General features: G+C 43.3%; 49 protein-coding genes and 1 pseudogene (1 of these 50 running past the window's edge). 17 read left to right on the top strand and 33 right to left on the bottom strand.

Annotation, left to right across the window (positions count from 1 at the left end):
- Positions 1-493 precede the first annotated feature (493 nt).
- The 4 genes from ACYVGR_RS14805 to ACYVGR_RS14820 all read right to left on the bottom strand — a co-directional run bounded on the left by ACYVGR_RS14805 (position 494) and on the right by ACYVGR_RS14820 (position 4,426).
- Positions 494-1,180, bottom strand: coding sequence for a glycosyltransferase family 2 protein (locus ACYVGR_RS14805; protein ID WP_460957930.1), 687 nt, complete (start codon positions 1,178-1,180; stop codon positions 494-496).
- Between the two features lie 7 nt (positions 1,181-1,187).
- The gene (locus ACYVGR_RS14810) at positions 1,188-2,519 is read right to left on the bottom strand and encodes an oligosaccharide repeat unit polymerase (protein WP_460957932.1); all 1,332 of its coding nucleotides are present in this window, start codon (positions 2,517-2,519) and stop codon (positions 1,188-1,190) included.
- Positions 2,520-2,589: 70 nt separating this feature from the next.
- Positions 2,590-3,399, bottom strand: a complete 810-nt coding sequence (locus ACYVGR_RS14815; protein WP_460957934.1) for a glycosyltransferase — start codon at positions 3,397-3,399, stop codon at positions 2,590-2,592.
- A 292-nt stretch (positions 3,400-3,691) separates the two neighbouring features.
- Positions 3,692-4,426, bottom strand: a complete 735-nt coding sequence (locus tag ACYVGR_RS14820; RefSeq protein WP_460957936.1) for a glycosyltransferase family 2 protein — start codon at positions 4,424-4,426, stop codon at positions 3,692-3,694.
- Positions 4,427-4,754: 328 nt separating this feature from the next.
- On the opposite strand from ACYVGR_RS14820, the gene ACYVGR_RS14825 reads away from it, so the two are divergent.
- Positions 4,755-5,549 carry a glycosyltransferase family 2 protein gene (locus tag ACYVGR_RS14825; protein WP_460957938.1) on the top strand — a complete coding sequence of 265 codons (795 nt, stop codon included), beginning with the start codon at positions 4,755-4,757 and terminating at the stop codon, positions 5,547-5,549.
- Positions 5,550-5,920: 371 nt separating this feature from the next.
- The gene (locus tag ACYVGR_RS14830; RefSeq protein ID WP_460957940.1) at positions 5,921-6,895 is read left to right on the top strand and encodes a glycosyltransferase; all 975 of its coding nucleotides are present in this window, start codon (positions 5,921-5,923) and stop codon (positions 6,893-6,895) included.
- A gap of 365 nt (positions 6,896-7,260) precedes the next feature.
- On the opposite strand, the pseudogene ACYVGR_RS14835 reads toward ACYVGR_RS14830, so the two are convergent.
- The 9 genes and pseudogenes from ACYVGR_RS14835 to ACYVGR_RS14875 all read right to left on the bottom strand — a co-directional run.
- Positions 7,261-7,674: pseudogene (locus tag ACYVGR_RS14835) on the bottom strand (integrase core domain-containing protein); the annotation flags it as partial.
- 94 nt (positions 7,675-7,768) lie between these two features.
- Positions 7,769-8,014, bottom strand: a complete 246-nt coding sequence (locus ACYVGR_RS14840) for a hypothetical protein (protein ID WP_460957942.1) — start codon at positions 8,012-8,014, stop codon at positions 7,769-7,771.
- A 77-nt stretch (positions 8,015-8,091) separates the two neighbouring features.
- Positions 8,092-8,319, bottom strand: a complete 228-nt coding sequence (locus ACYVGR_RS14845; protein ID WP_460957944.1) for a transposase — start codon at positions 8,317-8,319, stop codon at positions 8,092-8,094.
- A gap of 142 nt (positions 8,320-8,461) precedes the next feature.
- Complete coding sequence (locus tag ACYVGR_RS14850; protein ID WP_460957946.1) at positions 8,462-9,238, bottom strand: FkbM family methyltransferase; 777 nt, start codon at positions 9,236-9,238, stop codon at positions 8,462-8,464.
- 291 nt (positions 9,239-9,529) lie between these two features.
- Positions 9,530-10,837, bottom strand: a complete 1,308-nt coding sequence (locus ACYVGR_RS14855) for a lipopolysaccharide biosynthesis protein (RefSeq protein WP_460957948.1) — start codon at positions 10,835-10,837, stop codon at positions 9,530-9,532.
- A gap of 676 nt (positions 10,838-11,513) precedes the next feature.
- Positions 11,514-12,608, bottom strand: coding sequence for a glycosyltransferase family 4 protein (locus ACYVGR_RS14860; RefSeq protein ID WP_460957950.1), 1,095 nt, complete (start codon positions 12,606-12,608; stop codon positions 11,514-11,516).
- Between the two features lie 147 nt (positions 12,609-12,755).
- Positions 12,756-13,730: a GDP-mannose 4,6-dehydratase gene (locus tag ACYVGR_RS14865; RefSeq protein ID WP_460957951.1), complete on the bottom strand. Its 975-nt coding sequence runs from the start codon at positions 13,728-13,730 to the stop codon at positions 12,756-12,758.
- Entirely contained in the window at positions 13,727-14,833 is a 1,107-nt protein-coding gene (locus tag ACYVGR_RS14870) for a GNVR domain-containing protein (RefSeq protein ID WP_460957953.1), read from the bottom strand. The genes ACYVGR_RS14865 and ACYVGR_RS14870 overlap by 4 nt, the downstream gene beginning before the upstream one ends.
- 21 nt (positions 14,834-14,854) lie before the next feature.
- Complete coding sequence (locus tag ACYVGR_RS14875; RefSeq protein ID WP_460957955.1) at positions 14,855-17,251, bottom strand: SLBB domain-containing protein; 2,397 nt, start codon at positions 17,249-17,251, stop codon at positions 14,855-14,857.
- 209 nt (positions 17,252-17,460) lie between these two features.
- Between ACYVGR_RS14875 and secA the strand changes: the two genes are divergently transcribed.
- From secA to ACYVGR_RS14895, 4 genes are all read left to right on the top strand, one after another.
- Entirely contained in the window at positions 17,461-20,850 is a 3,390-nt protein-coding gene (secA, locus tag ACYVGR_RS14880) for a preprotein translocase subunit SecA (protein ID WP_460957957.1), read from the top strand.
- A gap of 109 nt (positions 20,851-20,959) precedes the next feature.
- A complete protein-coding gene (locus ACYVGR_RS14885) occupies positions 20,960-22,042 on the top strand; it encodes a hypothetical protein (RefSeq protein ID WP_460957959.1) in 1,083 nt (360 codons plus the stop codon).
- A gap of 13 nt (positions 22,043-22,055) precedes the next feature.
- Positions 22,056-23,174 (top strand): glycosyltransferase, encoded by a 1,119-nt coding sequence (locus ACYVGR_RS14890; protein ID WP_460957961.1) that lies wholly within the window; start codon positions 22,056-22,058, stop codon positions 23,172-23,174.
- 151 nt (positions 23,175-23,325) lie between these two features.
- Complete coding sequence (locus tag ACYVGR_RS14895; protein ID WP_460957963.1) at positions 23,326-24,264, top strand: 3-oxoacyl-ACP synthase III family protein; 939 nt, start codon at positions 23,326-23,328, stop codon at positions 24,262-24,264.
- A gap of 92 nt (positions 24,265-24,356) precedes the next feature.
- On the opposite strand, the gene ACYVGR_RS14900 is transcribed toward ACYVGR_RS14895, so the two are convergent.
- From ACYVGR_RS14900 to ACYVGR_RS14940, 9 genes are all read right to left on the bottom strand, one after another.
- Entirely contained in the window at positions 24,357-26,333 is a 1,977-nt protein-coding gene (locus ACYVGR_RS14900; protein WP_460957965.1) for a M1 family metallopeptidase, read from the bottom strand.
- 72 nt (positions 26,334-26,405) lie between these two features.
- On the bottom strand, positions 26,406-27,014 hold the full coding sequence (locus ACYVGR_RS14905) for a cytochrome c oxidase subunit 3 (protein WP_460957967.1): 609 nt from the start codon (positions 27,012-27,014) through the stop codon (positions 26,406-26,408).
- Between the two features lie 75 nt (positions 27,015-27,089).
- Positions 27,090-27,896 carry a 4-(cytidine 5'-diphospho)-2-C-methyl-D-erythritol kinase gene (gene ispE, locus ACYVGR_RS14910; RefSeq protein ID WP_460957969.1) on the bottom strand — a complete coding sequence of 269 codons (807 nt, stop codon included), beginning with the start codon at positions 27,894-27,896 and terminating at the stop codon, positions 27,090-27,092.
- Positions 27,897-28,011: 115 nt separating this feature from the next.
- Positions 28,012-30,459, bottom strand: coding sequence for an OmpA family protein (locus ACYVGR_RS14915; RefSeq protein ID WP_460957971.1), 2,448 nt, complete (start codon positions 30,457-30,459; stop codon positions 28,012-28,014).
- Between the two features lie 82 nt (positions 30,460-30,541).
- Complete coding sequence (locus ACYVGR_RS14920) at positions 30,542-32,728, bottom strand: T9SS type B sorting domain-containing protein (RefSeq protein WP_460957973.1); 2,187 nt, start codon at positions 32,726-32,728, stop codon at positions 30,542-30,544.
- A gap of 219 nt (positions 32,729-32,947) precedes the next feature.
- Positions 32,948-34,375 carry an ATP-binding cassette domain-containing protein gene (locus tag ACYVGR_RS14925; RefSeq protein WP_460957975.1) on the bottom strand — a complete coding sequence of 476 codons (1,428 nt, stop codon included), beginning with the start codon at positions 34,373-34,375 and terminating at the stop codon, positions 32,948-32,950.
- A gap of 72 nt (positions 34,376-34,447) precedes the next feature.
- Positions 34,448-34,975 carry a hypothetical protein gene (locus tag ACYVGR_RS14930; RefSeq protein ID WP_460957977.1) on the bottom strand — a complete coding sequence of 176 codons (528 nt, stop codon included), beginning with the start codon at positions 34,973-34,975 and terminating at the stop codon, positions 34,448-34,450.
- 563 nt (positions 34,976-35,538) lie between these two features.
- On the bottom strand, positions 35,539-35,829 hold the full coding sequence (locus ACYVGR_RS14935) for a TlpA family protein disulfide reductase (RefSeq protein WP_460957979.1): 291 nt from the start codon (positions 35,827-35,829) through the stop codon (positions 35,539-35,541).
- A 26-nt stretch (positions 35,830-35,855) separates the two neighbouring features.
- The gene (locus ACYVGR_RS14940; RefSeq protein WP_460957981.1) at positions 35,856-36,491 is read right to left on the bottom strand and encodes a hypothetical protein; all 636 of its coding nucleotides are present in this window, start codon (positions 36,489-36,491) and stop codon (positions 35,856-35,858) included.
- 411 nt (positions 36,492-36,902) lie between these two features.
- On the opposite strand from ACYVGR_RS14940, the gene ACYVGR_RS14945 reads away from it, so the two are divergent.
- Positions 36,903-37,880 (top strand): hypothetical protein, encoded by a 978-nt coding sequence (locus tag ACYVGR_RS14945; RefSeq protein ID WP_460957983.1) that lies wholly within the window; start codon positions 36,903-36,905, stop codon positions 37,878-37,880.
- A 245-nt stretch (positions 37,881-38,125) separates the two neighbouring features.
- Here the strand turns inward: ACYVGR_RS14945 and ACYVGR_RS14950 are convergent, their stop codons facing one another.
- The 6 genes from ACYVGR_RS14950 to ACYVGR_RS14975 all read right to left on the bottom strand — a co-directional run bounded on the left by ACYVGR_RS14950 (position 38,126) and on the right by ACYVGR_RS14975 (position 43,477).
- Complete coding sequence (locus tag ACYVGR_RS14950) at positions 38,126-39,844, bottom strand: GMC oxidoreductase (protein WP_460957985.1); 1,719 nt, start codon at positions 39,842-39,844, stop codon at positions 38,126-38,128.
- An 84-nt stretch (positions 39,845-39,928) separates the two neighbouring features.
- The gene (locus ACYVGR_RS14955; protein WP_460957987.1) at positions 39,929-40,567 is read right to left on the bottom strand and encodes a gluconate 2-dehydrogenase subunit 3 family protein; all 639 of its coding nucleotides are present in this window, start codon (positions 40,565-40,567) and stop codon (positions 39,929-39,931) included.
- Positions 40,568-40,773: 206 nt separating this feature from the next.
- Positions 40,774-41,163: a helix-turn-helix domain-containing protein gene (locus ACYVGR_RS14960; RefSeq protein WP_460957989.1), complete on the bottom strand. Its 390-nt coding sequence runs from the start codon at positions 41,161-41,163 to the stop codon at positions 40,774-40,776.
- A gap of 8 nt (positions 41,164-41,171) precedes the next feature.
- Complete coding sequence (locus ACYVGR_RS14965) at positions 41,172-41,465, bottom strand: type II toxin-antitoxin system HigB family toxin (RefSeq protein WP_460957990.1); 294 nt, start codon at positions 41,463-41,465, stop codon at positions 41,172-41,174.
- A 65-nt stretch (positions 41,466-41,530) separates the two neighbouring features.
- Positions 41,531-42,727 (bottom strand): M20 metallopeptidase family protein, encoded by a 1,197-nt coding sequence (locus tag ACYVGR_RS14970; RefSeq protein ID WP_460957992.1) that lies wholly within the window; start codon positions 42,725-42,727, stop codon positions 41,531-41,533.
- A 54-nt stretch (positions 42,728-42,781) separates the two neighbouring features.
- Entirely contained in the window at positions 42,782-43,477 is a 696-nt protein-coding gene (locus ACYVGR_RS14975) for an RDD family protein (RefSeq protein WP_460957994.1), read from the bottom strand.
- A gap of 144 nt (positions 43,478-43,621) precedes the next feature.
- Here ACYVGR_RS14975 and ACYVGR_RS14980 point away from each other — a divergent pair, with 144 nt between their 5' ends.
- The 8 genes from ACYVGR_RS14980 (at position 43,622) to ACYVGR_RS15015 (ending at position 51,904) form a co-directional block, all read left to right on the top strand.
- Complete coding sequence (locus ACYVGR_RS14980) at positions 43,622-44,566, top strand: stage II sporulation protein M (RefSeq protein ID WP_460957996.1); 945 nt, start codon at positions 43,622-43,624, stop codon at positions 44,564-44,566.
- Entirely contained in the window at positions 44,563-45,489 is a 927-nt protein-coding gene (locus ACYVGR_RS14985; RefSeq protein ID WP_460957998.1) for a hypothetical protein, read from the top strand. The genes ACYVGR_RS14980 and ACYVGR_RS14985 overlap by 4 nt, the downstream gene beginning before the upstream one ends.
- Positions 45,473-46,252 (top strand): DUF4129 domain-containing protein, encoded by a 780-nt coding sequence (locus ACYVGR_RS14990; protein WP_460958000.1) that lies wholly within the window; start codon positions 45,473-45,475, stop codon positions 46,250-46,252. The genes ACYVGR_RS14985 and ACYVGR_RS14990 overlap by 17 nt, the downstream gene beginning before the upstream one ends.
- A 13-nt stretch (positions 46,253-46,265) precedes the next feature.
- Positions 46,266-47,450 carry a DUF4350 domain-containing protein gene (locus tag ACYVGR_RS14995; protein WP_460958053.1) on the top strand — a complete coding sequence of 395 codons (1,185 nt, stop codon included), beginning with the start codon at positions 46,266-46,268 and terminating at the stop codon, positions 47,448-47,450.
- 136 nt (positions 47,451-47,586) lie between these two features.
- Positions 47,587-48,561 (top strand): AAA family ATPase, encoded by a 975-nt coding sequence (locus tag ACYVGR_RS15000; RefSeq protein WP_460958002.1) that lies wholly within the window; start codon positions 47,587-47,589, stop codon positions 48,559-48,561.
- Between the two features lie 24 nt (positions 48,562-48,585).
- Positions 48,586-49,731, top strand: coding sequence for a hypothetical protein (locus ACYVGR_RS15005; RefSeq protein ID WP_460958004.1), 1,146 nt, complete (start codon positions 48,586-48,588; stop codon positions 49,729-49,731).
- A complete protein-coding gene (locus ACYVGR_RS15010) occupies positions 49,728-50,546 on the top strand; it encodes a tetratricopeptide repeat protein (RefSeq protein ID WP_460958006.1) in 819 nt (272 codons plus the stop codon). The genes ACYVGR_RS15005 and ACYVGR_RS15010 overlap by 4 nt, the downstream gene beginning before the upstream one ends.
- On the top strand, positions 50,543-51,904 hold the full coding sequence (locus ACYVGR_RS15015) for a DUF58 domain-containing protein (protein ID WP_460958008.1): 1,362 nt from the start codon (positions 50,543-50,545) through the stop codon (positions 51,902-51,904). Before ACYVGR_RS15010 ends, ACYVGR_RS15015 begins: the two co-directional genes overlap by 4 nt.
- Before the next feature lie 80 nt (positions 51,905-51,984).
- Here ACYVGR_RS15015 and ACYVGR_RS15020 read toward each other — a convergent pair whose 3' ends face one another.
- From ACYVGR_RS15020 to ACYVGR_RS15035, 4 genes are all read right to left on the bottom strand, one after another.
- Complete coding sequence (locus ACYVGR_RS15020; protein WP_460958010.1) at positions 51,985-52,206, bottom strand: hypothetical protein; 222 nt, start codon at positions 52,204-52,206, stop codon at positions 51,985-51,987.
- A 6-nt stretch (positions 52,207-52,212) separates the two neighbouring features.
- Positions 52,213-52,839, bottom strand: coding sequence for a Uma2 family endonuclease (locus tag ACYVGR_RS15025; protein WP_460958012.1), 627 nt, complete (start codon positions 52,837-52,839; stop codon positions 52,213-52,215).
- 97 nt (positions 52,840-52,936) lie between these two features.
- On the bottom strand, positions 52,937-53,797 hold the full coding sequence (gene tatC / locus ACYVGR_RS15030; protein WP_460958013.1) for a twin-arginine translocase subunit TatC: 861 nt from the start codon (positions 53,795-53,797) through the stop codon (positions 52,937-52,939).
- A gap of 99 nt (positions 53,798-53,896) precedes the next feature.
- On the bottom strand, positions 53,897-55,189 hold the full coding sequence (locus tag ACYVGR_RS15035; RefSeq protein ID WP_460958015.1) for a serine hydroxymethyltransferase: 1,293 nt from the start codon (positions 55,187-55,189) through the stop codon (positions 53,897-53,899).
- 314 nt (positions 55,190-55,503) lie between these two features.
- On the opposite strand from ACYVGR_RS15035, the gene ACYVGR_RS15040 reads away from it, so the two are divergent.
- A complete protein-coding gene (locus ACYVGR_RS15040; RefSeq protein ID WP_460958017.1) occupies positions 55,504-55,806 on the top strand; it encodes a hypothetical protein in 303 nt (100 codons plus the stop codon).
- Positions 55,807-55,890: 84 nt separating this feature from the next.
- On the opposite strand, the gene ACYVGR_RS15045 is transcribed toward ACYVGR_RS15040, so the two are convergent.
- A complete protein-coding gene (locus ACYVGR_RS15045) occupies positions 55,891-56,760 on the bottom strand; it encodes an AraC family transcriptional regulator (RefSeq protein WP_460958019.1) in 870 nt (289 codons plus the stop codon).
- A gap of 232 nt (positions 56,761-56,992) precedes the next feature.
- On the opposite strand from ACYVGR_RS15045, the gene ACYVGR_RS15050 reads away from it, so the two are divergent.
- Positions 56,993-57,671, top strand: partial view of a phytanoyl-CoA dioxygenase family protein gene (locus ACYVGR_RS15050; protein WP_460958021.1) — the 5' portion only. Its footprint extends 155 nt past the window's final position; 679 of the gene's 834 nt are visible here — the first part of the coding sequence; its start codon is at positions 56,993-56,995; its stop codon lies beyond the right edge, outside the window.

Consider the following 57,671-nt stretch of genomic DNA (forward strand, 5'->3'; position numbering starts at 1 on the left):
GAATACCGGCAGGCGGCTTAAATTCCAGTCAAAACTGGCTCACCAAATGGGGTAAGGACACAAGGAGACGTAATATCACATTACTCACTCCCAAAACGTAAAACGTTAGCTGATTTAGTGAAATGGAAAGAACTAGGAGATGCAGAATATATTAAACAAGTCAATGGATTTATAAATAACGCAAAGGGGCAACGGTTTATTCTCATATCCTGCATTGTGCTCTTCAGCTTTTATCCTCGATTATCAAAATATGCAATTGCTAGAAAAAAAAACATATACAAGAAATAAATTGTCCAATAATTCGGCGACCCCAAAGTTTTGTATTTAAGATAAGGATTTTTACGATACAGTTTATCATTTAGGCAAATGATGGCATAGATAAACGAACTAAAATAATGATTAAATTATTAGATGGTTATTTGTAACATCCATCAAGTGTAGATCAGAAAAGCAGAAATTATTGCGGCAAACAACAAAATAGTATAAAACAATTTTAATGTAGCAGTAAATGTTTAATGAGATTTACTAATAAAAATAAACGGTTGGAGAATTGTCTATAAAAACCATAGCCAACTTCTCCTGTGGGTGAAGCATTACCTCCATGACGAACATATTTAATCAATGGTTTTTCATAGAATATAACGCGGCCTTTAGCTTCTACAAGTAACCCAATCCACCAATCATGCATATGAATCTTGGACGGAAAAGGGAGAACATATTCTAGTATTTCGCGCCGAAAAGCCATGCAACATCCCATATAGGAGTTTCGGTATAAGTTATTCCAAAAACCAGGAGAACTGCCCCTATGCTTAAAGAATGATGATTGTAATAAACTACCATTCTGGTCTACAACTTCACAATCAGTTAGTACCAAATCATGATTTTTAAGTAAAGAATTGATTGTTAAAATTTTGTCGGGCAACCAAATATCATCTTGATCTGCTAAATATATATATTGACCACCTGAATTTAGTAATGCATTTTCAAAATTACCTATTGGGCCACGATGCTTTTTATTTACAAATACTTTTATTCTTCGATCTGCGAACCCATTTATTAGCTGTAAAGTTTTGTCCGTTGATCCATCATCAGATATAACTATTTCGTCATTTTCACCTAATTGTTGAAGAATTGATTTTAACTGCCGTTCAATATATAATTCTCCATTATATGTAGCCATACAGACACTAATGAATATCATTTGAAAGGAGCTTAGTAATTTTGAATAACTTACTTAAATTAATCTTTAAGCGGTTAGTTAACAGAAAGCTAACCACTATATAGGGGGGAATGACAAAAAAAGCTAAACTAAATAATTGAGTTACTGCCAAATTGACATCACTAATAAGCGTAGCTGAAAATAGGAGAACACTTCCCATAAAAACAAAATAGAAAGCGCTAGTGTGTTTTAGTGAAAAGTAATGATTTCTAATAACAACATATAGGTATCCTAAGAGCATACTAAAAGGGAAGGCAGCCCAATAATAAAAATAAATACGACCTTCAATATAAAATGGTGCATTTGGCCCCACAGTAACAGTAGCAATTGAATCAGGCAACCGCAAGTTGTCAATCATTATATTACCTGGGGTTTCATGATATTCTTGTAAACGAAGAAAGCCAAAAATAGGGTTAATTATATTATTAGGAATATAATCCCACCAGGTATATTTTTCAAAATAAGCTATGTTAACAGGTTGGTAATAATATAAAAGAGAATCCGCGCTATACAATAAGCGCTTTATAAAAGCTAAAAAAGCTGCACTAAAATCACCATTCTCTTTTATAAGGACTGTAAAGACAACTCCCATACCTATAACAAAAATCAATGGTAAATAGCGCTGAAATTTCTTCAAAATTAATTGCTTATCTGCAAATGAGGGGTGGTACAATATGACACCAGCGGAAGCGGCAATTTTTACAAATGCTCCCTTCGAACCATCCAATGACGAAAAAAATACCACGATTAATAAAAACAACAAGTCCTTTCTCCTTTTTTCTAGTAGATACATATATACAAGAGAAGTGCTAACAAAAGTACCTGCGCTCCAGTTGATTTTTCTAAATAAACCAAATCCTCCCTGAAAATCGGCTATTTTCGATTCTGTTGGATTTGCAGAAAACAAGGCGAATCCTTTACTATAACCTATAATTATATTCGACAATATAAAAACAGCTAAGAGTAAGTATGTTGTATAACGCAATAGAAATTGGTCAGAAAAAGTATAAGTTTGGTCAGTGCCTTCGATAATACCCGCCACGTTAGGATTACTATCTGGCCGGTATGCGATTAAAAAGCCAATCCATAAAGCAAGTTGACAACCAAAAAAGTGAATAATATCTTTTGTATCAGGAATGACTTGGGTAGCAAAGTAGCTAGCGAATGCAGTAGAAAAAACCCATCCAAACAATGGATCTACAACAGAATAGATGTACTTATAATATAAGATAAAATACACAACCAGTAAGAGCGATACCCACCCAAAAAGTACAGGCAAGAAATCAAATTCAATTCCCATATTAATGCATTAAATATTCGCTCTTTCTACTCAATTTATCACCTTACTTATAAAAGACATAAATCTGGTATTATCCAAATATTTTTTTAAAACTTGATCTAACTATAGGAAAATTGTATTTCCTGAGTATGGCACCAATACCGCGTCGAAACCAAAAATAACCCATAACCCAGTAACGCCCAGGCACACTAAAAAGGTGTCTATGTACTTGTTGCATCTCTTTATAACCACGTTTCATCTGATTTTCGCTGATTCCATCACCCCCGAAATTACATACAATAATACGCATAGATTGGTGAGGAACACCCATCAAGGCCAGCTTCAGATTAAGCTCATAATCTGAAGCTATTCTCATAGTTTCGTCATATAATAAATTATCAAAAACCTCTCTTTTATAAAACATGCCTTGATGATGGACTTGATGGCGCATTAAATAAGGTGACCCAAAAAGAGGAGTAAGTATGTTCTCCTGCTTTACACAGTTAACATCACCAACGATTACTTTAGTATCTTTCTTTATTGATTTAATCTCTTCAGCTACTTTATGCAAAGTATATATTTCATGTAGTTCATCATCTGCACCCATAAAATAAAGCCATTTTCCGGAAGACAAATTAATCCCAGTATTTAATCCTTGGTATAATCCAGCTCCAGCTAATACATGTAGTTTTTTGTTAGGCATATAACATGCTTCAATAATACTTAAAGTATTATCTTTACTACCTCCATCTACAATAATTAATTCAAAATCTGCAAACAGTTGATTTTGAATACTTAATAAACAACGTTCTAAGGTTTCCCCACCATTTAATATTGTAATGATAATCGATATTAGAGGCTCTTGATGTAAATGTCTCGTAACTGAATTATTCTGATGCATAAATACAGGGTTACAATTTCAAAATTCTCGTAAAATCCGCAAGGAAATAATAGAAAATTTCATGATTTACGGTTTTTAAATCTTATTTTCAAGCATTTCCAAATAATGCACCATACAACTTAATAACCTAGAGTAATCAAATAGTGCTCTTTAAAATTGGATCAAACAAATTTAGTCCGGTGGTCTAGAAAATATTATTTAAGAGCATTTCAAACAATGCTTACTATAAAATATCAATAAATTAATACATTCATAGTTAAGTTATAAAATAGCAAATCAGCGTATTCCAAATTTACACTCGGTGTCCATAAAGAAAATATCTGATTGCTTTTTGCATATAATACAAATTTAAAAACATGGAAAGAAAATTATTTTTAAGCTTATTTTTCACATAACGTGTTCTTACTTGATTTGTTTCTTTTAAAGAACGAGATAATTCACTGCTAGCTCCACCAGTTGCACAGTCGGCTATAATTAAAGGCATATAATAAGTAAGCTTATTTTTAGTATAGACACGTAAATGCAGATCATATTCTGACACTATTTTAATTGTATCATCATAGCGATAATGCTTAAATAGTGAAGAATTATAAAATGCACTTTGATGATGTACTGTATTTTGCAGAATAGTTCTTGGACCCAGAAAGGAACGATAAAGGTGGCCATTATCAAACATTATCTCCCCAAATACTATTGAATAATCGGTCTTTAAGTAAGGTTCTATTGTTCTTATTATATTTGGCCTTAAGGTATCATCACCCCCAATAAAATAAAGCCAATCGCCAGTTGCCCAGTTTATACCCTTATTCATAGCATCATAAATACCTTTATCGGGCTCGCTGCACCAACCAGCAAGTTGGTCTTCGTATTTGCGTATTAAGTCTATAGACCCATCCGTGCTTCCCCCATCAATTATCCAATATTCAATTAACTCTTTATCTTGCTCTATAACACTTTGAATAGTAGCTTCCAAAGTGGGCAAAGCATTAAACACAACTGTAATGATAGACACTAAGGGACGTCCCATAACTTAAAATTACTAATACATACTTCCTTTCAGGCTAAAAGTGCCTTCTATTTAGAGCAAATCTTCTGTAAAGATAAACAGGTATTATTTTATGCACTACTTTTGATGAAAATGAAGTCAATTAGGCGCTTATAAGCTATCACATACTAGATGCATTAATTTTCTATTTAGTGAATTTATCTGTTGCCTTTGCAATGTTATTCACTTGGATGCAAGCTATGGCCACCATTTCGATTTAAGTAGTGCTAATATAACCTTAGATCAATTATTACTCTAAGAGTCTGTTAATAAGCTCTTTATTTTATAATTGACCTTAATCTCAGGTACTATGCGTAAGAATGAAGATCAACTAAAGGAATTTTCAGAACTACCTTCTTCTCCTAAAGTCACAATAATTACAGCAGTATATAATGCCGAAAAATACTTAGATTCCTGTATATCCAGCATTTTAAATCAAACCTATAAAAATTTTGAATATATAATTATTGATGGTGGCTCCACTGATAGTACTCTCTCAATCATTAAAAAGTATCAGAATCAGCTTACTCATTGGGTGAGTGAACCTGACAAAGGAATATACGATGCTTGGAATAAGGGATTGGCCAAGGCAAGTGGCGACTGGATTGCTTTTGTTGGAGCAGACGATCAATTATATCCTGACGCTTTGTACTCATATGTACAGCACATTGTCCATCACCCTAATCAACACATGTTAGATTTTGTCTCCTCACGCATAGAGTTAGTTAATATGGACCTATCTCCTATCGAAGTAGTTGGTGAGACTTGGGAGTGGGAGCGTTTTAGGCGCCAAATGATTACCTGGCATGTGGGGACTTTTCACTCTAAACAATTGTTTGTAAAATATGGCTTTTTCGATACTAAATATAATATTTCTGGTGATTACGAGTTGCTTCTTCGCGCAAAGAATCAATTAGTTACTTCATTTATTGATAAAATAACGGCTAAAATGCGTGTTGGTGGAGTAAGTAGTGTCAATCTTTTTAAAGCCAGCAGCGAAACATATCGAGCTAAAATAAAGAACGACGCAATTTCATTAGTAAAAGGAAACCTTTTAATGGTTTTTGATAAACTGCGTTTATTTATCAGGATATATATAAAATAAAAATTAATGATTTATAACTCTCTGCAGGATTTTTTATGAGTAACAGCTATCCAAACCTTAGAAATGCTGTTATTTGAGGTGGGCCGATTTCGCCGGACACTTTTTGGGGAGCCCTATAGACCAAGTTGGCACAGCTCGCAGATTTTAGCAATTCTTCTACAGACTCTAATATAGTAATGTATCGACAATAAATTTAATAAAATAAATTTCGTCTATGTTATAATATTAAAGCGTAAACACGATTCAAATGAACTAAATATGTATATAGCTTGTTAAAAAAAACTAAATTCCCCTTGGTTAAAGTAAGAATATTACAAGTAAAATAAATAAAGAATTAAGGCGATATGGGCAATCTCCCAACTATTTCAAATATGAATGGAGTTAGCGTGGTTATATGCTGTTATAATAGTGCTCAACGTTTAACTAAAACCATTGAGCATATAGTCAAGCAAGAAATTACTAGCGCTATAAAATGGGAACTCATTATTGTGGATAATAATTCGACAGATAATACGTCTGAGAGAGCTAATTTAATATGGGCTGAATATAACATCACTAATATTAATTTCAAGATTGTATTTGAGGAAAAACAGGGCCTGAATAATGCAAGGCTAAAGGGTATAGCGGAAGCTACTTACGAATATATACTTCTTTGCGACGACGACAATTGGCTTTGTCCTACTTATATTGAAACTGCATATGCTATAATGGCTAACAACCCTAATATTGGCGTATTAGGCGGGTTTAGCGAACCTATTAGTGAGTTTGACTTACCTTTATGGTTTACTACTTTTCAATATGCTTATGCAGTTGGTGCTCAAAATTTGTATTCAGGAGATGTCTCATCACGAGGGTACCTATGGGGAGCAGGGATGATTTTTAAAAAATCTGTATTTACGAAACTACTTACCAGTGGTTTCAGATTCCAAGTATCAGATAGAAGTGGATCTAGTTTAGAATGTGGTGGGGATTCAGAGCTATGTAGATGGTTTTTGATCGCTGGCTACCAATTATGGTATGACGAAAGACTGAAATTTAAACATTTTATACCTGCAAATAGATTAGAAAAAAAATACGTTGACAAAATATTTGAAGGAATTGAAGTTTCAACTAAAAAACTAATCTATTATGACGCATTTATTCGCTACGGATTGGAACCTAGAACCTTAAAGACTATTCTAATAGCTGGGTTTCATCTCGTCAAATATTTAATAATTAGAAATAATTATTCAAGAGCCTGTGTTTGTGCGCTTATACCATTTCAGGCAAATATTATTTTTGATAACCCTATTAAATCCATCATAGAGGCTACACAAAAATATCGTAATAATCTTGTAAAATTATAAATAAAGAACAAATGCTATAACTTTATACGTGTCAACTTCATAGAACATTAAAATTAATTTATTCTTATAATGACATTTCTTTATTTCATTTTATAATTGAGAAGAGCAGATTCAAGTTTGAAGTTCAATTCCCCGTTTTAAAGTGTAATGGATTGGACTTAAAAAGTCTAATGTTTTGTTAAATCAGTGGTTGGGTTGATCTCGAATCCAAGATACGTCGCTAGGTTTGACAATTCTAATTCGAAACCCTTTGAGGATATATTGCCTAGTGACTCCATTGGTTGTCCTCCTCCCCTAAAGCGTAACCATTGAATGTTGGAATCGAATACCCGATTGATAAACACTTTCTGGAGTCCGATATTTCAACGATGAATGAGGCCTCTCAAAATTATACCGTCGCCACCACTCATCCAAAGCATCTTGAATCTGCTGGATTGTCGTAAATACCTTCAAGTTCAGACACTCGTTCGAATAGTCCCATTAAGCCGCTCAACCAATCCATTTTGCGTGGGTTTGCCCGGCTGAGTATAGCGAATTTCGATGCCATGTTTGAGGCCGAAGGCCACCATCTTAGCACTGATCATCTCGGGACCATTATCACAACGGATGTACTCCGGTTTGCCATGAGCCAATCCCATCTGCTCCAAATAAGCCACGAGTTGTTTAGCTTTGAAACTGCTCTGGGCTACCACTAACAAACACTTGCAGCTACACTCATCGAGCACGTTCAAGATGCACGTTTTCTTCTCGGCCACCACTTCATCGCTTAGAAAATCCAATGACCAACCGCCCCGGCGGCCCGCCTTGTCCTACTTTGCTGGCAGCCAACGTGTTGGGATTGTCCCGCTTCATGGTTTTGCGTTTGACAGGCGTTCATAAATTCAGCTTGAGTGACTTATAGACTCGATAAACCCGCTTGTGATTCCAGGTATGACCTGCCAATCGAAGCCAACCAAACATCAACCCAAAGCCCCAATTCAGATACCTCATCGACAAGGCTTTAAGTTGCTCAGCAATCTGCTTATCGGCATTGACTCGTTTAGCTTTGGTATAGATCGTCGCTCGACGTTGCCCCAATACTCGGCAGACTCGCCGGAGCGAGGTTTGGCGTTGAGTCACGACTGTGTGGACAATTGTGATAGCCTGCTGGGTAGAGGGGCCTATAGCTAGGAGCTCGTAGGCATCATTGAGAATGTCTAATCCAAGCTTTTGTCGGCTAACAATTTCTTCAACCGAGCATTTTCGGCTTGTAGGGTCTTTATTTTGCGAAGCTCTTCGGTATCCATACCACCGTACTTCTGTCGCCAGTTGTAAAAGGTGGCCGGGGAAATGTTATACTGTCGGCAAATCTCATCGACGGACTGTCCTTGACTCGGTAGTGCTAAAATCTCAACGATTTTGGACGGTTCACCGTTGCGATTCACTAAACTGACTTTTCTTCATGATAAACCATTGATTAGATGAAAATAAAACTGATTTTCTACTTTTCAATGGTTACGCGGTTCGGGAGCAGGCACAGCTCGCAGATTTTAGCAATTCCTCAACTCGTCCTGAGAATCGTTAATATTACAAAATATCCTTGTTGATTACAACAACATTTTCACCGCTTAATTTAAGACTATAATTTTGAAAAGCTTTGTTTATGGCAGCAAAAAAAGGCTTTGAGCATCCATCTTCCATCCAATCATGAAGCTCAATAATTATGGCCTTTGTTTTAGGTAACCAACTTAAATAATTATCGCTAAACAAATATTTTTCTGCTGATTCAATATCTAACTTTAATAAATCGATTCGTTCTAAATTAAACTCAGTTAGAATATTATCAATAGTAATAGTATCAATCGTATTGGGATTAGTAGCTTCTTCTTTACTGGCATCAATTTCCTCAGTAACCATTGCCCATTTACCCATATTGTACTTATCACTTATACTTAATCTTGTCGACCGTGGCCACAAACCTGCTTTTATTATATGAATATTAGTATAGTGCAGTAGATTTTCTCTCAACGCATCTAGATTATCCTTATCCGGTTCAACGGCAATAATTGTAGCATTTGGAAATTTATTTTTAAAATATATGCTTGCTAAGCCAATATTAGCCCCACCATCAATAATCGTCTTTGGTTCAAAGCCCAAATCAATATCGAATTCCTTGTAGACAAAAACTTGAGAAAACACTTCTCTATCAGAAGTATTAGGGCGCAAAATAATTGGGTGTTTAAAATTTCGAATTCTCAACGCTGTTTTTTTCTTTATTGAGGTTCCTTGAAAAAATAAAACAACGCCCTTGGATAAGCCTAAAGATTTAACCAAGTGAAGTAGAATTTCTAATCGGTAAAGCATATTGCGATCAAGAGGTTTGAGCTATGATGATAACATAAAGTGAGTGCCAACTTCTCTTTAAAGGTTTTCCATATTTGATACAAGGATACTATTAAAAAATCAAACTAACTAGTTATCAATAATATATAAGCTTACCTCACTGTATTTGCCATTATACTAGTTTGGCCCACATACATTAATATAGCTTTAATAGGTAAATTATTCTAAATAAAAATTGCAATATCTATTATAAAAATGAATCATCGGTTTATTGCATTTAATTACTTAGTTCTAGCTATCAAATATAATAAACTATACAACATTATCATAATTAATAATGTTATTAGATTTTATTATCTGTAGGAAGGCATATAAAGTATTAGCTATAGCTTGTATAACAGCAACAAAAATACTTAGTACCAATACGCCTTGGAGTGATGAAACATCTATAAAAGCAACACCACCCACAATGGCAATAGTGTTAATAGCAATAGAAATAATAGGATTTAGAATCCACCCTCTACTTGTATACAGATTAAAAGCAGATCCAGAAATTAAATTAATACAACTAGTTATTGTTATTAGCAATGCCTCTTTTTTTAATGCCGAGTATTTAGGGCCTAGTATCCATAATATCTCAGTAGAAAACGCCCAAAAAAGTCCAACAATAGTAGCACTTACGATTAGCCACCCTATCTGTATTTTTATAAAGTAATTTAGAAGGATGGTCTGATCTTTAGGTAATCTGGCGTAGCGGGGAAGAATGATTATATTAAAAAGTAAAGTTAAGAGTCCAGGTAATAACGCAATACGACCAAGAGCTCCAATTTGAGCAACTGCTAGTGTAGAGCCAAAAGCAGAAACTAGCCAAATTGTGATTTGACCTGAAAAACAGTGGTAAATAGAACTAGGTAATTGGCGTTTAACAACTGCTAAAATTGCCGCCCGGATAATAGGATCTGATTTTTGTTCTTGTTTAGCATGCTTGTCGGATATTTTCTTTAAGTTAACATTAGCCCATAATTGAGAAATTCCACTGGCAAGTAAAGCTAAAAAAGCCCAGGGAAAAAAATATATTATTGTAAAGGTGAGCACTAGACGTGCTAAATGTAATTTAACCTGATTCTTTTGCAATGGGGCAATATCTTGCTTGAGTTTGGGAGCAATTTCAAGCAACTCCCCAGTAAGAGCGGATAAAAATGCAGGTATAAGAGAAAAAATAATTATTAAAGACGTAAACCAGCTTGCATCGTGATGAAGCAATTGATACAGCAGTAAAGGAACAGAAATAATAAGGCTCGCAATTGCAAATTTTTTCCTTAAATCAAGACCAACAGCTAATACGGTTCCTAGTTTTACACGGTCTTGCCAAACTTTTCCTCCCTGCGACATTACTCCTGCAGCAATTCCACTATCCGCTAGAACTATCATAGTCATAAGCATTGAATTAGTTAGGGTATATAATGCATATTCTTTTGTCGAAAATAGACGAATTATTAAAAGACCACTTATCGCTCCTACCCCTTGCACTACTATTTGAGCAGAACTGGTGATAGTAATTAATTTAATCCATTCTAATGCTTTAGGGTTTTTAATAGTAGCCCGAATATTTTTAGACATTGAGTTTAAAATCATTAATAATAAGTAAAGTAGAATTAATACTCCGTAAGTATTAATAGTCTAATTGCTTTTTTTGTGAAAGAAAATGCATAATTAGCTTAGGTTATATTCTTCGCACACGATATTAACGTTAACAATTATTTTTAATAAATACCTTTAAACCTACTTTAGTAAGTTTACAAAATAGAGAAATTGTTAGTAAAAAAAACGATTACAGGTTTTGTATCTTTTCCCTATTGCTAATATGTTATTATACTAGCTAACTAGTTTGAGATCCATTCAAAAGCAATTTTAAATATTTTTTTACACAAATAAAATTTATGTAAAAAGTGCAATTGCTTTTTCAATATACTACTAATCCTATTATACTCATATCAGAGGAATATTATCTATTAAATCTACTCGATTTATGAATATTGCTTGAATACATAAACACTCATCAGCTACCAAGTTTGCTTTCATGCTAAACTTCCGGCAGTATAATATTTTTTTTAAATGATTGTAGCTAGCCATAACGTTTAAAGTTTAACATTCTGAGGTTTGTAGTAGCCTATTTAAAATCATTGTCCAGTTTAATTACTTAATTTATTGGAGTTAATCTATTACTCAACAGGAAGTTTTAAAACTTTATTATTTATAACACGTGAAAGTGTTAATTGGGTATGGAATCTAATAGTCAAATTAGGTTTTCATATAGCCCCAAAGTTTCATTAACTGTATGTTGCCAAGAAAATCGTCGCAATTGTTGTTGTCCATTTTGAATTAAGTTATTTCTTAGCTCATCGTCCAATATGACGCGTTCGACATTTGTGGCCATGGATTCCGAATCTGTCGGGTCAAAATATAATGCACCTTTACCAGCAACTTCTGGAAATGAACTGGTATTACTTACAATACAGGGACAATTACAAGAAAAAGCTTCTAAAATAGGAATACCAAAACCTTCATACAAGGAAGGAAATACAAAAGCAATTGCCCCGTCGTATAGATGTGGCAATAAAGTATCATCAATTAATTGATGTTCTACTAATCCATTTAGTGATAATGCTCTGATTACGTCATGCTCATTACTTGTAAAACTGCCACCACCTGCGCAAACAAGGACAATTTGGTAACGAATAAGTATATAGGCAATAGAGCGTAAAAATGGAATAAAGTTTTTGTACCCAGTTCTATTACCAACAAATAATAGATAAGGCCTCTTGTTAATTTTATAAGTATTTTCTAAAATTTTATTTTGAGAAAATGGAGTACTAAGGTAAATAACTGTAATTTTTTTGGGGTCAATATTTAAGATATCAACCATATCCCGTTTAGTGCTTTCAGATATCGCTATTAGATGAGATGCATATTGCGCTATCTTCTTCTTTTGACCAATAATCAACGTATCAGCCGATAGTTCAACAAACTGATGAGATAATCGCTCATATGTCATATCATAAAATGTAGTTACATATGGCTTATGGCTTGTATAATTCTTTAAAAAATCACTAAAATACGTAGCATGATATACATCATAATTAGCAAGTTTAGCATTTACTATATTGAATATTTTATTTGACTGAGAAAGTAATCGATACCTTTTTGGAAATGGATATGGTAATACGGGAATTTTATATTCATGTAAATGAATATTGTTAGACCAAAGCAAAGAAAGATGAGCATTATGATGCTCATCTTTATTAATTCCTTTTATTAACTCACAGTAGTATCTAGATATACCTCCGTAGTTCTGAAGAGAAAAAGCCTGATGGTCAAAAAAAATATTCATATTTCTTCAAAGATATTTCTTGCAAAGACATAATCCGTTTAGAATACTTATATTGCCACTAAACAAAAGTTATATATTAGAGCAATTGTTAAGTGCTTTATCCAGCAGATAAATATGTCAAAATTGCTAGAACTAGTGGAGACACAATCATTTACCAATAATTGTGTCTCCACTAGTCGATCCCATAACCATTTGCCTTGCTACTTCACTCATCGTAAATTGGGCCTTCCATTCCAAATTCCTTAAGGCTTTAGCTGGATTAGCATGCCCTTCAGCAATATCAGTTGGTCGGAAAAAGGACTTATCAGTATGCACATGGTTTTCCCAGCAGAGACCAACCGTTTCAAATACAACGCGAATGAAATCACTTAATTTATGTGTTTTGCCTGTGGCAATTACATAATCATCCGATTGGTTTTGTTGCAACATAAGCCACATCGCTTCTACATAGTCTGGAGCCCATCCCCAATCACGCGCGATATCAATATTACCTAACGTCAATATTTCGTTACTTCCATTAGCAATCCTACAAGCCGCAGCTACGATCTTCTGCGTCACAAATCGTTCTGGTCGGAGGGGAGATTCATGGTTAAATAGAATACCTGTACTAGCGTGGATTTGATAGGCTTCTCTATAATTAGCTACTTGCCAGAAGGCTGCTGCTTTTGCAACACCATATGGGCTCCTTGGGCGAAAAGGCGTGTTTTCATCGGCTGTTAAACTACCTGTATCGCCAAAACATTCACTCGAACCTGCATTATAAAACTTAATGGGCTGATTTGTAAATCGGATAGCTTCAAGGAGATTAAGCGTACCAACACTAATACTTTCAAGTGTCTCAACGGGTTGCTCAAAAGAAAGACCTACCGAACTTTGACCAGCTAGGTTATATACTTCATCAGGTTTAACTTTTAGGAGCGTTTGCAACACACTTCTAAAGTCATTTATACTAATAGATACGAATTGAATAGAAGAACGGATCCCTAAACGCTCCAGATTTTTAAAAGAAGACATTTGGGCATCTCGTGAGCCTCCTACTACTTGATAGCCTTTTTCAAGTAATAATTTCGCTAAATAGGCTCCGTCTTGACCCGAAACTCCACAAATTAAGGCTGTTTTCATGCAGTTCGGACGGATTTGGATTTAGCAATTAATCGAATGTCTCGAATTAAGGCAACCATTATGCTTATAACAACCCCAACTACGATAGAGCCTAACATGATAAATGTTCGCTTGGGACCTGTTTTACGAAGTGGTACAGTTGGTGGCTCTAATATTTTAAATACTGGCGTTTCTTCCTGTACTTTAATTTTAGCCTGTTCTAATTGCTTTGACAATTCATTATAAACTGATTGCTCAAGTAAATAGTCCGCCTGAAGCCTTTGTTCGTCTATTTTAGCAGTATTTAAAAACAGATTCCTATTTCGATCCCTATAAGTTGATAAAGTATATTCAGCGGATTGATAACGACTTTTTGCTTCTTTCACTCGATCTTCAAGGAAGGCAACTTGTTTACGAGCTTTTTCCGTACGATAGTTAATGATATAGCTCGTGAGATAATTGAGAGATGCGCGAGAGATAGTAGCTACAACCATAGGATCACGCTCGGTAGCAGTAATCGTTAATATACCTGTTTTCTTATCATACATTCCTAATACACTAGCCTGGACTGATTTAATTAATAAATCTTCCTCTTTCGTGACTTGTAAAGCATCCTCAAAGTTCTTCAAATTATTTTTACCATCATTTTTTTCTTCTTTATTGCCAGCAAATAAACTCATAAGCTTGCCAATAAAACTATTTGATCCAACACGTCCAATATATTCTTTCAAAGGCATTTTTGCCTTTAATTCTAGTGAATAAACTGGATGGTTTAATAAATTTAAAGCGAAGGGAATACTTTGCAATATATTCGGGTAAAGATCTGGGCGAATAGCGTCCGATGAATTCATATTGTCAAGGCTGATGCCGGCTAATCCAGCCAAAGAACCTAAACCACCTAAACCATTAGCACCTCTTGCCTGAATTTCTGGCATTACCGTAACTTGAGCTGTATATATATTATGCTTAGAAAACGCATATAATGCGCCGATTAAAAGTCCTATTAAAGCACCTATTAGTATTCGTCGGCGACTAGTCTTTAAAAATTCTATAATATCGCTCAGCCGAATCTCGATTTCGCCTTCTTCAGCATCTTTCTTTCTTGAAGTTTCTGTAATAGACATAATAAAATGAGAAAGCAATTCTTAACGAAGAAGAATATTAACAAGGGCGATCGAAACAGTTGTCAATAGTGACAGAACTCCAAGCCTTTCCGCAGTACTTAACTTATTTGTATCTAGAGGCTTAAATGGAACAACAACTGTTGATCCTGGGTAAACTTTAGGTCGGAATGAAAAAAAGAGGAAGTGATGTGTTCTGGCTTTTCGACCATTGGGATAAACTATATATGCTTTACTTTTTCGAGCATTATCGGTAGTACCTCCTGCTTCACTGATATAGTCGTCAAACTTATATTCTTCTTTATAACTAACAGCAGATGAATTCAGAACGGCACCCTCTACTCCAACTATTTCTGGTCGTTTGGGAATATATAATGTGTCTTGTGCCCTAAGCAAAAGGTTTTCTTCAATTCCCGAATCAGTAAGAATTCTGCTTAAGTCATTCCCAATAACAATACCCTTTCGTTTAAATTGGGCGCCCATGATATATGCTTGTGGCTTTAGGCCGCCTGCCCGCTTAATAAGGTCACTAATACGCTCTTCCCTACTAAAAATAGAATAGTTCCCGGGCTGCATAATTTCCCCATATACATAAACCTGTTGCTGTTCTTCATAATTGGGCGATGTACGGATATACACAATATCGAAAGGCTTGAGCTTAAACTCAGCAGAAACCCCAGAATCACTCTTCATCGACGTGATCTGTAGATTTCTATCAATCGCAAATCGATAAATTTCCAATTTGGTAGCTCGAATACCGGCCGAATCCTGCCTTATACGTCGGGCAACTTCAACCAGGTTAGGTTTAGCACCTTCTTGGAATCCTCCAGCCTGAGCAACCAAATCGGCTACACTCATATTTGCAACAAACTCAATACTATCAGGTTGATTAACAGCTCCTTCAATTATGACGTAGTATTTTTCACGAAGATCACGGATAGATAGGACAGTCAAGCTGTCCTGGCGCATCAGTGGAATATCGGCAATTTCACCGCGCATTAGTTTACCCAAATCAAAGGACAGATTTTCTTTATCCATATCTGGGCGCTCACGGGTAATTGATGCTCGATTGGTAAATGCATCCTTACGAAGCCCATCTGCCCGATTGATAAGCTGTCGGACCGTTTCTAAACCTGGTTCAAGTGAATAATCCCCAGGGCGCATCACTGCTCCAGCTACTTGTACTCGGTTTTCATAACGCTCTAATATTTTCCCGACTTCGTATTTATCACCTCCTTGCGGAATAAAAGCCCCTATTTGTTCTTCGCTAATTGTAACAATACGTCGTTCACGACTGGTATTTCTTCGAAGTGTAATTGAGGCTCGGTAAGCATCATCGGCGAAGCCGCCTGCAAATCCCAAAACTGTTTTTAGGGTCTCGCCTGGAAGTACTTCAAAAATAGCTGGACGACGCACTTGCCCCTTTAATTCAACATGGGTCTCATAATCGGCAACCCGAATGACATCCTGATCACGGAGTTGAATGTTGTCCCGTTGGTCTGCCCGTAGAATATAATCGTATAGGTCAATGGTACGTACCACTCGATTTCCACGGATCACACTTATTTTACGAAATGATCCTGTTTCTGGATTGGGCCCTCCGGCCAGGTAAAGTGCATTAAATGCTGAACCTAAAGAAGATATTGTATATGTTCCAGGGCGAACTACTTCACCTACCAGTGTTACCCGAATGCTACGAATATTAGTTAATGTGATATTGGCACTTGTACCACTACCAGCTGTACCTAAACCCTGATAACCTCCCTTTCGCAAACGATCAATAATGCGCTGTTCTGCCTGCTCAATTGTCAGACCACTTACAAAAATGGGAGCCAGATCAGGAATTTTCACAGTACCATCTGGGCTAACTTTCAATTCAAAGTTCCCAGTTGATGCACCGGAAATATCAATTTTAATTTCATCGTCGGGACCAACTACATAATTTCTTGGTGTAGCGATGCGTAAATTCGGCTCAAATGACAGATTGGCATTCTCAAATAAAGAAGCGCCAAACACGCGGAGTTTTTTGCTTGTATCCTTACGTGTTATAGTTAATGAATCGGTTCGCCGAGAAAGGTCTGGAGGCAATGTTCTCCCTGTTTGTTTGTCAATTACAGACTGACTTAATGGACGAGAACTCTGGGCGCGAATAGCGATAATCCGCTTCCGCATTTTGGCAATATCGTCGAGTGTATATCCCTGCGACATGGCAGCTTGTTCGACCTGAGCTTCACTAAGACCGCTGGCCTGTGCCCGTTCATAAAAGTTCTGTACGTCTTCGTCACTTAACTGATCTACCCGAGATCGGGTTGCTGCCTGAGCAGATGCCTGATACGATCCTGTCAGTGCTAATAGTAGGAAAACAGCAGGATAGAAGAGAATACAATGGATAAAATGTGACAATTTGTCCTTAGTACGCATGAAGACTGGCGGTTGGGCCAAAATTTGAACTGCAAAAGTAATAGATTCTTGTTAAAACTCCGTTCCCTTATAATAAGGTAGGACTGGCACGCAAGCCTTTACGTTGTAGTCCCACCTTAATGCACTAAATTTGTAGGAAAAACGGTCGGTAGTCAATACTAAACGATAATACTTACTGGTATTGACTGACGACTAATGACCAAAAAGAAATGATTAATCTCATAGCTAAATTTTTCGGGACCAAATCGCAACGGGACATCAAAGAATTACTCCCTTATGTCGAAAAGGTGAATGCCGAATTTGCCCGATTAAAAGACCTCTCCAATGATGAGTTACGTCAGGTCTCAGCGTCGCTCAAAGCTCAAATTGCCGATGAGTTAGCCGATATTGACAACCAGCTTGCTGAGTTGGGTGAACAGGCTAGTCATCCCGACGTTGACGTCAATGAAAAAGAGCGTCTTTTTAATCAGATCGATAAACTCGAAGCTGATCGGAACACCGAGTTAGAGCGCGTACTCCTCGATATTTTACCCCGGGCCTTCGCTGTAGTAAAAGAAACAGCTCGGCGGTTTACCGAAAATGAACAGCTAACGGTAACAGCGACAGATTCTGACCGCGAATTGGCTACCCGTAAAAAGCATATAACCATTGACGGTGAGCAGGCTCATTGGGCCAATCGCTGGGATGCGGCTGGTACGCCTGTGAAATGGGACATGGTCCATTACAATGTTCAGATTATTGGGGGCGTCGTCTTGCACCAGGGCAAGATTGCCGAAATGGCTACTGGTGAAGGTAAAACGCTCGTCGCTACTTTTCCTGCCTTTCTGAATGCCCTCGCGGGTCGTGGTGTACACATCGTAACGGTCAACGATTATCTGGCCAAACGTGACTCCGAGTGGATGGCTCCTCTGTTTGAGTTCCATGGTCTTCGAGTCGATTGTATTGACAAACACCAACCTAATTCTGAGCAGCGCAAAAACGCTTACCTTGCGGATATTACTTACGGCACCAACAACGAATTTGGCTTTGACTATCTGCGCGATAACATGGCCAGGGAACCAAGTGAGTTGGTTCAACGGAAACACCATTATGCCATGGTCGATGAGGTTGACTCCGTTTTAATTGACGACGCTCGTACGCCGTTAATTATCAGTGGACCAGTACCTCGTGGTGATGAGCAGGATTATATTGAGTTAAAACCCCGTGTATCCCGTGTAGTTGAGGCTCAACGTAAATTAGTATACGATTACCTGAACGATGCCAAAAAGAAGATTGCGGCAGGAGATGAAAAAGAAGGGGGCCTGTCTTTGTTCCGCGCCTATCGTGGTTTACCGAAGCATAAGCCTCTAATCAAGTTTCTGTCAGAAACCGGGAATAAAGCCCTTCTCCAAAAAACGGAATCGATTTATCTCGCCGAGAACCAGAAATTGATGCCTGAAGCCGATGCTCCTCTCTATTTCACCATCGACGAACGGCACAATAGCATCGACCTGACGGAAAAAGGAATTGACTACATCACGGGTTCAGGCGAAGATCCTAATTTCTTTATCCTCCCCGACTTATCGATTGATCTTAATGTGATCGATAAAGATAGTGAGTTCTCGGAACAGGAGAAGATCCTTCATAAAGAAGCTGTTATTCGTGACTACGCGGTTAAAACGCAGCGTATTAATACCGTTAACCAACTGCTGAAAGCGTACACGCTGTTCGAGAAAGACACCGAATACGTTATTATGGATGGTAAGGTGAAAATCGTCGATGAACAAACGGGCCGGATTATGGAAGGCCGCCGTTGGTCGGATGGTTTGCACCAGGCGGTTGAAGCGAAAGAAAATGTGAAGGTTGAAGACGCCACGCAGACCTACGCTACCGTTACGCTTCAGAACTACTTCCGGATGTATCACAAGCGGGCTGGTATGACTGGTACAGCTGAAACGGAAGCTTCTGAGTTCTGGCAGATTTACAAAATGGACGTTGTTGTTATCCCAACAAACCGCGCCATTAGTCGGGTCGATGAAGAAGATAAAGTTTATCGCTCCGTTCGTGAAAAGTACAACGCGGTGGTGGACGAAATCGCTAGTCTGGTGGAGAAAGGCCGCCCGGTACTGGTGGGTACAACCTCCGTTGAAAACTCTGAATTACTGAGCCGCTTCCTGACTATTCGTAAAATTCAGCATCAGGTTCTGAACGCTAAATATCACCAGCGGGAGGCCGAAATTGTAGCCTCGGCAGGTTTGCCGGGCACGGTTACGATTGCCACCAACATGGCAGGCCGTGGTACAGATATTAAGCTGACGCCAGAGTCGCGGGCAGCGGGTGGCTTGGCCATCATCGGTACAGAGCGCCACGAATCGCGTCGGGTCGACCGTCAGTTACGTGGCCGGGCTGGTCGTCAGGGCGACCCAGGAACATCGCAGTTCTTCGTCTCACTTGAAGATAGCCTGATGCGTTTGTTCGGTTCAGAGCGGATCGCTAAAGTGATGGACCGAATGGGACTCGAAGAGGGTGAAGTTATTCAGCACTCGATGATTACGAAATCGATCGAACGCGCTCAGAAGAAAGTCGAAGAAAACAACTTCGGTATTCGGAAGCGGCTACTCGAATACGATGACGTAATGAACTATCAGCGTGAAGCGATCTACAAACGCCGTCGGAATGCGTTGTTTGGTGATCGTTTGCCACTCGATATTGCCAACACCATGTATGATGTGGTGGAAGAAACGGTCAATAATTCGGAAGGGAATTACGAAGAAGTGAAGCTCCAGCTTCTGACGACATTAGGCCTTTCATCTGAATTAACTGCCGAAGCATTTGGTCGGATGAAGAAACCAGATCAGATCCGGCATTTGTACAACGAAGCCGAAGCTAATTACCAAGCTAAAAATCAGGCGATCGCGGAGAAAGCGCTGCCTGTTTTAACTCAGGTTCTGAACGAACAAGGCCATCAGATCAAAAACATTGTTGTGCCTTTCTCAGATGGCATGCACGAGTTAACAGTGGTTTCTGATCTGCAAAAGGCTGTTGAAAGCGGTGGTCGTGAAATCGTGACGGAAATGGAGAAAGCTGTCACTCTGTCTGTTATTGACCAGGAGTGGAAGGAACACCTTCGCGAGATGGATGATCTGAAGCAATCGGTACAGAATGCCGTTTTTGAGCAGAAAGACCCCTTGCTGGTGTACAAATTCGAGTCGGTGGAGCTGTTTAAACGCTTCCTGAACAAAGTCAATTTCGACACCATCAACTTCTTGACGAAGGCTGATATCCCCGCTCAGGAAGCACAGGAAATAGAACAGGAAATCCGTCAAGCTCCTGCTCAACGTCGTCCACAACCTCAGCCAAAGCTTCAGACCAATATCGAAGATTTTGAGGATGATCACCTGGCTACCGGTCCTGAAGAATATGCTCGTCGAATGGCCGAGAATGATGCAATGGGCGCTGGTGCCCCACCAATGCCTCGGCAAGCTCCGGTACGGGTGGCTAAACAGGATCGTAACGCTCGTGTCAGCGTGCAATACGCCGATGGTTCCGTAAAGAAAGATGTTAAGTTCAAAACAGTGGAAAACGATGTCCTGAGCGGTAAAGCCATGATCATCGATTAGGACGCTGGTCAATAGTTGTGAAAACGCCCTCTGGATGGTAAATTCGGAGGGCGTTTTTTATGTAGTACGCGCTGTACTATTCATCCTATTAAGCCGTTATCAAGGCAGCATGTACCACATTTTTTTTGCTCTGTTTTTAGTCGGGCTTTCGTTCTTTTCACCCGTGGCCGATCCCATCCGCCTTCGCCCAGAACCAATACCTTTCACCCCGAAAGAATTTTACATTGCTGAAGTTACCGATCAACGTAGCGAAAAAGGGGCCATTGCTCGGTTGGCATTAATCCTCAATCAATCTATACAACCCGTTGATTTAGAGAAAGGTGTAGCTGCCAGTTTCCAGCAGTTTATCAATCAGGGCCTGAAACAAAATAAGAAACTCCGCCCGATTGCGATGCGTATCCGCCAGTGTCGGGTAAACGAATCGGCAAAAGGCAATCGTGTAACGGGTCAGTTTACCTATGAGGTAGCATTCGATTTAGTGGGAAAAGATGACTCTGGAACTGAAACGAGTACTCGTCTAACCGATTATCGGGGGAGCGCCAATTACACCCGCCCCATCGACCAGACAGGGGTCATTGAGCAAACTATTCGGCAGGCACTAGTTGCTTCCCTGAAGAGCTTAAATGACTATATGAATCGAGAGAGTGGTCGAAATGAGAAATTGGCCCGAAGCCTTAAAATCAACTTTATTGACGACAACCGAATTACTGATGACGATACCGTACATTATAATCCTGCCCGAAAACTAACCTGGGCCGATTTTCAGGCAGCTCCACGTAAAGGCAGTCATTATGCGGCAGAAGTCTTCACCAGTTTTTCGTACGAGGGAAAAAGTACGGTGAAAGACGGCATTATTATCCTAAACCTGAGAGCAAAAGCCTATATGTTGAAAACCTCTTCGTGGGGTCGGTCTGATGCCCGAACAGCCTACGCTCTAAACCACGAGCAACGTCATTTTGACATTACCAAAATTATCGTTGAGCGATTCAAGCGCAAAATGAATCCTGATAGTCTGACTTTAGAGGACTATAACAGCATTGCTCAGTACCAGTTTATCGAATCCTATCGAGAACTGAATCGTATGCAAACTCAATACGACGACGAAACGAACCATAGTATCAATCAGGTAGCCCAGGAACGCTGGAATCAGAAAATTGATGAAGAACTCCGTACTTTAGGCGTCATAAAGTGATGAGGCATTGTTAATGAAAAAAGTCCGCGTTCTGCATATTAGCACAGCCCATCAGCCGCAAGATCCACGGATAGTTTTCAAACAATGTCAGACACTGGCCGAACACTATGATGTGTTTTGTGCACTACCTCATGCCGATTCAACTGTCGCACCCGCAATCCATTTTATCAGTCTTCCTTATTTCCGGCGGGTTATCTGGCGAATTCTATTAACCTGTCCATTTATCCTTTTCCGATGTATTTGGCTACGACCGAAACTCGTACACGTATACGTACCTGAGTTTTTGCCATTTGCGTACATTTTTCGACTTTTTGGGGCACAGATAATTTATGAGGTGCAGGAGAATCTGCACAAGAAAATGCACCTTAAAACCATCAATAAAAGTTTTTTATTGACAAAGGCATTCGCCTGGTTCGATCAGCTAGCGCAAAAGCATTTCTATCTGATCTTTACCGAACACGCGTATCTGGATACCTATACGAAACTGGCAAAGCCTCATGCCGTAATCTATAACTATCCCCTACTATCCTTGCTGGAGCCGTTGCGACAACCTTACAACCCAAGTTCGGCTAAGCCAAAATTTTTCTACATTGGCTGGCTTAGCTTCGAGCGCGCCTTCGATACGTTGGTCGAAGCGTTGGCACAATTGAAGAAAATTTACCCAAAAATCAGCGTGCACTTGTTTGGGCAGCAGACATTTACAGAGTGTGATTTAATCAAGCTTCCTAATTACAGCGCCATCCAGCCAAATCTCCACTTCCACGGTTACACCGATCAACGGGTTGCTTTTCCGTATGCTGCTGGGGCAACAGCCGGGCTGGCGCTACTCAAGCCCGTAGGCGATTATCCTGATTCTTACACCACCAAGTTATTTGAGTATATGGCACTTGGCCTACCTGTTATTACGTCCGACTTTGCGCTTTATCAAGGCGTTGTTGAACAGCATCAGTGCGGATTTTGTGTGTCGCCCTCTGACCCAATTCAGATAGCCAATGCACTCGTTTACCTGGTGGATCATCCCGACGAAGCGAGAGCCATGGGAGAGCGAGGCTATAAAGCCGTATCACAATTTTACAACTGGACGAGCGAGGCCCAAAAGCTGCTTAATTTTTACGAACACATACTTTATTGAGCGCAATAGAGTTAACTAGTAGGACAAAAACAAGACATATTGAATAGTTTATGGTATTGTTCTAATGTCCAATGCTACGTTTTCCCGGAAGGATTTAACTTTAGACATTAATTAAGGGTTGTCTGAGTGGTAACCCAATTTATTTGGCCTGATGTACATTCACGCAGTAAGCCATTACCTACCAACGCAGGTAGTTGGCAACGAACATTTTACCCAGCTCAACGGTCTGTCTAGCGACTGGATTATCGAACGCACTGGAATTGTGGAGCGACGTAAAGCTGCTCCCGGAGAAAATACGAATACCATGACAATTGAGGTCGTTAAACGACTTCAGGAAAAGGCAGATCTCTCCACGATTGATTTGATTGTTGGTGGAACGTATACCCCTTACGATACCATTGTTTCCATTGCTCACGAGGCTCAACACTACCTCGGTATTGCTGATATCCCAACTATTTCCATTTCAACAGCCTGTTCATCGCTATTGAACGCAATAGAGGTAGTTGAAGGCTATTTTGCCTTAAATAAAGCAACACGCGCGTTAGTCATTGTATCGGAGCATAACACGCTTTACTATAACGAACAGGATACCATTTCCGGCCATTTATGGGGCGATGGGGCCGCAGCTTTGCTCATTACCAAAGAAAGGCAGAGCGAAGATGACTTTGCCATTAAGGCCTTGCTGACAGGTGGAGCGGCTCATACACCTAAAGCAACTACTGGCGTCATGATGAAACCTGCCGACGGTGGCGTAACGATGCCACACGGTCGCGATGTATTTATTAATGCCTGCCAGTATATGCCTAAGGCCAGTCTGCAAGTACTCGAGCGTTGCGGATTAGGACTGGCAGATGTAGATTACATTTTGCCCCACCAGGCCAATCTGCGCATTTCGCGAAATGTCATGAATACACTTGGGCTGCCCGAAGAGAAGCTTATCTCCAATATCCAACGCTATGGAAATACGGGCTGTGCAGGCTGTGCCATTGCCCTTTCGGAGCAATGGGATACCTTTCAGAAAGGACAACGTATTATCATCACGGTATTTGGTGGGGGTTACTCCTACGGAGCTATGCTGGTAGAAGTATAAAAAAGGAGAAAAGGGAGGAGGGGGAGTAAAGGGAAAAAGGAGCTACTAGACCAGTCTTTTTCCTTTTACTCCCCCTCCTCCCTTTTCTCCTTCTATTGCGCTTCTCCTCGCCAAACGTTGTTCTTTTCATTGACGTCCGGCAATTGCTCGTCGGGATCAAGAACAACCGATTTCAGCGGAGAAGTTGAGTTATACTTAAACGTCCAGGAAGCACCCCGTTGCCATACTTCCACTGGTAAATTGATACGGCCTTTTTTTCCGTTGGTTTCCGTTACCTCGATCGTAACTGGCATGGCCATTTTTTCAAGGTTTTCAATCGAGATGAGCGAGCCTTTATCGGCGGCACCGTCCACGTATTTTACCTCTTTCACACCCTGGTCTAGTTTCCAGGTCTCGTAAAAGAAACCACGCCAAAACCAACCTAGGTCTTCACCAGCGCCATCTTCAATACTTCGGAAGAAATCATAAGGCGTTGGGTGCTTAAACGCCCAGCGATTCACGTAATTCCGGAAAGCAAAGTCGAAACGATTTGGCCCAAGAATTACATCACGCAGCAATTTCAGACCCATTCCTGGTTTATAATACGCCAGGATACCCAAAGCCCGAGGTTGCTGTACATCGGGAATCGTCATGATTGGTTCAGCGGGATAGAACAGAGCGGGAGCTAAATCATGCATGGTGCCTCGTTCCCGATTGTATTCGCCTTTGTTGAAATTAGCAGTTGAGAGCGTATTGATAAAGGTGTTGAACCCTTCGTCCATCCAGGGGAATTTACGCTCATTGTTACCCACAATCATCGGGAACCAGTTGTGCCCGAATTCATGATCGGTTACTCCCCAGAGAGCATCTTTTTTGTCTTTGTGATCGCAGAAAATAATACCAGGGTACTCCATGCCGCCTACAATACCGGCCACATTGGTTGCCACAGGATAGCTGAATTCGTACAGGTATTTCGAATAGAACTCAACGCATCCTTTCACATATTCAGTAGAGCGGTTCCATGAATCATTCGTCGCACTTTCGGCGGGGTAAACCGACTGCGCGAGGGCAGGTTTACCACTGGGCAGATTCATTTTAGCGGCATCCCAGACAAACCCCCGCGAAGAAGCCCAGGCAACGTCGCGAGTATTCAGGCAGCGAAACTTCCAGGTCAGGGTGCCCATTTTTTTCGGTCGGGTATCGGGATTGTTCACTTCATCTTTCCCGCGAATAATGACAGTTTGATCGCTTTTACGGGCTTGCTCTAGGCGTTTGATCTGTTCAGCAGTTAATACTTCTGTTGGATTTAGCAACTCGCCCGATCCCACCACAATATGGTTCCAGGGAGCCGTAATGCTATATTCATAATCGCCGTAATCGAGGTAAAACTCTCCAGCCCCTAGATAGGGAAGTACGTTCCAGCCTTCGATGTCGTCGTACACACACATGCGTGGATACCACTGAGCGATTTCGTAGATAATACCATCTTTACGAAGAAGCTGCCCCATCCGATCGGAACCATATTCGGGAATTTTAAAGCTGTAGGCAACTTTAACTTTCACGACATCACCCTTGGGTTTTACAGGATCGGCCAGACGCACCTGCATACGCGTGTCCGTAATTTCGTAGGGCATTGCGACAAATTTACCCTTTCCCTCATCGACAGTTACACTCGAGATAGTTAATCCCCCCGAAAAGCCCTGATTACCAAACCGACCGCCTGAAACAGGGGTTGTTTTGGCCGCTCGTGATGTATCGCTAAACGCATTCTGGTCCAATTGAAGCCATAAATAGGCTAACGTTTCGGGCGAATTATTTTTGTATGTTATCGTCACCTCACCCGTAATTGTATTCTTCTGGTCATCAAGCGTAACGTTGATCTGATAATCTGACCGATTCTGCCAATAATTCGGCCCAGGCGCACCACTGCCGGTACGATAATCGTTTCCCGGTTGCATATTAAATAAAGGGTGGAAGAGCGCAAGCGGGTCATATTTCGATCCCGGCGTGGATGTCGACGAAGGTGACGTTTGGGCGAATGATAGTAAGCTTAACAACCACAATCCAGCCCAGAGAAGTATTCTTTTCATGAAGTTCTAGGTACGTAACAACTGTATTATTTACTACAAATAACGCGATAAAGCCCTAAAATCAGATGGCAGCTACAAAGACAGGTGCCAATTGATACCGTGATGAACAAGTAGGAAAAGAAACAAGCCAATCCAGAGGATATCAACAAAATGCCAATAGAGCGTAATTAGCTTGATTTTTAGAAGATTTGGTGGGTTAACGCTGTAGACAAACGAGTCGATATAAGGTCGGCGAGCCAGCGCTTCGGCCAGCACAATGCCAAGAAAAATTACGCCAACCAGAATGTGAAGCAGATGAATTCCCGATATAATGTAAATAAATCCACCAGCCGGGTTGCCCTCTAACCCGACTCCAGCCAGAATCAGCTCTCGCCAACCCCAACCTTGCAACAACATGAATAAAATACCTAATCCAAGTGTCGTAGCCAGGTTGGTACGGTAGTTTCCGAAACGTTCGTGCCGGAAGGCCAGCATGGCATTGTTGAGCGTAAAGCTGCTCAGCACAATAACACCTGTGCTGATTAGAAACACCATGGGCAACTTTATGTTAACCCAGCCAGAACCAGTCTGACGAATTACGTAAGTCACTAACAACATCGTGAAAACCGTCACGCTACTGGCAATTCCCAGCCAGACCATAAAGCGAAACGGCTCCCGCCGTTTGGTCACGAAGTTGCTCATCAAATTAGTTTCCAGTATTTGGTTTACGGTTTTGGGACGGCAGTATAAACCGTAAACCAAATACCATAAACTTTCTCATAGTTCTCCTTGCCAAACGCGGTAGGCTGAAAATTGGTTTGGGACAACAACCGGCCCATTAAAAATTCCGTACACGGTTGAGCCTGACCCACTCATGCTAGCATATACCGCTCCATCGTCGTAGAGTTGCTGCTTTATTTGAGGCAAAACTGGGTACCTGGGAAATAGACTATCTTCAAAATCATTGTGAACTGTATCACGCCAGGTATCTATCGGCAATTGCAGCTGCTCAAATAATGAAACTTCGGGATTATGAGGTTTAACACCTGCATAGGCCTCAGCCGTGGAGATTGCCAGATTTGGGTAGACGAGCACAATATGATACCCCTTCAAATCAACCGCAATTTCCGAGAATATATCGCCTTTTTCAATACAGTAAAGTGGACGATTCTGTATAAAAAAGGCGCAATCGCTACCTAACAAGCGAGCATAATCCTCCAATTGAGAAACGCTTAAGCCCAGCCCAAATTGTTCATTGAGCGATTTCAGAGCGAAGGCCGCATCAGCAGAGCCCCCTCCTAGCCCGGCACCAATGGGCACCATTTTGTGCAGGTGCATCTGAACAGGCGGCAAATCAAAATCGGCCTTTACTAGATTATAAGCCTTAACGCAAAGATTGTTATGGGCATCTCCTGGAATGGGTAAACCACTACTACTGAAGCTGAATTCATTGGCTTGAATCGTTTCCAGCACATCACTCCAATTAACGGGATAAAAACACGATTGGAGGTTATGAAAACCATCGGGCCGCTTTTCAGTGATGCGCAAACCGAGGTTAATTTTACAGGAAGGGAATGTGATCAAGAATGATGAATGATGAATGATGAATGATAGTAGCCAGTGCTGGTAACCGATTACGCAAGATAAACGCTACGAAATAAAATATCATTCATCATTCATCATTCATCATTCATCATTCTTACTTTATTGCTACCACTTTAAATTCCGTTCGGCGATTACGCTGGTGTTCCGCTTCGGTACAGATTACGCCATCGGTACAATTATTAACCAATTGCGACTCACCCATGCCAAGCGTAGCCATGCGTCGACGGCTGATGCCCTTCGAGACTAAATAATTTGCCACGGCTTTTGCCCGTTGTAACGAGAGTGCTTTGTTATGCTCGGCCTCGCCCCGGCTGTCGGTATGCGACCGGATTTCGATAATCAGCGTTGGGTATTTGCGCATCGTTGCCACTACTTTATCCAATTCGCGGGATGCGTCTGGACGTAGACTGGATTGGTCGAGGTCGTAATAAATATTATCAATCGTAACGACGTCTCCCACGCTCAGCATCTTCAAATCGGCCGACAGTTCTTTTGGTTTTGCCTTTTTAGGCAGTCGTTTTATTTTATTGGTATTCGTACCAAATTCAGGCTTTGAAGCAACCAGTGTATAGTCACAGCCCTCCTTAATATCAAATGAATACCGGCCGTCGGGTCCGGTTACGTATTCAAGCTGGGTTCGGTCGCATTCATTTCGAAGTCGGACCGTTACGCCTTCAATGGGGCGATGCGTTCGCTCACTGAGCACAACACCTCGAACCCGTGACCGGGTTAACGTGGCTGGCGTATTTACATTCTCAGCCGGAATCGTATCCATCACAACCGTTGGCTTAATCAGGCCAATTTCGAGTCGGCTTGGTTGATCATCCGTTACGGCCCGGTTCGTGAAACCGACGGTACTGTTAATATAGCCATCCCGGCTGGCCTGGAAAATAAAGTCATTCGTACCTTCCAGGCAAATCCGTACATACCCATTCCGGTCGCTGGTTAGGGTTTGATTGGGGCGCCCTTCTGCTTTCGCCTTAACCAAAACGCTAACACTATCCAAAGGTTGCTCTGTGTTTGTATCATAGAGCCGGATAATCAGGTCACGACAGCCAAAGAGAGAGCTTTCCCGAATAAACCGATAGATATCATCATTCCCATCGCGCCGGTTACTGCTAAAATAACCGCCACGACGATTAGCATCTGTGATCAATCCAAAATCGTCTTGCGGAGAGTTGATCGGCGCATCGAGGTGCTCAACCGATTGCACCGCAGTCCCTTGGCTTAAGGTGGCAAAAAATATATCTAACCCACCCAATCCTTTATGGCCATCCGTTGCAAAATACAGGTTTCCAGCTTCGTCGACGAATGGAAACAGTTCATTCCCCTTCGTATTAATGGTGCTGCCTAAATTAACAGGGCGACTCCATTTTCCATCCTGAAAACGAGAAACATAGAGGTCCGTTCCACCGTAGCCACCGGGCATATCGGAGGCAAAATAGAGCAACGCATCATCGTGGCTCAAGGCGGGGTGGCCAACCGAGTATTCGTCGCTATTGAAAGGCAATTCGACAATATCTGTCCAGGCGCCATTTTGTTGAATAGCGGTGTAGAGTTTGAGCTTGTTTACGCCTTCTGCGCTCTTATTTGCCCGGCCATTGTTGTAATTGTTACGAGTAAAAATAATTTGCGAACCATCCTGGGAGAACGTGGCTGGTCCTTCGTGGTATTTTGTGTTGAGTGTCCGGCTAAAGCGTTTCGACGCATTTTGGGGGCTTTTCTCGTACCCTAAACCGCCTGAAATATTAATACCATCCCCAAAACTAGGCACTGTGGGTGAGTCATTTGCCGTCTGACGGCTATAGTTTTCGTTCTCACTACGCCGATCGGTTTTAACCCGATCGTTCGAAGGCTTGCTGGTGCTGCCGTCTGCATTAATTATGCTGCTTACTTTCAAGTTATTCCGATCAGGAATATACAGTAAATCCAAATAGCCCGATCCACCACCACTACCCGTCGTTTCAATAGCAGAGCCGCCTTTTTTACCTGCCACATATACAAGGCCATCCTGGTAAAACGCCGGACTAAACTCCTCGCCCGACGAATTAAAGCCCAGGTATTCTAGCCGGTATTTTACGGCCTCTTTCCGGGTATTTGTTGACGAAGGAGTAGCAGGTGAATTTATGGGTTGGCGCGCGGGTTGTTTTGCTTTGAGTTGTTCATAGCGCTCATATACTTTTTGCCCTTCCTGATATTTGCCGTTACCTACCAGAGTCTGGGCAAATTGTAACATCAATTGCGGATTCTCGTCGATACTATTGCCCAACGCTTCCCGAAAGTACCGTTCGGCTTTTTGTCCATCACCAACTTGTCGATAAGCGGTTGCGATTCGGCCCTGGGCCATTACTTTCTGAGCAGGCGTTAGTTGATCAGCCTGCTCGTTTAACAGTTGTGAGTACGCTTCAATGGCTCGTCCATACGCTTTATAATTGAGCAAGCGGTCCGCCTGCTGCAATAATGAATCTACCTGTGCCCAAGCTGTTGCACAGCTTAGCCACAGTAATCCGCCCAAAATCCACGTTATCCAATTCTTACTCATTGGTGTCTTACTTAGACCCTACGATCAACCGCTCTACCCCCATTCGGCAAACGAATTTGACCTCAAATCATTGCTAAAAAACTTATCTGGCCAACGTCAGGAAGCGGACAAACTCTCGCCCGTCGCTAAGCCTAATTTGATAGTAATAGGTACCGTCTGGAAGGCCCTGCTTTGCATCAGCCGTTTTTATACCCTGATTTGCAGTCCCATCCCAATCATTTGTATAGTTTAAATTTTGATAAACCAGGTTGCCCCAGCGATTGTAGATGTCTAATTGAACCGTTACACCAGCAGGTACTCGTTGAATAACAAACCGATCGTTAATACCATCTCCATTCGGAGAAAAACCTTCCGGAATAAATACCGTCTCCGTTTCTTCAGACTGTAGGGAGTGCAGAACAACTACCGTCGGCTCGTCATTATCGGCGGGGTTACCATTTTGATCAGGATCAGCCTCTACACCATTCGTCGAACGATCCCGACAAAGTCCACCATTGATATCCACTGCCTGAATACTAGCTATATTACTAAATGTGAGGGTGCTGGCCTGACTTACATCCAATCGTACAGTTAATAATACACGAGCGTGGCCACCAACGGGCAGGCTACCATTGCTAATTAATGTTGTATCAGCACCACGTCCGGTATAAGCGGCATTGACAATTAAGCCGTTATCGGCCTGGACGTTTATTGACTGTATTTTTGCGCCTAGACTGGTGAAAGCAACGTCCAGATTATCGACCACCTGAATCTGCTTAAGCTCGTTTTGACCCATATTAGCCACTACGAGCTGATAGGTAAGTTCGACCAGACGGTCTTTCCCGTTAACCACCCAGACTGGTTCACCTACTTTTTTGCTCAACCCAACAATTTCTCTTGATGGAGCTTTCACCGTTTGCTGAACAGAAGCACCTGTACAAGGGCCAGTACCATCAGGGTCAGCGACAGAAAGTGTAAATGTTGTTGTACCACGCTGACGATCAGATTCGGATAATAAATAACGGGCACTTAAGCCTGTATTGGTAAATAATCCGCCACCCTCATTTTGCCAGATGGGCGACGTTGCCGAACCACTCAATTGTGCTTTGAGTTGAACAACGCCTTTTGTCCAGTCAAGCGAATCGAGTCGAATAGCTACTGCGGCCGGATTGCTCAAACAAGGGGGAATAGCGTTCTGACAAGGCGTAATGTTTACCGTAATAGCGGTTGGCTCGGTATAGCAACCATCCGCATTTCGTCCGAAAATATAATAAGTCCCAGCAACGGCTGCCCCCGGCGATTGAACCGCGAGAGCCGCAATAGAAGGTTCTGTTTTAAATTCATACCGAAGACCCGAAACGTTTCCAGTCGTAATAGCTTTCGAGAGGTCAGCCGTTTGGAAAGGACATTTGTTAGTCAATGTTGTCAGCAAATTCAGCTTCTGTTCGATTGACTGTACCGTCACCGATACTGCTTGAGAGCTATCACTACGGCACGAACCAACCTGACACAATGCTCTGTAATTAATTGTTGCTAAAGGATTTACAGTTCGAAAAGCCCCCTCAATCCCATCCATCCAGCGAACGATACCCACGCAGCCCGATGCCCTTAACTGAACAACTTGCCCAGCGCAAACTTCCTGCTTATCAGCTGTAATAACGGGCGCATTGGGTACAGCAACTTGTACTGAAACGGGAATAGATGGGTTGCTGATGCAATTATTTTGCTCGCAGGTAGCCCGAAATGTAGTTGTCTCAAGAAGGTTGCCTTTCCAAACAGCCCCCGTATCCTGTTCGCTTCCATCCTGACTTATCCACCGTACAGTTCCTTTACAATTCGAAGCGGTTAGCGTAACGGACTCGTTAGGGCATATAAGTTTCGACGAAGCTGTAACGGTTGGGGCAGCAGGTGTATTAACGGTCACTTTCCAGACGTCGGCGAAGCAGCTAATACAACCTGGTTTAGCCCGGCAGATAGCAGTATACTTGGTAGTTTGCTGGGGTTTTATCGTAATCGTATTGCCCGTATCACCATTCGACCAGATGACGGTACCTGTGCAGCCGGTTGCGGTTAGCACAACGGACTCATTCCGGCAAATAAACTTAGCCGATCCCGTAATGACCGGAGGGTCGGGATGCTGACATGTATCGGCCAATGGATAGGTTACCGCCATGACGTCTGGCACTACCATCAGCCATATGACCACCCACCCATAACTTCCAATAATTTTTTTTAGTAGCTGTTTCCTCATCAATTCATGTCGCTTACCAGGCTTTAAGACGAATTTCATGCCAAGCCTTTTGGCAGTATAGAATATCTACTAATTGGGAGATTTAAGCTACTCCTTCCTTTGTTTTACCAACAAACTATCATTTTATCGTATATCAACGAAAGGGAAGCTTATTCCTCATAAACCATGCCAAGGTTAGGTATTTATTACAATAACTACGTATATAATTGAGCAGGCAACTCTGGTTGTTATAAGACCATTCTGCAGAAAGAATATTTCTTACCTAGACTCTACCTTAACGGTATAAAGTTGGTCGATGCTACTAGGGAGTTCGTGCTTATTGTGTGTAACGAAAAGAATGGTTTTGTCAACGAAGCTGTCGATAAGTTTCCGAGCCAGCAAAATATGCGACGAATCGATTGCCTGAAAGGGCTCATCCAGTAACAAGACGGGAGCATTTTTTAGAAAAGCCCGGATCAGCAAAATCAAGCGTTGCTCCCCGGCCGATAATGTGCCAAACGAGCAATTGATAAGATGAGACAGCCCAAAATACGACAGCAAATTACTTAGATCGGTCTCGGTTTCGGGCGATACTTTATTGGGCGGGGTTAGAGTGTCCGTCAATCCTGTCAACGCCACCTGCCGAACTGATAAAGCCTGTGGGAAATACAAATGCAATTCGGGAGAAACAAAACCAATCCGACGCTTGACATCCCAGATACTCTCGCCCGATTTACCACGTCGATGGCCAAAAACGCTCACATCATTAGCATACGCCTGCGGATGATCACCATAGAGCAAACTGAGCAGAACCGATTTGCCAGCCCCATTTTGGCCAAACAACGCCCAGCGTTCGCCCGTCCGTACGGCCCAATTCAGTCCGTTCAAAATGATGGTATCACCATAGCGAACGGTTACATTATTGAGTCGAAAAGCCTCCTGAAAATCAGCTATGGGCGCCTTTGTATGTAAAACAGGGGGAGTGACATTGGGAAAATCTGGCGCAACAGGACGATAGTTTTCTTTAGGGCCTGCCCACTGCATCTGGCCATTTTTTAATTCAGCAATATGTGTACTAAACGATGGAATATCATCTGGTTCTGTTACCAAAACAAGCGTTAGTCCATGCGTCGTGAGTTCGCCTAACCACTGCGTTAGCTCAGCCCGAAAACCGGCATCTAAGCCCACAAAAGGATTATCGAGTAATAAAACTGACGGGTGCTTCAAAAGGGCTTTCCCAATACGGGCTTTCCGGGTCTGGCCATTGGATAGTTTAATAAACGCCCGGTCTAAAATAGGTGTCAGGCCTAATCGATCAACCAGTGCCAGCGATTCTGGTGAGTCGGTCAACTGCAAAAAGCTGCGAAGCGTTGGAATTGACTGATAAGCAGGATCATCGCTTTCCGGACTATCGCTCATGGTAGCCTGATAACGCTGCTGGTAGAAATACCCACTATACGAAAACTTGCTGGACTCTTCTTTAAAAGAAACAAATTCGGTTGGTACCCGCCGGGACAAAGTATCTGGCCCAGCATGAAATTGACCAGCGAGTGCTTGCAGAAAGGCTGTCTTTCCGCTACCAGTGGGGCCAATTACAGCCCAGCATTCACTTGGATGCAATTGAAACGTGAGTTCTCGTACTAATGTCCGGCCGCTTCTCTGGACGGTCAACTTATTCAGAGCAATTAATGGAATCGGTTCAGACATAAAAAACGGGGCCATACCCTGCAAAGGTATAGCCCCGGTCCCATTTTCTGAGCTAGATTTTTATCGTTGCCCCTATTTCCTTGGAGGAATCGTAGTAGCAGGTGTCGTGGTAGCTGGAGTTGTTGTCGTAGTTGACGACTTACTTCTTGTCCGACGACTGTTATTTCCTGTTGAGCCATTATTAGCCCGGTCGGTTGTGATATCCGTCGTTGTCGACGAGTTTGTTGTACTGCTATTCATCGTCGGTGTTCCTGTGCTATACGTCGATGTTGGCTGATTATTAACCCCAGTTTGCGGTTGAGTACTGGTATTAACCGCAGGATTCGTGCTTATATCCGATGATGTATTGGTGCTGGTTGCAGGTGGCTGCGTTTGAATCGTACTAGGATTCGTCGTTGTTGGCATCGACGGATTTACGGTTGATGGTGGTTGCGTTTGATTTACGCCCGTACCCATGTTCGTGTTCGTCCGTGGACTGGTTGAGTACACACCTGTAGTGCCAGTTGCACCTGCATTGGTCGACGTGTTCGTTGTTTGTGCGTTTGCACCGAAGGCTATGCCAGCTACTAGCATACAACCCATTATCATTTCCTTTTTCATCGTTGAGTTTTGACTTGTTATTCTACTATACAACTATACTAATAGCAGATTGTTTTTCTGTTTTTACTTTTAATGTAAAATTTTCGAATTATTTCCAGCTACAAACGTCTCGTCCTACGCGACTTACTCGAAACAAAACACTGGGTAGATCTAAAAAACAGACCAAATTCGTCATTTGAAATAAAAATCAGTCTCACATACTCAGCTAACATGTGAGGTTTTGAGTTTGATTCGTGAGACGACATTTTGAGACCGAATCTTATTTGGGTTCTTCGTAAAAGGATAATCCTGGTCTCAATCTCAATACTCGGGCGTTTCCTGAAACGGTGTTTAGCCTGACGTTTCCTTCTTTGGTTATCCTATAATAGAATATACAACCCTATGCTACTGGAAACTTTACTCTGAATCCATCATTCACGTTGTATCGGCGTCACCCACCCATTTGGGTCAACATTAGTTGACCCGTTTAGCTACCTCTGCCAAGGATAAATCAGTCCCCAAAATCTTCCCTTGAGGAGAAATGAGAAATGTTCTGGGTACTCCACTGAGGTTGTAAGCTTGGCTCACTCGGCTTTTAAAGCCCTTTCGCACAGGTTAAGCCAGTTGATGCCATCTTTTTGAGAGGCTGCCAGCCATTTTTGTTGGCTGGTATCCAACGACACACTGACCAGCTGAAGTTTACGGCTAAGCCTGCTGGTGAGTTGACTCAGTTCTCTATTCTCAACGCGACACGGACCACACCAAGAGGCCCAGAAGATGAGTAATACATAGCGTCCTTTTAGTTGGTTAAGACTCACTAGTTTCCCCCTAGTGGTCGGAAGCCGGAACTCAGGAGCTAGCGAGCCAAGACTCACTTGCTGTTCACGATTTAGGTAGGCGCCTATTTTATATCCATAGTGGGAAGCCAAAACGGATTCCGACAATAAGCTATATAGCCCTTTAAGTTCCGTAGGAGACTGAAGTTTATCGCGAATGATAAGCTCATAAAGGGCCGCTGCCGCGGCTGGATTTGTGCGGTGGTCAATAAACTCTCATGGTTGAACGTATCGATATAGGCCTTATAAACCCGGGCTCTTTGTTTATATAGAGAATCCTGTAAGGAACGATTATCCGTTTCAAGTGATAACCGCATAATTTGATCAATAAACGTTTCGTGTTTTGTTCTGAACCGGCTGTAGCAATAATTCACAGAATCTGTTTTCGAAGGTTCCCAGTCGAATTGTCCATTGAACTGGAGGCTGACGCTGGGGTGGAGAATAATTGTCTGCTCAGGCTTATCTACCCCTTTAAACCAGACCCTGTACAAGGCGTACGATTGGTAGTCACCTGGAATAACAAACTGACCATTAGAGACGAAAGCGGAATCAACGTTTCCATGCTCTGCTGGCCCTACGAGCGGTGCTATATAGACGGTGTTGGTTTCAGTGCTCTTCACGGTAGCTGTCAACAGGAGTTGAGCGACAACGGCAAAAGCGCGTAAAACACAGAATATCCCTAAGACAAAGTAGCGTATCATAGTTGCGTTTTAATCGGTTTGAAGGCGTTGATTGTACTGCATTTGATGCGCAAATAAGTACTAGTTTGCTTGAGTCCTATCCTACTAAAAGCGTTGTAAATAAATCGATTATTTAGCAACCTGTAGGGGCACATTGCCCTCTCTTATTTCGCAAAGGCCAGCCAAGGGAAAAAGGCCTACCGATTTAAGCATGGATTTAGTACCAATAAAATCATGGTTTTATTCTTTTTCTCCAAAATCACGCTCCAATGAGACGAACGAGTTTATCCTTCCGCTTTCAGGCTACTGATGGGGCGAGAAGAACCGAGGAAGGAGAAACGCATGCCTTTGGAGTATACTAATTTGTTAAAACTTCTTAACGGCTTACAACCACCTGACCTCTAACCGCGTCTGGATGGTTAAACGGCTCCTATGAACCACCTGCTTACCCTGTATTTTCTTTTGAATACCGCTCTGCTCCTGGTTAGTCTGCCTGACAAGGACGATCAAGACGACTACACAACCTATCATCAAACCATTGCTAGAGCTCAACAGCTTATTGCCCACAAACACTATCAGGAGGCATTCACCTTGTATAAACAGGTGGTTGATCGCTACCCGTTCGTCTTTTCCAGGGACTACAAAGTGACCACTCAACTAGCCCTGCTGGTGGGCCAAAAGCAGCAGGCGTTTACCTATCTTACGAAAGCAATCGCTACGGGCTGGACTCTGAGCGACATCAGGAAAAATGCCTTGGTCAGTAAGCTCCAGGGCGATCCTCAGTGGCGCGTGGTTGAACAACAATACGACTCGCTGAGAGCACACTACCAAAACGGGGGAAATCAGGCTGTTCGAGCCCGAGTTAAGAAACTGTTTAAGAAGGATCAGCGAAAGGCCCTGTTGGCCCTGTTTCGCATTGGGGCTACCCAAGAGCGGTACGCCGAAAAACGGTTTGCGCCCCACAGCGAGCAGCAGATGGCTCAACTCCTGCCGATCATGGATCAGTACGGGTACCCCGGCGAGCGACTGATTCATAATGGCTACTGGACTGCAGTCATGCTGAGTCATCATAACTCGATCAGTAAAGCCTATGCCTTAAAAGATACGGTGTATCCTCATGTGAGGCCCAAGCTGATGAAGGCCCTGAAATCGGGCCAATTGTCACCCTACGAATTTGCGATGATTGATGACTGGTATATGGCTGTCAAGACAAATGGTCAACAGACGAATTTCGGCTACTTAAGTAGTTCCTTGACGGTTCAGGCGAAGTCCCAAGTCGATCAACGCCGGGAGGCCATTGGTCTGAGTAGCGTAGAAACGATCAGTTTGTTGGCGGATTTGCATCAACAGACAGGTTTTAACTGTTACTTGCCCTCCAACTTGGCTAAGAAAATAGCGATCACTGAATAAGCTGGGCAATGTTATGGTGACAGCAATAGTAGTGGACTTAAGGCCATTTCAGGTTCCGTTCGCTCATTCTCTTCTGAATGATCATTCTTACAAAACCCTCTATTGATGCCATGGCTAAGTAATCTATTAGGGCAAATGACGAATTTGGCCCGTTTTTTAGATCTACCCAACACTCAAAAAGCAGAAGTCGTAAGCAATGCATTGCTTACGACTTCTGAAAAGAAATTAGTATTTACAACGAACGCTTATAACGTACCCTTTTTCATTTCTTTCACGGCGAAATCTGCAGCGCGGGCAGTTAGGGCCATATAAGTAAGCGATGGGTTTACGCAAGACGCCGATGTCATACAGGCTCCGTCTGTATTAAAGACGTTTTTCACTGCGTGAATCTGGTTGTGTGCGTTCAGAACCGACGTTTTGGGATCGCGACCCATGCGAGCAGTTCCCATTTCGTGGATACCGATCCCGGGGTGTTTCGATTCGTCGTTGTAAGGCGTTACATTTTTCAGACCAACAGCTTCAAGCATTTCAGCGGCATCGTTCATCATGTCGATCCGCATTTTGCGCTCGTTTTCGCCGTAAGCTGCATCGAATACGATCAATGGTAAGCCCCATTTATCTTTTTGATCGGGAGAAAGCGTCATACGGTTATTGGGATCGGCAATCATTTCGCCAAAACCACCGATGCTCATCGTCCAGGGACCAGGTGTTGTCAGACTGTCTTTGAAGTCAGCGCCAAAGCCATCCGTGCCGTTACCACGGCCCCAGCCACCACGACCAGCACCACCCTGATAACCGAATCCACGAACGTAATCACGCTTATCGTTACCCCAGTTCCGGTAACGAGGAATGTAAACCCCATTAGCCCGACGGCCATAATAGTATTGATCTTCCATGCCGTCAAACGTTCCGGCAGCACCTACAGCAAGGTGGTGATCCATGATGTTCCGACCCAGTTGATCCGAATCATTACCCATTCCATTTGGGAAACGGTGCGACTTGGAGTTCATCAGAATCGACGTGCTGGCAAATGCCGACGCGTTCAGGAAGATAATCCGGGCGAAGTATTCACGAACTTCTTTCGTATTCTGATCAATAACCCGAACACCCGTAGCTTTCCCTTTTTTCTCGTCGTACAACACTTCCGACACAATCGAATCAGGACGAAGGGTTAACTTACCCGTTTTCATGGCTGCTGGTAACGTTGCCGCCTGCGTACTGAAGTAACCTCCGTATGGGCAACCACGCATACACTGGTTACGGAACTGGCAAGCCGCCCGCCCCAAATCATAGTGTTGTTTCGTAGGCGCTGTTAAATGAGCGGTACGCCCCATCGTCACATGGCGACCAGGGAATGCCTTTTCAATGCGTTTTTTCGCTTCTTTCTCCAGGCAGTTCATTTGCATAGGAGGCAGGAAGTTTCCGTCTGGCAGTACGTCCAGACCATCTTTGCTACCCGAAATACCCGCAAAGGTTTCTACTTTCGTATACCAGGGAGCCAGGTCTTCATAACGGATTGGCCAGTCAACGCCGATACCTTCCTTAGCATTCGCCATGAAGTCTTCTTTGTTCCAGCGGTAGCTTTGCCGTCCCCACATCAGCGACCGACCGCCTACGTGATAGCCCCGAATCCAGTCAACTTTACGCTTTTCGAGGTATGGGTTTTCTTTATCGTTCTCAAAATGGTGCCGCCATTCTTCGTTAGCGGTATACCCCGTACGCATGTTAGCCCAGTACTCTTCAGCAGCCTGCGTCGTGATACGCCCCCGGTGCGGAAAATCCCAGGGGTTATTGGTGGCTGTTACGTAACCTTCGATATGCTTAATATCACGGCCCCGTTCCAGCATCAGTACTTTCAATCCTTTTTCGGTGAGTTCTTTAGCAGCCCAGCCACCCGAAATACCCGACCCAACGACAATAGCGTCGTAGGTCATATCTTTTTTAGCGTCTATATTGAGGTTCATATTTTTTCAGGAGTGAGGAGTGAGAAGCGAGGAGTAAGAACGGATGACCCAGATAGATTCTCACTCCTCGCTCCTAATACTAAATTAGATGGCCCACGCCTTCTGGCCGGGTTTGAGGGTAACACAACCGTCGTAACGGCCCGGAACGGCTACATATTCGAGTGCTTGTGTGCAGCCGATTTCGGAAGTGAAATAGCCCGTTAGGGTCAGGTCTTTCAACACAGAGAAAAACGGCGTGTATTTCTTTTTCGCATCGGGCATTTGTAGATCCGCCTGAGAGCCTTCTACTTTAGTTGCCGACTTAGCGCCCGCCATTTTAGCACGCTGATCTTTATCATCGGCCTGGAGTTTCTTCACAATTTCAATACGTTGCGCTGGATCGAGTTGTACAAACGCTTTGCCATAAGCATCCTGGCTTAATTTATTGGTCAGCGCCAGACCTTCTATAAAGCGTTGCTGATCATCTGCTTTGTAGCAATCTTTCAGCAAAATATCAATCACTTCGTTCACCTTGGCAGCTTTGGCACCCGGTGTTTTCGTGGTTGGAATAATCGTATCGGCGAGTTCGGCTACGGTCGCATCCTGATCGGCCGTAAAGAAAACCGGCTGGCCTGTGAGGGCACGTCGGGCAGCCGAGGCTTCCAGCGTATCGGCCAAAGCGGGCAACGTCATTGTTGCACCAGCCAACGCTGCCACCCGCATGAGGGCGTCTCTTCTGTTCATAGGTTTAAAGCAAAATTAGACTTTCAAATAGAACGATATAAGGAACTACAAATGTATAACAATCGGAGAATGGATTGACTAATTTAGGGATAGAGTTTTAGAGTATTGCTACCATTCTGAAAAACAAATAACTCGCCTACAATCAGCGAGTTATTGTTAAAAGAGACAATATCAACCTGTTTGCCTATTAAGTAGTATATGTCTATTTAGGCTTTTTCAAGAATAAATGCCGGATTGATACCCAGACGTTCGTGGAGTTTTTTGGCCAGATCAATCGTAATTCGACGTTTACCGTTCATAAATTCCGAAAACCGGGCAGAAGACACCCCCAAATAATTAGCCATGTCTTTCTGTTTCATTTGCCGTTCGGCCATTTTCACCTGCACCATACCTGGTATCGTTTCCGGTACACGAATTGGCATCAGTGGAATACTATCTTCAAAAGCTTCCGCTAATAATGACAATCGATGTAATTCCTCCGCTTCGCTTTTTGAAAGTACCTCAAATCCCCCTTGATACGTGGCTTTTTGAAGATACGTTTCTATTTCCGCCATTAATGCCTGATACTCAGACTGGTTAGTCACTTTCGTAATCATGTCCTAGTTCAGATGATGCTACAATCTATTTTATCATACTCAGCATGTGTTCCAATGAAGCGAATAAATAGAGTTCGTTTGTCAAAGAAAATCATGGCAACAACTCGGTATTGATTTCCTTTTACATTGAACACATATCGTTCATTCTTCACGTAATCAACCGAATTAAATGTCTGTTTTATATCAGCTAGATTACGCCAATCAGCCCCTTTTACTGTCTCATACCAATCATTCAATGCAGAAGCGGCATCAGGATGCTTATCGCCGAATTGATTTAAGGCTGTTTTACTGATTATAATCATTTATTGAACATAGGGGTCATGGGCTTTTGTTTCCAAAAGTGGACATATTTTTCCAAAAATGAAACCTATATCGTTTTCAGTTCCTGAACAGCCAGCCAACTCATCAAACCGGCTCCTGTTTCCAGCGCCGATTCATCGATGTCAAACGTTGGGGTATGAACACCCGAAATAATGCCACGCTCTTCGTTACGGGTTCCAAGTCGATAGAAACAGGAGTCCACCACCTGAGAGTAGAAAGCGAAATCTTCACCGGCCATCCACAAATCAAGATCTATTACGTTTTCGGCTCCCATATACTCGACAGCCTGCGACCGAACACGTCGGGTTAGTTCGGGGTGATTTTTCAGGTATGGATAGCCGTGCACAATCGTAAACTCGCAGGAACCACCCATCGCTTCGGCAATACCTGTAGCTAGTTTAACCATCCGCTTTTTACCCTCTGCACGCCACTCTTCGTTCATGCACCGGAAGGTTCCCTGAATAGTTACTTCATTGGGGATCACGTTGGTAACACCATCGGCAATGAACCGACCAAACGACAGAACTGATGGACTCGAAGGCGGACAATTCCGACTGATAACTTGCTGTAGAGCTACAATAATATGCGACGCAATCAGAACTGGGTCGATAAGATTATCGGGCATGGCGGCATGGCCACCTTTCCCCCGAACGGTCATGTATATTTCATCGGTACTGGCCATATACATGCCTTCGCGGAAACCAATTTTACCCACCGGAATATTGGGGGCAACGTGCTGACCAAGCATACGGGCTGGTGTCGGATTTTCTAGAACACCTTCTTTAATCATGAGCGAAGCGCCACCGGGTGCTTTCTCTTCGCCGGGTTGAAACACCAGCTTTACTGTTCCATCGAACTGATCGCGAAGCACATGCAGAATACGGGCGACTCCCAGCAAACTGGCCGTGTGTACATCGTGACCACAAGCATGCATGACCCCATCGACGGTCGATTTATACGGAACATCGTTGGCTTCGTGGATCGGCAACGCATCCATATCCGCCCGAAGTGCAATTACGCGCGAACCAGCCGAATGACTGTTTCGCCCTTCAATAATGGCTACCAATCCTGTATCAGCCACGCCTTCCTGCGGGGTTATACCAATCGCTTTTAGTTGATCGGCAACAAACCGAGCAGTGTTTTGTTCCTGAAACGAGAGTTCGGGATGGGCATGTAAATGTCGGCGGGTCTTAATCAGATCGGCCGCATATTGATGAGCGAGAGATTTTATGGAATCAAGCATAGTAGCGCGACTGGAAAGCCGCATTTTAGCACAGACAGCGGCTTTCCAGCCGCGTTACTGTGCTGTTATAAATTGATAATCATTAATAACCGTAAGCAGAAACTCTCGGTTTCCGATTTCACTGCGAATTCCGGTCACTTCTTTCACTTTATTAGCTGTACGTAGTAAGGTATCTTCATCGCCTACTCGAACGATGTTGCGCACAACATTTATATCACGATCCGAAAGCAAACGAACATCGGGAAACTGGACGATATAGTTTTCAACAAAGGGCTGTATAATAACATCGTCGAGGGTTACGGCGGGTTTAAGCCGAACAACCGTCGTTCCAGCTGCAATGTCGCCTAATCGCTGCCCTCTTCCGTTAGCTGCCACCGTAATAATCGGCACGATTCCTCCCAGAAAAGCGATGGATTCGATAATCCGTAACAGCCACCGAATGAGGTAGGCCCCCAAACCAGGTGGCGAGCCATCGAGCATAACCACCCGGATTTTCATCGCGATTTTGCCAAGACTCCGACCGTTGAGCAACCATTCGCTAGCCAAATCGTAGACGATTACAGGAAAAAAGACCAAAATGGTATAGAAACTGTTGACTCGAAAACCCATCGAATTCGGCAGCGCAAACGTCAGTAAAATCCAGCCAAAAATGATCACGTAATCAATTATGGCCGCTATAATTCGTTCACCAATACTAGCGGGTTCGTATTCGAGCAGAACGTTCTGAGAAGTGCGGATTGCAACAGCCATGCTAAGAGTCAAAAGTCATTGGTCAAAAGTCGGTAGTAAGCGTGGCTCGTCAAAAAAAAATTGCAGAAAACTAAGCCCAACTTGGTTACATTGGCAAATCTTCCCTAATTTGACGCTAACGGTTTATAACTGGCGACTAAGTTTATGCGTGAAGCCCTTTTCGTTAAACGCAACACCGACAAGTGGCGTGACATAGAACAAAACCCAACCAACGATCCTGATGAGTTGACGGATCGCTTTGTGGAATTGACCGACGATTTATCGTACGCCCGAACGTTCTATCCTGACTCAAAAGTAACGCGCTACCTCAACGGATTAGCCGGGCAAATGCACCGAGGCCTGATGCAAAACCGGCGCGACGAACGAAGCCGATTTCTCACATTCTGGAAATACGAACTCCCGCTTTTATTTCGACAATCGCACCGAATGCTGGCTTTGTCGGCGGGCATTTTTCTTGTGGCGTCTATTCTTGGCTGGGTTTCAGCGGCTCATGACAACACCTTTGTTCGATTGATTTTGGGCGATCAGTATGTGAACATGACGCTCGAAAACATTAAAAAAGGCAATCCGTTGGGCGTCTATGGCAGTAGCGATCAGGCCAGTATGTTCGTACAAATTACCCTGAACAATATTTATGTGGCTTTCCGAACGTTTGTGTTCGGGTTGTTTGCGTCTTTTGGCACGATGGCCATGCTGTTCTACAACGGCGTGATGCTAGGCTCCTTTCAATATTTCTTCTACGAACGTGGGCTTTTGCTTGATTCAGTATTGAAAATCTGGATTCATGGCACTCTCGAAATCTCGGCTATCGTAATTGCTGGTTGCGCTGGCCTGACGGTGGGCAACAGTTTACTTTTTCCCGGCACCTATTCCCGATTAGAGTCTTTCAAACGAGGTATTAAACAAGGGCTAAAAATTGCCATTGGCCTGGTCCCTATTTTCATTACGGCTGGTTTTCTCGAAAGTTTTGTTACCCGGCTAACATTGCCTCCCATAGTTAGTGGCAGTATTATCCTGATATCAGCAGCCTTCATTGGCTGGTACTTTATTCTCTACCCGATTCAACTAAACCGCAGGATTCAACCATGATTCAACTCTTCCAACAACGTGATTTTGGCGATAAAATCAACGTTACGTTTCAATACATTACCCAGAATTTTCGCAGCCTTGCATTAGCGCTAGTCTATATTGTCGGCCCCGTAGCCTTGCTAGCAGGTATTGCCACAGGGGTTTTCCAATCGAACATGCTTAATCTGGGCGAAATGGCCAAACGGGGCGACATTGATTCAGATAGCCCCTTTGGTGCTGGCTACGCAATGGCTTTAAGCGTTTTCTCTCCAGCTTTCTGGTTTACGATGATCTTTACGCTGCTGGCTATTCTGGTTGTAAGCCTGGTTACCTACGCACACATGAAAGTGTATGCCCGTAAAACGCAACAGAACGCTCTGATTGGCTCAGGACCCGTAGACATTAGTGTGACAGAAGTTTGGGAAGAAATGCAGCCCCTGATTGGCCGAGGAATCGTTATCAGCGTATTGAGTTCGATCATCGCGTTTGCCGCTACGTTGTTTTTCGTCATTCCAGGCATTTACGTCGGCATCGTGTTATCGCTGGGGCTGGTCGTAACAACCTTCGAAGGGACGGATTTTGGCCAAACCTGGAACCGTTGTTTTGCGCTTATTCGGGACAAATGGTGGTCAACCTTGGGAATCATTTTCGTTATGGGGATTATCTCGGGGGTTATTGGCTTGATCTTTACCCTCCCTGCCGGAATACTTAGCTTTTTGGTCACAGCCAAATTGCTGCCCGATATGTCAGGGTTTTGGCTCATTCTGGGTAATGTAGTAGCAACCGTGGGCAGCACACTTTTGCGGTCCATCATTTATGTAGCCCTTGGCTTTCAATACACAAATCTGGTGGAACGCCAGGAAGGTCGGGGATTACAATCAGCCATCGACTCTATCGGCACCTCTACAAGTCAACCCCGCGCATCGGATGAAGGATCGTTTTGATTTACGGGTAAAGGCTTACGATTTACAAGTCGGGCGGTTATGTTGCCTGATCGTTTGGCTGTTCCTTGCGGTAGTCATATCACCAGTGGCATTGGCTCAATCGAAAAACGACACTTTGCCTGTTACCACCCGCGATGATAGAGCGACAATCCGTGTACGCTATCCAGAAGCCGCTCACCTGCGCGATCTCCAAACCGACCATGATTATCAATATGGCAACGATGCTCCTCCTCCCGAAAACCCAATAGCCCGCTTTTTTCAGTGGTTATTTCGAAAATTTGGAGAGTTTCTTCGCAGTGAATCCTATTACAACGTTTGGCAGTATGTCATTCTGGCGGGTGTAGTCGCATTGGTAATTTACCTGCTCATGAAGGCCGAAGTGATGAAAATCCTGTTCCCTAAAAGTGCCCAATCGAGCGGTCTTGACTATGAAAACCTGGCCGAAAATATCCATGAAATTAATTTCGATGCAGCCGTTGAAGAAGCTGTCAATGGCCGAAATTTTCGGTTAGCCACGCGTCTGCTTTATCTACAAACACTCAAGCGCCTAACCGATGCAGGCCGAATCACATACAAGCCCGACAAAACGAATCGGCAGTACGTCTACGAATTAACCAATTCGCCGTTACAAGCTGACTTTGAGACGTTGACTCGCCAATTTGAGTTTGTCTGGTACGGCGATTTCCCAATTGATGAATCACGTTTCGGGCAGCTTCGTCAACAATTCCGACAGTTTAATCAGCCGGTTGATCATCAGGCTTAAACAGAAAATCACCTTGCCTAAACCGAATAAATATTTCCTGATCCTGCTAGCAACGGTAACGGCCTATATGCTCTTTGAGTATTACCGCCCCAAGCCGATTGACTGGAGGTCAACTTATCAGAACGATAACAAAGTGCCGTTCGGAACTCAGGCGTTGTTCGAGCTTTTGCCAGATGCCCTCCCACAGTCGACGGTGAAGATGACACGGCTGCCCATTTACAACTTTCTGAGCGAAACGAAACTACCTACGCTCAGCAATTACCTGTTTATCAATGAAGATTTTAAAGCCGATAGTATTGAGCAAAATCAGCTTCTGGCGTATGTGAAGCGAGGCAATGCCGTCTTCATTTCGGCATACAATCTGCCCGATTCACTTTGCCGTAAACTAGGGTTCAAAGCGGAAGTAAAACCCAATAACGAAGCCGATACAACCCTACGTCAGAACTTTGTTAATCCAAAGCTGCATACGGCGAAGGGCTATAATTTCTTCCACGACGACGGTCGTAACTATCTGACTGTCAAAAAACCGGAGACTATTACCGTATTAGGCCGCAATGCCCGGAAAGAACCCGTTTTCATTCGGGTGCAATATGGAAAAGGACAGTTTTTTATCCAGAACCTGCCGCTGGCGTTTACGAACTATTACGTGCTGAGCACCAAGACATCGGATTACGCCTTTAAAGCACTTTCCTATTTGCCAGTTCGCACCACGTACTGGGATGAGTATCAGAAACAGGGGCGATTCGATGAAGACGAGCAATCGATCTTCCGATATGTTCGCTCACAACCCGCCCTGAACTGGGCGTATTATCTTGTCGTTTTTGGGTTGATTTTCTATGCCATTTTCGCAGGCAAACGTACCCAACGCATTATTCCGGTTATCGAATCACCTAAAAATACATCGCTCGATTTTGTAAAAACCGTTGGGCGAATGTATTTTCAACAACACGACCATGACAACCTCGCCCGAAAGAAAATCCAGTATTTCCTGGCCGATCTCCGCGAACGCTACGGCCTAAATACAACCGTTTTAGACAAAGAATTTACCGAAACCTTAGCCCGAAAAAGTGGTGCATCCATAGACGAAACGACAGACTTAGTACGGCTCCTTCGTGACGCCCAACGCAGTATATCGCTCTCGGAATTTGACTTGTTAACCCTGAATCGGGCCATGGAAAAATTTAAACAAACTATCTGACCGTAGAATGTCTGAACCGGGATTTTAACAAGATTGAAAAGATTTGAAGATTCACTGATTATCGCTTCTTCAATCATATTAATCTTTTCAATCTTGCTAAAATCCCGGTTCAGACATCCCCGTTCAGACACAATTTATGGATTCATTCGAAACTCGTTTAGACCTTACGTCCCTCACCGCTGCGGTTGAGGCTATCCGCACTGAAGTTGGTAAAGTCATCGTCGGGCAACACCAAACGGTCGATTTACTCTTAACGGCTCTACTTGCCGATGGGCATGTACTCATCGAAGGCGTACCGGGCGTGGCAAAAACACTGACGGCAAAGCTGCTGGCAAAAACAATGTCGGTAGGTTTTAGCCGGATTCAGTTTACCCCGGATTTAATGCCTTCCGACGTATTGGGAACGTCTGTTTTTATGCCCAAAACGGGCGATTTCTCGTTCCGGCAAGGCCCAATTTTCTCGAATCTGGTTCTAATTGATGAGATCAACCGCGCTCCAGCCAAAACACAGGCGGCTCTGTTTGAGGTAATGGAAGAACGTCAGGTCACGAATGACGGGACAACGTATCGACTTAATGAGCCGTTTATGGTGCTGGCCACCCAGAATCCTATTGAGCAGGAAGGCACCTACCGATTGCCCGAAGCGCAACTTGACCGTTTTCTGTTTAAGATCGTTGTGGGTTACCCAAGTACAATCGAAGAGGTAGACATTCTTCGGGGTCATCACCAGCGCCGAAACCTGGCCGATGCGCTCGACGCCGTCAATGCCGTACTTACTGCCGAGCAACTGGCCACATTGCGCAATCAGGTGCATCAGGTTCACGTTGAAGATAAACTTTTCGACTACATTGCGCAGATTGTGCAGGCCACCCGTGCTAACAAATCGCTGTATTTGGGCGCATCGCCCCGTGCATCGGTATCGCTGTTGAATAGTGCGAAGGCATTAGCCACACTCCGAGGACGCGATTTTATAACCCCCGAAGATGTGCAGGAACTGGCGGCTCCCGTATTACGCCACCGGGTTCTGCTCACGCCTGAACGTGAAATGGAAGGTGGAACAGCCGATGAAGTTATAGCGCAGTTAGTGCAAAAAATTGAAGTACCGAGATAAGCAGTGAAAAATGAAGAGTGAAGAATGAAAAATACAGGACCAATAATAGCTTACGTATGTGCATTCCGCCAATATGCGCCAAGTAAGCTGTGGCTATTTGGCTTTTATTTTACATTCTTCATTCTCCACTCTTCACTACTTCTAGCCCAAACACCCACCCGAGAGCAACTAACCGGAACCTGGATTGGCGTACATACCGAATGGGATCTGGATTTCACTTGCACCTTACCGATTTATCTTCAGTTAGAAGCTGACAGTACCTATCACCTCGGGCTCATTGACGGATCGGCGCCTAAGATGACCTCAACATGGGCTATGCACGGCGAGTCGGTACGTTTGGACACAATCCATTATGCCCCCAAGCTCATTACACTCCAGAGTGATTTACTACGAATCGGGACGAACTATCCAATGGTTTTTAGGCGCTACACTGATTTTCCACTCGATTCGGCAACCGTCTATCAGCAACTAAATGGGCGTATCTGGCAATCCGACAGCCTAACCATTTCTCTTTTTGCCAATGGCCAGGCGAGTTTAGAAAATATAGCAACCAAACAGCGAACGGCCCATTTCTGGCGGCTGGCTCAATTTGATCGATCTGTATTTCTGGTTATTCTGGGCAACCAAACTAATTGGGACAGTGGCTATAAAATAATCTGGCAACTTAGCAGCGTAGCCTCCAACTTACTGCAGGCTATTGGCTGGAATGGGTGTCGCATAGCCGCAGAACCCTTTAGATTCGTTAGAAATCTATCGGCGGGAGAGACATGCAAACCTAATGGTTTTCAGACCTGCGATAACTGCTTCCGGTCAATATGGGCGGAGTCTATGCTTACGCGTGGACAGAAACGGTATGACATCGTTCAGCTATTTAACAAGTATTATCAACCCATTAATCAGTTGGGAGAGTCGGGGCTTGTACGTATTCAGTTTGTAATAAATTGTTCGGGCGAAAGTGGGAAGACGGAAATAAATGGGTTTGATGAAGACTATTGTCCAAAGCAATTTGACTCCCGAATTACCAGTCAGTTATTGGCCATCTGTCGCGACTATATCGTTACCGATCAATCAATCCGTCAGCCAGATAGTAATCGAGACCTGTTCCATGATGCTTTTATTTCACTCGCATTTCGGTTCAAAGACGGGCGTATAACGGACATACTACCATGATGCGACTCTGTTTTTTTTGCTGGCTCTTGCCACTATCTGTACTAGCTCAGGACAACGAACGCATCTTAAAATCCTTCGCGTCGACGCTAGCCGCGAATCGATCAGCCCAAACAAGATTCTATTTCGGAGAAAAACGGGAGAAAGTTCGCTCCGATACGTTGTCGGCCAATGCACAAAATTTTCGGCACAGGGCTTTTAATTATGTATGGGCGAAAGACTATGAACAGGCAGTTGTGTGGCTGGAAAAAACGACGGCACTTTCACCAAAGGAACATGGTATTGTCGGCGAATTCTATCTGGCTCAATTTCACGACTATACACGTGCGCTGACGCATTTCAATGCGTACGATGCGCTAACGCCAAACTTCGACGACATCGTCGGCTACAATCCGGTAAGCTATATGCGGGGATTAGCCTATCGAAGTATGGGAAACCACGAGAAGGCGATTCAGCAATTTTCGATAGCGATCGACCCGTTAGCCGCTAAACATGGAGCCGAGTGGGTGAACTATCGACATTTTGTAAGTCGGGCCGTGAGCTATATTGCAACACAACAACCCGAAAAAGCCTTAGCCGATCTTGAAAGCGCCGGTAAAAACTACAAACGGAGCGCCCTTGTCCAGTATCATCGCGGGCGGGCTTTACTCCTATTGAATCGAACGGCCGAAGCTAAAACAGCCTTTCAGGATGCTTCCTTTTTCTTCAAAGCCCTTCGAGCAGAGCGCAGAGGAGATTATCAGGAAGATGATTCTAATCCCATCTATGAGATCGAAATTGATGAGACAATCGCACACTTAAAAACCTTAAATCGTTGAAGTCTATCCGCCCTCTTTTTATTGCTACACGCTTGTGGTTCGGCTTAATTGCGCTTGTGCTGTTGTTTGTGGCTGCCTACGCTTTTCCAATCCTGTTTCCGCTGGTGAAAGTAGCCTTTGCTGTTTTTATGGTGATGATTGGGCTGGATTTCTGGTTACTCTTTTTTAGCAAGAGTCAACCGGCCGGGTTAGCTTTCTTTGCCCGTCGCGAAGTGCCCGAACGCTTGTCGAATGGCGACGAAAATCCGCTTACAATCTATCTCGAAAACCGCTACTCATTCCGAACCGATGTAGAGGTTATTGATGAAATTCCGTTTCAGTTTCAACGACGTAATGTACTGTTCCGGGCCCGGCTGAATCCGCGCGAAAACCAGGCAATTCGCTACGAACTTCGTCCCACACGTCGGGGCGAATACAGCTTTGGCGCCGTAAATGTATTTGTGCTATCGCCCCTAGGTTTGCTGAAACGACGCTATCAGTTTGAGCAGGGAAAAATGGTGGCTGTTTATCCTTCCTTTTTGCAAATGCGTCAATTTGAGCTTCTGGCCGCTACCAATCGACTGAATGAAGTCGGTGTAAAGCGAATCCGGCGTATTGGTCACAGCATGGAGTTTGAACAGGTTCGCCCCTACTCTACCGGCGACGATGTGCGAACCATTAACTGGAAAGCAACGTCTCGCCGAAGTGATTCGCAAGGTACTTCACTGATGATCAACGCCTTTCAGGACGAACGCTCACAGCCTATTTATTGCCTGATCGATAAAGGTCGTGTGATGCAATCGCCGTTCGAGGGGTTAACCTTGCTCGACTATGCCATCAACGCCAGCCTGGTTTTAAGCAATATTGCCTTGCTCAAACAGGACCGCGCCGGTGTATTGACCTTTTCCGACCACATTGGCCAATTACTTCCTGCCGAGCGCCGAACGGGGCAAATGCTGAAAATTCTGGAATTGCTGTATCGGCAGAAAACCCGTTTTCTAGAATCGGATTATGAGAGTTTATACGCGGGTGTACGGGCGCACATTCGGCAGCGGAGCTTGTTGCTGTTATTCACAAACTTCGAAACGATGAGCGGCATGCAGCGTCAATTGCCTTACCTGCGTCGGCTAGCCAAAGATCACCTATTGCTCGTGATTTTCTTTGAGAATACAGAGTTACGCGAGCTAATTGCGAAACCCGCGACGGATACCGAACATATTTACATAAAAACAATCGGGGAGAAATTTACCTACGAAAAGAGGCAGATCGTCAGGGAGTTAGGGCAGTATGGTATCCAGACGATTTTAACAACACCGCAAAACCTGACGGCCAATACGGTCAATAAATACTTGGAACTAAAATCCAGGGGCATGATTTAGTTGCGATAAAAACGAGAGGGGAGAACATAGGCCATATCTTAGAGATATGGCCTATGTTCTCCCTTCTCGTTTTTACTTTTTTAATTATCTCCCAAGCCGCCCTTCACCGATTCATAGTTTGACTTAAGGCGTCCCATTTCCTTTGCTAAAAAGGTTTGCAATTGCCGGTTGAACTCCTCTTTTTCATTGTCTGGCAATGAGGCATAGAGATCTTTTAATTCCTGATTGATAGCTGCTCGTTCGGCATCGTCGGCCGCGTTGATTGAGCGATAATGGTATTTTCTAAAATCGTATTGAGTCATTTTGTCCTAGGCCTCTTCAGGCAAATTGGCAAAAACCTCTTGCAAAGGAATCTGTAAACCATCAATATTAATTAACTCATCAGCTACTGAATATGCTGTTTCAGTCCAGACATTTGCCTGTTCGGTACGGCGGCAAACGATCACTTCCCGGTCAAATGGATCAATGAATACAAGCTCCTGTACTGTATCCATTTGTTCATATTTTCGTCGTTTAGCTCCTAAATCATAGTTAAATGTTGATTCAGAAAGAATTTCAACGATCATATATGGATTTGTAATAATGGATCGAGAGTTTCCTTCAAAAACCGGATTACCCTTTACAACCAATACATCGCCATTGTAGTGCCCTTTCCTACCATCTTTACGTATACCTGCGTTGCTACCAACTACGTAAAATGGCCTTCCTGAATAATATCCTGTGAGAAGATAGTTGATTCGACTAACTAAAAGCTCGTGGATAAATGTTGCTAATCCCATTACAATAATCTTACCATTATGATACTCGATGCGGTAGTCTGTTTCCTGTAGAAACTCCTCAAACTCTTCCCATGATGCTGGTATAGCAACTAGCTTTCCTGTTTCCAGTCCCATCACCTGTTTATCGCTCAGCCGCACTTTCTCTAAAGCCTGCATAAATTATCTGTCCGCTTTTTAGTAAAGATACAATAACCCATAATAACACAAAAGGCCCTTTCGGAATGAAAGGGCCTCTTAGTAAATCTACAGTTGATTACGATTTCATCAACTCTCGCTGTTCTTTCAGCCGGGCTTTCTCAATCCGACCGGATACAATGATGCTAACTTCGTACAGCATGGCTAGCGGCAAGGCAACCAGAACCTGACTGTAAATATCGGGCGAAGGCGTAATGATACCAGCCACCACCAGAATCACAATCCAGGCATGCTTGCGGTATTCACGCATAAACTTCGGCGTCAGGACACCTACCTTCGATAACACATACGCAATCATTGGCATTTGGAAAATCAACGCACAACCCAACGATAGCGTAACTAGAATACCAATGTAAGAGGTAATGTCAAATTGGTTTTTGATATCAGGGGTAATCTGATAATTCGCTAAAAAGTTGATTGCCAACGGCGATACAATAAAATAACCAAAGAAAAGACCGAGCAAAAATAGCAGCGACACAAAGAAGACAGCTCCACGGGCGGCTTCCTTTTCGACAGATCGAAGACCAGGTTTGATAAACCGCCACAATTCCCAGAAGGCATAGGGAAATGCAAAACATAAGCCGATAATGGCCGATGAGGTCAACGCCATCGTGAACTGATCGGAAACGCCCAACGCCTGAAGTTCAAAATTGAGCTTTGTAACGCACAGGTCTGTATAGCCAGAAATTTCTGACAGTTTACACATCATGCGATACGTCCAAAAATCAGGATTTTTGGGACCCATGATAACAACCCGGAATATATCTTCGATATAGACGAATGCAATCAGAGCAAACACAAAAATAGACCCAACGGCGCGGATAATGTGCCAGCGGAGTTCTTCCAGATGATCCAAAAAGGACATTTCCTTGCCTTCTTCAGCATCAATCTCTTCGTCAGTCAGTTGGTCGAGTGGCATTTGTTTAATTAGCGAAAGAGTGAAAGAGTGAAAGAGCGAAAGGTATGCGAGCGTTAGCCAACCACTCTTGCACTCTTTCGCTCTTTCACTCTTTAATTATTAACTTTTATAGAGCGGAAACGCTTTCATCCACTCGTTAATTTCTTCTTTAACGGTCGAGAGAACGCTTTCGTTGTCGTGATTCATCAGCACCTTGTCGATATATACGACAATTTGCTCCATGTCCGATTCTTTCAGGCCACGAGTCGTCATAGCGGCCGTTCCAACGCGCATACCCGACGTCACCATCGGCGATTTATCGTCGAATGGAACCATGTTTTTATTGATCGTGATATCTGCCTTAATAAGCGTATTTTCGGCCAATTTACCCGTCAAACCTTTCGAACGGAGGTCGATCAACATCAGGTGATTGTCGGTACCGCCCGAAATGATTTTGTAGCCTAGGTTCAGGAATGAATTGGCCATAGCCTGGGCATTGGCTTTCACCTGAACAGCATAATCGTAGAAATCGTCGCTTAACGCTTCGCCAAACGCAACTGCTTTTGCAGCAATAATGTGCTCCAATGGACCACCCTGCGTTCCTGGAAATACACCTGAATCCAACAACGACGACATCAGACGCGTTTCTCCCTTTGGGGTTTTAATACCATATGGGTTCTCGAAATCATTCCGCATCATAATGATACCGCCCCGTGTGCCGCGTAGTGTTTTGTGCGTGGTGGTCGTTACAATATGCGCGTGCTCTAATGGATCATTCAATAAACCTTTAGCGATCAGACCTGCTGGGTGCGATACGTCTGCTAATAACAGAGCGCCTACTTCATCGGCAATAGCACGAAGCCGGGCATAATCCCAGTCGCGGCTATAAGCCGAAGCTCCACAGATAAGCACCTTAGGGCGCTCGCGTTTAGCGGTTTCTTCAACAACATCGTAATTGATAACGCCCGTTTCCTGCTCAACACCGTAGAATGTCGGACGGAAATATTTACCCGAAATATTGACCGGCGAGCCGTGTGTCAGGTGACCACCATGCGATAGATTAAATCCTAGAATGGTATCGCCAGGCTGCAAACAAGCCAGGAATACTGCCGTGTTAGCATTGGCGCCAGAGTGTGGCTGAACGTTAACCCAGGTAGCCCCGAAGAGTTCTTTTGCCCGGTCGATCGCGATTTGCTCAATCTGATCAACTACTTCGCAGCCACCATAATACCGTTTGCCAGGTAGTCCTTCAGCATATTTATTAGTCAAAACACTTCCAGCGGCTTCCATCACGGCAGGCGACACAAAATTTTCGGAAGCGATCAATTCAATACCCGACTCCTGCCGGTGTTGTTCTTTAGCAATCAGGTCAAACACCTGCGAATCGCGGGTGGTATTGGTGACGGTCGTCATCAGTATGAACGGTTTATTTGATTGATTGTCTGTTTGGTTAATAAAACCCTAGCCAACAAACGGGCAGAAAACCAAACATCTATTTCAGAACAAAGGTACGGCAGAAAACGGTAGAATAGACTGCCGATTTGCAGGACAATTCCCACAAAATCCAGGTCCTGCGTCGCACAATTTATTGATACGGAATTTCATCGGTCATTAAACCTTTACAAAGCATGTCTATCTTAATGGAAAGGCACATACCAACAACATTATTGATCTGTTTGAGCTGAAAGATGTGCTTCAGTAAACTTACTAGTAACGATATGAAAACTATGAAAAATCGATCAAAGGCATGGGTACTGGCGGCATTGCTGTTGCCTGCCCTTATGTCAGGTTGTGCTACCACAGCAACAACTACCGTACAGGGGCCTCCACCTGCTCGTGTTGAAGTAATTCCTGCCGCACCATCGGCTCGACATATCTGGATTCCTGGACACTATGTGCGTAGAGGCCGTAATTATGTATGGGTTAACGGATTTTATAAAGTAGCTCCCCCCCGTTACAATACCTGGGCAGCTGGCCACTGGCAACAAACCCGCCGAGGCCCCGTTTGGGTTGAAGGGCACTGGCGATAATTGATAGAACGCTGATTTTTATGATTGTTAGAATTAAAAATGATCTTGAGTCATCATACCAATCATAAAAATCAGCGTTCTATTTCATTTCCCTTTCGCTGCAGCCTGATATTGAAAGGGCGTCATGCCCGTATTGAGTTTGAACTGTCGGTGAAAATGGGAACTGTTATTGTAGCCACACTCCAGGCCAATCTGCCCAATACTAATATCAACATTCACCAATAGTTTACGAGCATGACCAATCCGAAGTTCGTTGAGGTACTCTACGAATGTTTTTCGGGTGCGATTTTTGAAATAGCGGCAAAAAGCCGCCGGGGCCATCCCCGCTACCGATGCGATCTGTTCAATACGAATTTCTTCCCGAAAATTGAGTAGCATAAACTCTAGCACTCGCTTCATCCGCTCGGTTTCGGCGGCACCGGGAGCCAACTGATAGCTATCGCTCGCCAATAGCTGGGCTTCCTGATCTGTAGCTAGTTGGTTTAAAATAGCCAGCAAACTTAACATCTGCGTCAATCCGGTTTGTTCAGTCAATTGCATCATCAACAAAGCTACTGACTGGCTACTGGTCGGACTAAAATGTAGACCATAACGTGCCCGGTGAAGTAATTGACGTACAGCCTCTGCTTCAGGCATAGCTGCCAGCAATCGATCATCAAAAGCAGCGGGAAACTGTACCACCACCGACTCTGCTCGTAAATCTGGCTTATTTTGGTAAAACTCCTCATCATTTCGCCAGAAATGCGGCAAATCTGGCCCAAGCAACACAAGATCGCCCGCCTGAAACGGCTCAACATGGTCGCCCACAAAACGCCGACCGTAGCCGTTAATAATATACGTCAACTCGTATTCGGGATGGTAATGCCAGGGCGCATCGAAGTATGGCAACTGAAATCGCCTGATTAGTGCCGAGCTTTGCTCACTAATCATTACTTTTTCGAAAAGTGCTTTCACTGAGTGCGCTATTTTAACCTACTTATTCTTTTTATAACGACTACAGAATCAAAATTAGACACAAATCTGCAAAAACTCTATTCTAATCGTGTAATAATACCAGGTAGCTTTGTGGTGTTAGACTATTCCTAAACCTACTCTATCGAACGGGCAATTGTACAAAGCTGTATGCATGTTATGCCGATACAGCTTTGTGCGAGAGTCCTTTACATCACACACTACTCATCAACCAATGGAAGCTACGATCGATAAAGAAACGCTACTTAACGAACTGGACGCCTATTATACAGTTAGTCCCGAGGCCATCGATTTCTATCGTCAACATGGCTATGTAAAACTCAAGCATGTCCTGAGTCCAGACGCGCTGGCCTATTATGGCGATATCATTACGGATCTGGTTTTTCGGCTCAATACGCTTATTAAACCAATGGAAGAGCGTACTACCTACGAGCGGGCATTTTTGCAGATCATGAACCTCTGGCGCGAAGATGAGCAAGCGAAAGAGTTCGTTTTCTCGAAGCGATTAGCCAAAATCGCAGCCGATTTGATGGGCGTTGAGGGCGTCCGATTATATCACGATCAGGCACTATACAAAGAACCTTCTGGTGGAATTACCCCCTGGCACGCCGATCAGTTTTACTGGCCGCTTGCTTCGCCGAACACAGTTACCGTCTGGATTCCGTTGCAGGATACACCGATGGAAATGGGCCCGCTTGCCTTTGCCGAAGGAAGTCAGCATGTTGAAATTGGCCGCGATATTGAAATCAGTGATGACAGTGAAAAAATCCTATCTGATACTTTACAAAAATTAAATTTCAACGTTCACGACACGCCATTTGAGTTAGGCGAAGTGAGTTATCATGCAGGTTGGACATTCCACCGCGCCGGGCCTAATGTATCCGATCGGCCGC

The sequence above is a fragment of the Spirosoma litoris genome (assembly GCF_054776755.1).

Coding starts and splice junctions, on each gene's coding strand:
- ACYVGR_RS14805 (WP_460957930.1), bottom strand. CDS start 1,180: ATGGCTACATATAATGGAGAATTATATATTGAACGGCAGTTAAAATCA.
- ACYVGR_RS14810 (WP_460957932.1), bottom strand. CDS start 2,519: ATGGGAATTGAATTTGATTTCTTGCCTGTACTTTTTGGGTGGGTATCG.
- ACYVGR_RS14815 (WP_460957934.1), bottom strand. CDS start 3,399: ATGCATCAGAATAATTCAGTTACGAGACATTTACATCAAGAGCCTCTA.
- ACYVGR_RS14820 (WP_460957936.1), bottom strand. CDS start 4,426: ATGGGACGTCCCTTAGTGTCTATCATTACAGTTGTGTTTAATGCTTTG.
- ACYVGR_RS14825 (WP_460957938.1), top strand. CDS start 4,755: ATGCGTAAGAATGAAGATCAACTAAAGGAATTTTCAGAACTACCTTCT.
- ACYVGR_RS14830 (WP_460957940.1), top strand. CDS start 5,921: ATGAATGGAGTTAGCGTGGTTATATGCTGTTATAATAGTGCTCAACGT.
- ACYVGR_RS14850 (WP_460957946.1), bottom strand. CDS start 9,238: ATGCTTTACCGATTAGAAATTCTACTTCACTTGGTTAAATCTTTAGGC.
- ACYVGR_RS14855 (WP_460957948.1), bottom strand. CDS start 10,837: ATGTCTAAAAATATTCGGGCTACTATTAAAAACCCTAAAGCATTAGAA.
- ACYVGR_RS14860 (WP_460957950.1), bottom strand. CDS start 12,608: ATGAATATTTTTTTTGACCATCAGGCTTTTTCTCTTCAGAACTACGGA.
- ACYVGR_RS14865 (WP_460957951.1), bottom strand. CDS start 13,730: ATGAAAACAGCCTTAATTTGTGGAGTTTCGGGTCAAGACGGAGCCTAT.
- ACYVGR_RS14870 (WP_460957953.1), bottom strand. CDS start 14,833: ATGTCTATTACAGAAACTTCAAGAAAGAAAGATGCTGAAGAAGGCGAA.
- ACYVGR_RS14875 (WP_460957955.1), bottom strand. CDS start 17,251: ATGCGTACTAAGGACAAATTGTCACATTTTATCCATTGTATTCTCTTC.
- secA (WP_460957957.1), top strand. CDS start 17,461: ATGATTAATCTCATAGCTAAATTTTTCGGGACCAAATCGCAACGGGAC.
- ACYVGR_RS14885 (WP_460957959.1), top strand. CDS start 20,960: ATGTACCACATTTTTTTTGCTCTGTTTTTAGTCGGGCTTTCGTTCTTT.
- ACYVGR_RS14890 (WP_460957961.1), top strand. CDS start 22,056: ATGAAAAAAGTCCGCGTTCTGCATATTAGCACAGCCCATCAGCCGCAA.
- ACYVGR_RS14895 (WP_460957963.1), top strand. CDS start 23,326: ATGTACATTCACGCAGTAAGCCATTACCTACCAACGCAGGTAGTTGGC.
- ACYVGR_RS14900 (WP_460957965.1), bottom strand. CDS start 26,333: ATGAAAAGAATACTTCTCTGGGCTGGATTGTGGTTGTTAAGCTTACTA.
- ACYVGR_RS14905 (WP_460957967.1), bottom strand. CDS start 27,014: ATGAGCAACTTCGTGACCAAACGGCGGGAGCCGTTTCGCTTTATGGTC.
- ACYVGR_RS14915 (WP_460957971.1), bottom strand. CDS start 30,459: ATGAGTAAGAATTGGATAACGTGGATTTTGGGCGGATTACTGTGGCTA.
- ACYVGR_RS14920 (WP_460957973.1), bottom strand. CDS start 32,728: ATGAAATTCGTCTTAAAGCCTGGTAAGCGACATGAATTGATGAGGAAA.
- ACYVGR_RS14925 (WP_460957975.1), bottom strand. CDS start 34,375: ATGTCTGAACCGATTCCATTAATTGCTCTGAATAAGTTGACCGTCCAG.
- ACYVGR_RS14930 (WP_460957977.1), bottom strand. CDS start 34,975: ATGAAAAAGGAAATGATAATGGGTTGTATGCTAGTAGCTGGCATAGCC.
- ACYVGR_RS14940 (WP_460957981.1), bottom strand. CDS start 36,491: ATGATACGCTACTTTGTCTTAGGGATATTCTGTGTTTTACGCGCTTTT.
- ACYVGR_RS14945 (WP_460957983.1), top strand. CDS start 36,903: ATGAACCACCTGCTTACCCTGTATTTTCTTTTGAATACCGCTCTGCTC.
- ACYVGR_RS14950 (WP_460957985.1), bottom strand. CDS start 39,844: ATGAACCTCAATATAGACGCTAAAAAAGATATGACCTACGACGCTATT.
- ACYVGR_RS14955 (WP_460957987.1), bottom strand. CDS start 40,567: ATGAACAGAAGAGACGCCCTCATGCGGGTGGCAGCGTTGGCTGGTGCA.
- ACYVGR_RS14960 (WP_460957989.1), bottom strand. CDS start 41,163: ATGATTACGAAAGTGACTAACCAGTCTGAGTATCAGGCATTAATGGCG.
- ACYVGR_RS14965 (WP_460957990.1), bottom strand. CDS start 41,465: ATGATTATAATCAGTAAAACAGCCTTAAATCAATTCGGCGATAAGCAT.
- ACYVGR_RS14970 (WP_460957992.1), bottom strand. CDS start 42,727: ATGCTTGATTCCATAAAATCTCTCGCTCATCAATATGCGGCCGATCTG.
- ACYVGR_RS14975 (WP_460957994.1), bottom strand. CDS start 43,477: ATGGCTGTTGCAATCCGCACTTCTCAGAACGTTCTGCTCGAATACGAA.
- ACYVGR_RS14980 (WP_460957996.1), top strand. CDS start 43,622: ATGCGTGAAGCCCTTTTCGTTAAACGCAACACCGACAAGTGGCGTGAC.
- ACYVGR_RS14985 (WP_460957998.1), top strand. CDS start 44,563: ATGATTCAACTCTTCCAACAACGTGATTTTGGCGATAAAATCAACGTT.
- ACYVGR_RS14990 (WP_460958000.1), top strand. CDS start 45,473: ATGAAGGATCGTTTTGATTTACGGGTAAAGGCTTACGATTTACAAGTC.
- ACYVGR_RS15000 (WP_460958002.1), top strand. CDS start 47,587: ATGGATTCATTCGAAACTCGTTTAGACCTTACGTCCCTCACCGCTGCG.
- ACYVGR_RS15005 (WP_460958004.1), top strand. CDS start 48,586: ATGAAAAATACAGGACCAATAATAGCTTACGTATGTGCATTCCGCCAA.
- ACYVGR_RS15010 (WP_460958006.1), top strand. CDS start 49,728: ATGATGCGACTCTGTTTTTTTTGCTGGCTCTTGCCACTATCTGTACTA.
- ACYVGR_RS15020 (WP_460958010.1), bottom strand. CDS start 52,206: ATGACTCAATACGATTTTAGAAAATACCATTATCGCTCAATCAACGCG.
- ACYVGR_RS15025 (WP_460958012.1), bottom strand. CDS start 52,839: ATGCAGGCTTTAGAGAAAGTGCGGCTGAGCGATAAACAGGTGATGGGA.
- tatC (WP_460958013.1), bottom strand. CDS start 53,797: ATGCCACTCGACCAACTGACTGACGAAGAGATTGATGCTGAAGAAGGC.
- ACYVGR_RS15035 (WP_460958015.1), bottom strand. CDS start 55,189: ATGACGACCGTCACCAATACCACCCGCGATTCGCAGGTGTTTGACCTG.
- ACYVGR_RS15040 (WP_460958017.1), top strand. CDS start 55,504: ATGAAAAATCGATCAAAGGCATGGGTACTGGCGGCATTGCTGTTGCCT.